44 protein-coding genes and 2 tRNA genes (2 of these 46 only partly in view) are annotated in these 57,671 nt (G+C 56.0%); 29 read left to right on the plus strand and 17 right to left on the minus strand.

Annotated elements, in window-relative coordinates:
• The 4 genes from NKF25_RS02600 to NKF25_RS02615 form a co-directional block, all read right to left on the minus strand.
• Positions 1-52, minus strand: partial view of an asparagine synthase-related protein gene (locus tag NKF25_RS02600; protein ID WP_253225162.1) — the 5' end (the start) only. Its footprint begins 548 nt before the window's first position; 52 of the gene's 600 nt are visible here — the first part of the coding sequence; the start codon lies at positions 50-52; the stop codon falls past the left edge of the window.
• A gap of 1 nt (position 53) precedes the next feature.
• Positions 54-395, minus strand: a complete 342-nt coding sequence (locus tag NKF25_RS02605) for a DNA-binding protein (RefSeq protein WP_253225163.1) — start codon at positions 393-395, stop codon at positions 54-56.
• A gap of 126 nt (positions 396-521) precedes the next feature.
• On the minus strand, positions 522-977 hold the full coding sequence (locus NKF25_RS02610) for a 30S ribosomal protein S19e (RefSeq protein ID WP_253225164.1): 456 nt from the start codon (positions 975-977) through the stop codon (positions 522-524).
• Between the two features lie 58 nt (positions 978-1,035).
• Positions 1,036-2,085: a lysylphosphatidylglycerol synthase transmembrane domain-containing protein gene (locus tag NKF25_RS02615; RefSeq protein ID WP_253225165.1), complete on the minus strand. Its 1,050-nt coding sequence runs from the start codon at positions 2,083-2,085 to the stop codon at positions 1,036-1,038.
• A gap of 81 nt (positions 2,086-2,166) precedes the next feature.
• On the opposite strand from NKF25_RS02615, the gene thiL reads away from it, so the two are divergent.
• Positions 2,167-3,072: a thiamine-phosphate kinase gene (gene thiL, locus NKF25_RS02620; protein ID WP_253225166.1), complete on the plus strand. Its 906-nt coding sequence runs from the start codon at positions 2,167-2,169 to the stop codon at positions 3,070-3,072.
• A 12-nt stretch (positions 3,073-3,084) separates the two neighbouring features.
• Here the strand turns inward: thiL and NKF25_RS02625 are convergent, their stop codons facing one another.
• From NKF25_RS02625 to NKF25_RS02640, 4 genes are all read right to left on the minus strand, one after another.
• Complete coding sequence (locus NKF25_RS02625; protein WP_253225167.1) at positions 3,085-4,206, minus strand: site-2 protease family protein; 1,122 nt, start codon at positions 4,204-4,206, stop codon at positions 3,085-3,087.
• Between the two features lie 34 nt (positions 4,207-4,240).
• A complete protein-coding gene (locus tag NKF25_RS02630) occupies positions 4,241-5,191 on the minus strand; it encodes an AEC family transporter (protein WP_253225168.1) in 951 nt (316 codons plus the stop codon).
• A gap of 332 nt (positions 5,192-5,523) precedes the next feature.
• Positions 5,524-5,772, minus strand: coding sequence for a hypothetical protein (locus tag NKF25_RS02635; RefSeq protein WP_066140859.1), 249 nt, complete (start codon positions 5,770-5,772; stop codon positions 5,524-5,526).
• 243 nt (positions 5,773-6,015) lie between these two features.
• Entirely contained in the window at positions 6,016-6,825 is an 810-nt protein-coding gene (locus NKF25_RS02640) for a molybdopterin synthase (RefSeq protein WP_253225169.1), read from the minus strand.
• A gap of 87 nt (positions 6,826-6,912) precedes the next feature.
• Here NKF25_RS02640 and pyrH point away from each other — a divergent pair, with 87 nt between their 5' ends.
• The 4 genes from pyrH (at position 6,913) to NKF25_RS02660 (ending at position 11,632) form a co-directional block, all read left to right on the plus strand.
• Positions 6,913-7,632 carry a UMP kinase gene (gene pyrH / locus NKF25_RS02645; protein WP_066140864.1) on the plus strand — a complete coding sequence of 240 codons (720 nt, stop codon included), beginning with the start codon at positions 6,913-6,915 and terminating at the stop codon, positions 7,630-7,632.
• The gene (lysS, locus tag NKF25_RS02650; RefSeq protein ID WP_253225170.1) at positions 7,629-9,284 is read left to right on the plus strand and encodes a lysine--tRNA ligase; all 1,656 of its coding nucleotides are present in this window, start codon (positions 7,629-7,631) and stop codon (positions 9,282-9,284) included. Before pyrH ends, lysS begins: the two co-directional genes overlap by 4 nt.
• Positions 9,285-9,429: 145 nt before the next feature.
• The gene (locus NKF25_RS02655) at positions 9,430-9,738 is read left to right on the plus strand and encodes a hypothetical protein (protein ID WP_253225171.1); all 309 of its coding nucleotides are present in this window, start codon (positions 9,430-9,432) and stop codon (positions 9,736-9,738) included.
• Between the two features lie 91 nt (positions 9,739-9,829).
• Positions 9,830-11,632 carry a site-2 protease family protein gene (locus NKF25_RS02660; RefSeq protein ID WP_253225172.1) on the plus strand — a complete coding sequence of 601 codons (1,803 nt, stop codon included), beginning with the start codon at positions 9,830-9,832 and terminating at the stop codon, positions 11,630-11,632.
• A gap of 36 nt (positions 11,633-11,668) precedes the next feature.
• Here NKF25_RS02660 and NKF25_RS02665 read toward each other — a convergent pair whose 3' ends face one another.
• On the minus strand, positions 11,669-12,184 hold the full coding sequence (locus NKF25_RS02665; RefSeq protein ID WP_253225173.1) for a PadR family transcriptional regulator: 516 nt from the start codon (positions 12,182-12,184) through the stop codon (positions 11,669-11,671).
• Positions 12,185-12,320: 136 nt separating this feature from the next.
• On the opposite strand from NKF25_RS02665, the gene NKF25_RS02670 reads away from it, so the two are divergent.
• The 5 genes from NKF25_RS02670 to NKF25_RS02690 all read left to right on the plus strand — a co-directional run bounded on the left by NKF25_RS02670 (position 12,321) and on the right by NKF25_RS02690 (position 17,551).
• The gene (locus NKF25_RS02670) at positions 12,321-13,799 is read left to right on the plus strand and encodes a heme-binding protein (protein ID WP_253225174.1); all 1,479 of its coding nucleotides are present in this window, start codon (positions 12,321-12,323) and stop codon (positions 13,797-13,799) included.
• A 530-nt stretch (positions 13,800-14,329) separates the two neighbouring features.
• Positions 14,330-15,229 (plus strand): acyltransferase, encoded by a 900-nt coding sequence (locus tag NKF25_RS02675; protein ID WP_253225175.1) that lies wholly within the window; start codon positions 14,330-14,332, stop codon positions 15,227-15,229.
• A gap of 39 nt (positions 15,230-15,268) precedes the next feature.
• Positions 15,269-16,351 carry a PQQ-dependent sugar dehydrogenase gene (locus tag NKF25_RS02680; protein WP_253225176.1) on the plus strand — a complete coding sequence of 361 codons (1,083 nt, stop codon included), beginning with the start codon at positions 15,269-15,271 and terminating at the stop codon, positions 16,349-16,351.
• 152 nt (positions 16,352-16,503) lie between these two features.
• Positions 16,504-16,788, plus strand: a complete 285-nt coding sequence (locus NKF25_RS02685) for a permease (protein ID WP_066142397.1) — start codon at positions 16,504-16,506, stop codon at positions 16,786-16,788.
• A 67-nt stretch (positions 16,789-16,855) separates the two neighbouring features.
• The gene (locus NKF25_RS02690; protein ID WP_253225177.1) at positions 16,856-17,551 is read left to right on the plus strand and encodes a hypothetical protein; all 696 of its coding nucleotides are present in this window, start codon (positions 16,856-16,858) and stop codon (positions 17,549-17,551) included.
• A 30-nt stretch (positions 17,552-17,581) separates the two neighbouring features.
• Here the strand turns inward: NKF25_RS02690 and NKF25_RS02695 are convergent.
• Positions 17,582-17,652 (minus strand) — tRNA-Gly (locus NKF25_RS02695).
• A 220-nt stretch (positions 17,653-17,872) separates the two neighbouring features.
• Here NKF25_RS02695 and NKF25_RS02700 point away from each other — a divergent pair.
• Positions 17,873-18,667 carry an NAD+ synthase gene (locus NKF25_RS02700; RefSeq protein WP_253225178.1) on the plus strand — a complete coding sequence of 265 codons (795 nt, stop codon included), beginning with the start codon at positions 17,873-17,875 and terminating at the stop codon, positions 18,665-18,667.
• A gap of 95 nt (positions 18,668-18,762) precedes the next feature.
• On the opposite strand, the gene NKF25_RS02705 is transcribed toward NKF25_RS02700, so the two are convergent.
• Positions 18,763-19,020, minus strand: coding sequence for a hypothetical protein (locus NKF25_RS02705; protein ID WP_253225179.1), 258 nt, complete (start codon positions 19,018-19,020; stop codon positions 18,763-18,765).
• A gap of 198 nt (positions 19,021-19,218) precedes the next feature.
• Positions 19,219-19,917, minus strand: coding sequence for an enoyl-CoA hydratase/isomerase family protein (locus tag NKF25_RS02710; RefSeq protein ID WP_253225180.1), 699 nt, complete (start codon positions 19,915-19,917; stop codon positions 19,219-19,221).
• Between the two features lie 59 nt (positions 19,918-19,976).
• On the opposite strand from NKF25_RS02710, the gene NKF25_RS02715 reads away from it, so the two are divergent.
• The 7 genes from NKF25_RS02715 to NKF25_RS02745 all read left to right on the plus strand — a co-directional run bounded on the left by NKF25_RS02715 (position 19,977) and on the right by NKF25_RS02745 (position 29,887).
• Positions 19,977-20,618, plus strand: coding sequence for a hypothetical protein (locus NKF25_RS02715; protein WP_253225181.1), 642 nt, complete (start codon positions 19,977-19,979; stop codon positions 20,616-20,618).
• Between the two features lie 51 nt (positions 20,619-20,669).
• Positions 20,670-20,741: transfer RNA gene (locus NKF25_RS02720), tRNA-Thr, on the plus strand.
• A 72-nt stretch (positions 20,742-20,813) separates the two neighbouring features.
• A complete protein-coding gene (locus NKF25_RS02725; RefSeq protein ID WP_253225182.1) occupies positions 20,814-24,398 on the plus strand; it encodes a hypothetical protein in 3,585 nt (1,194 codons plus the stop codon).
• 465 nt (positions 24,399-24,863) lie between these two features.
• Positions 24,864-25,922 (plus strand): hypothetical protein, encoded by a 1,059-nt coding sequence (locus NKF25_RS02730; RefSeq protein WP_253225183.1) that lies wholly within the window; start codon positions 24,864-24,866, stop codon positions 25,920-25,922.
• Positions 25,894-27,714 carry a hypothetical protein gene (locus tag NKF25_RS02735; protein WP_253225184.1) on the plus strand — a complete coding sequence of 607 codons (1,821 nt, stop codon included), beginning with the start codon at positions 25,894-25,896 and terminating at the stop codon, positions 27,712-27,714. The genes NKF25_RS02730 and NKF25_RS02735 overlap by 29 nt, the downstream gene beginning before the upstream one ends.
• Entirely contained in the window at positions 27,707-28,675 is a 969-nt protein-coding gene (locus tag NKF25_RS02740; protein WP_253225185.1) for a hypothetical protein, read from the plus strand. Before NKF25_RS02735 ends, NKF25_RS02740 begins: the two co-directional genes overlap by 8 nt.
• A gap of 63 nt (positions 28,676-28,738) precedes the next feature.
• A complete protein-coding gene (locus tag NKF25_RS02745; protein ID WP_253225186.1) occupies positions 28,739-29,887 on the plus strand; it encodes a DNA cytosine methyltransferase in 1,149 nt (382 codons plus the stop codon).
• Between the two features lie 535 nt (positions 29,888-30,422).
• On the opposite strand, the gene NKF25_RS02750 is transcribed toward NKF25_RS02745, so the two are convergent.
• The gene (locus tag NKF25_RS02750; RefSeq protein ID WP_253225187.1) at positions 30,423-30,635 is read right to left on the minus strand and encodes an ArsR family transcriptional regulator; all 213 of its coding nucleotides are present in this window, start codon (positions 30,633-30,635) and stop codon (positions 30,423-30,425) included.
• Between the two features lie 328 nt (positions 30,636-30,963).
• On the opposite strand from NKF25_RS02750, the gene NKF25_RS02755 reads away from it, so the two are divergent.
• The 11 genes from NKF25_RS02755 to NKF25_RS02805 all read left to right on the plus strand — a co-directional run bounded on the left by NKF25_RS02755 (position 30,964) and on the right by NKF25_RS02805 (position 46,526).
• Positions 30,964-31,275, plus strand: coding sequence for a hypothetical protein (locus tag NKF25_RS02755; protein ID WP_253225188.1), 312 nt, complete (start codon positions 30,964-30,966; stop codon positions 31,273-31,275).
• A gap of 529 nt (positions 31,276-31,804) precedes the next feature.
• Positions 31,805-33,220 (plus strand): hypothetical protein, encoded by a 1,416-nt coding sequence (locus NKF25_RS02760; protein WP_253225189.1) that lies wholly within the window; start codon positions 31,805-31,807, stop codon positions 33,218-33,220.
• A complete protein-coding gene (locus NKF25_RS02765) occupies positions 33,217-34,347 on the plus strand; it encodes a hypothetical protein (protein WP_253225190.1) in 1,131 nt (376 codons plus the stop codon). Before NKF25_RS02760 ends, NKF25_RS02765 begins: the two co-directional genes overlap by 4 nt.
• Positions 34,344-36,380: a transfer complex protein gene (locus NKF25_RS02770; protein ID WP_253225191.1), complete on the plus strand. Its 2,037-nt coding sequence runs from the start codon at positions 34,344-34,346 to the stop codon at positions 36,378-36,380. Before NKF25_RS02765 ends, NKF25_RS02770 begins: the two co-directional genes overlap by 4 nt.
• Positions 36,373-37,566 (plus strand): hypothetical protein, encoded by a 1,194-nt coding sequence (locus NKF25_RS02775; protein ID WP_253225192.1) that lies wholly within the window; start codon positions 36,373-36,375, stop codon positions 37,564-37,566. Before NKF25_RS02770 ends, NKF25_RS02775 begins: the two co-directional genes overlap by 8 nt.
• 41 nt (positions 37,567-37,607) lie before the next feature.
• Positions 37,608-38,765, plus strand: a complete 1,158-nt coding sequence (locus NKF25_RS02780) for a hypothetical protein (protein WP_253225193.1) — start codon at positions 37,608-37,610, stop codon at positions 38,763-38,765.
• A gap of 232 nt (positions 38,766-38,997) precedes the next feature.
• On the plus strand, positions 38,998-41,778 hold the full coding sequence (locus NKF25_RS02785; RefSeq protein WP_253225194.1) for a TraM recognition domain-containing protein: 2,781 nt from the start codon (positions 38,998-39,000) through the stop codon (positions 41,776-41,778).
• 364 nt (positions 41,779-42,142) lie between these two features.
• The gene (locus NKF25_RS02790) at positions 42,143-43,399 is read left to right on the plus strand and encodes a hypothetical protein (protein ID WP_253225195.1); all 1,257 of its coding nucleotides are present in this window, start codon (positions 42,143-42,145) and stop codon (positions 43,397-43,399) included.
• A 101-nt stretch (positions 43,400-43,500) separates the two neighbouring features.
• Positions 43,501-44,028, plus strand: a complete 528-nt coding sequence (locus NKF25_RS02795) for a hypothetical protein (RefSeq protein ID WP_253225196.1) — start codon at positions 43,501-43,503, stop codon at positions 44,026-44,028.
• Positions 44,029-44,620: 592 nt separating this feature from the next.
• Positions 44,621-45,277, plus strand: a complete 657-nt coding sequence (locus tag NKF25_RS02800; RefSeq protein ID WP_253225197.1) for a site-specific integrase — start codon at positions 44,621-44,623, stop codon at positions 45,275-45,277.
• A gap of 388 nt (positions 45,278-45,665) precedes the next feature.
• A complete protein-coding gene (locus tag NKF25_RS02805; protein WP_253225198.1) occupies positions 45,666-46,526 on the plus strand; it encodes a DNA-binding protein in 861 nt (286 codons plus the stop codon).
• A 155-nt stretch (positions 46,527-46,681) separates the two neighbouring features.
• Here NKF25_RS02805 and NKF25_RS02810 read toward each other — a convergent pair whose 3' ends face one another.
• The 4 genes in view from NKF25_RS02810 to NKF25_RS02825 are tightly spaced (each overlapping or abutting the next) and all read right to left on the minus strand, a layout consistent with a single transcriptional unit that may run on beyond the window.
• A complete protein-coding gene (locus NKF25_RS02810) occupies positions 46,682-49,867 on the minus strand; it encodes a PD-(D/E)XK nuclease family protein (RefSeq protein ID WP_253225199.1) in 3,186 nt (1,061 codons plus the stop codon).
• A complete protein-coding gene (locus NKF25_RS02815) occupies positions 49,864-52,002 on the minus strand; it encodes a hypothetical protein (RefSeq protein ID WP_253225200.1) in 2,139 nt (712 codons plus the stop codon). Before NKF25_RS02815 ends, NKF25_RS02810 begins: the two co-directional genes overlap by 4 nt.
• Positions 51,999-54,770 carry a DEAD/DEAH box helicase gene (locus NKF25_RS02820; RefSeq protein WP_253225201.1) on the minus strand — a complete coding sequence of 924 codons (2,772 nt, stop codon included), beginning with the start codon at positions 54,768-54,770 and terminating at the stop codon, positions 51,999-52,001. The genes NKF25_RS02815 and NKF25_RS02820 overlap by 4 nt, the downstream gene beginning before the upstream one ends.
• On the minus strand, positions 54,767-57,671 hold the 3' portion of the coding sequence (locus NKF25_RS02825) for an AAA family ATPase (protein WP_253225202.1). 482 nt of this gene lie beyond the right edge of the window; the window shows 2,905 of its 3,387 coding nt (coding positions 483-3,387); the start codon falls outside the window, past its right edge — the gene reads right to left on this strand; its stop codon occupies positions 54,767-54,769. Before NKF25_RS02825 ends, NKF25_RS02820 begins: the two co-directional genes overlap by 4 nt.

Genomic DNA, 57,671 nt, shown 5'->3' on the forward strand with positions numbered 1-57,671 from the left:
GTGCGGCAAGGGTCGAATCCTTGCCACCGCTGTAGAGGAGTCCGAGCTCCATCTCAGCGGCGCTTGATGTTGAAGCTCGTCTTCTCGGGCTTCAGTTCGCGTAGCAACTCCTTCATCTTCGCGTCGTCTATTTTTCCGTTGATACGGCCGCTCTGTGCGATCGCCAGTATCTGTTGTTCGACCTGTTCCGCGAACTGCGGTTTGCTCATGCGAACCGAGTTCAACCGCTTTCGCGCGCCGTCGGTCAAGTACTGTCGAAGCAACGCCTGTTTCTGGGCGTTCGCCTGTTGTTGTGCCTGTTGCTGGGATTCTTCCTGTTGTTGTTGGTCCTGTAGCTCTTCCATCCGCTGCTTTCGAAGCTCTTCCAATCGTTCGTCGTCGGGATTTCCACTCATCTCTTATCGGTTGTTTACCCCGCACGACCAAAAACAATTACGGACGTTTTCTCTCGGACACCGTGATGTGGAGTCGAATACCCACGACTGGACGAGGGAAGATGAAAAACGGAAAAACGGACGTATTCAGGCGTAGCGTTCGAGTTCCGGTCGGTCGAGGTCGGAGAGGACTTCCCCGGCGGTGTCGTCGAGAAGGCTTCGACCGTCAGCCGTGATTTCGCGGCCACGGTGTTCATTGGACTGGATGAGGTCTTCCTCTTCGAGTTGTTGGAGGATGGTTCGGATGACCTTCTTGCTGCCGTCCGATCGGTGGCTCGGGGCGACGGCGTAGCGGTTCGAGCCGTCCTTGCTGCCGCCGTATTCGGTCGAGAGGCGCTCGACACCGATGGGGCCGTTCATGGCGACCTTGCGAAGGAGGCTTCCGGCGCGGATGTACCAGAAGTTCTCCTGTTCCGGAGGCAGTTCGCGTTGGGAACCCGTCTTCGTGAATTCTGCCCAGTCCGGTCGGTCGAATCGTTCTTCGAGGTCGTCGGCGAGCGCGTCGATAAGCGCATCCGCCGGAACGTCGTAGAGCGTCGTCATAGGACAGATTTCCTTGCGACGGCGTTTAAAGCCATCGTTACGGAGTAGGGACCTACCGTCAGTCGCTCCTGATGCTGCCGGTCTTCGCGTTGTCGGCTTCCAACATCGCCGTCGTCGAACCGCCGATGAGAACCGGAAGGAAGTACGTCGCCCCGCGGTGAATCAGCGCTGCCGCGCTCGCCGTCGTCGCTGAGACCCCGGCGATGGGGACGAGGAGGATAACCAGCACGGCGTCGACTCCGCCGAGACCACCGGGAAGTGGGGTGATACTGGCCATACTTCCGAGGGGGATTACGAACAGAACGGCCGCGAACGGAACGGTGTATCCGAGCGCGTAAAACGACAGCCAGAGTGACACCGCCGAGAGAAACCATCCGAACGCCGAGAAAAACATCGAAAGCGCGAGGCCACGACGGTTCCCTGCGACGCGTTCGATAGCGTCGAAAAACCCTCGAAGGCGGTGAACTACCGCCGCTTTGCTCGTCGGCGTGAGCCGCGGCACGAACCGGGCCAAGGCACCGACGACCCTCACGACGATGTCGGCAATCTTCATCTCGACTTGGTTACGGTTCCGCCATCCGAGGATTGCGACGATAGGGACGGCGATGGCGACTGCGACGAGAGTGAGCGCAACCATCACGAGGGCGTGTCCGAGCGTGAGCACTGTCGCGTAGTAGGCCACACCGACGAGCGCGAAAGAGATGGACGGGACGAAGTTGATGGAGTCCACGCTGGCGATAGCGCCGAGACTCGACTCGTAATCGGCGTTCGTCGTCCGCGAGATGAGCAGCGCGGCGAACGGTTCGCCGCCCGCTTGCCCGAACGGAGTGACGTTGTTGGCGAACGTCGCACCGGCGTAGAGCGAAAACGCGCGCAGCACGGAGATACGAATCCCGAGAACCCGGAGGACGGTACGGAGCGACATCGACCACGAGAAAAGCCACGCTAGGGCGACGACGGCGACGGCGATGACGATTCGTCCATCGGCCATCGTGAGCGACGTCATAATCTCGTTGATACCAGCGAGTGAAAAGATGACGAGCAGAACGGCAATCGCCGCTACGAAGCCGACGATTATCGTTCGCATGTCACCCAAGTCGAGACGCATCACGTTCCTAATCTCGCGGGGGTGGCTTGAAGCCAACGAAGACCGTTCGGCTTTTTCCCCCGCCGCGAGCAAACCACGTGTATGGACGAACGCGCCGCGCTCCGGCTACTTGCGGGCGAGCTCCCCGACGCGGGAGATGACGCCGCCGTCATCGACGGACACGTGCTGACTACGGACATGCTCCACGAGACGACGGACTTCCCGCGTGGAACGACCCGATATACCGCTGGCTGGCGAGCAGTCGGCGCGTCCCTCTCCGATGTCGCGGCGATGGGCGCAAGCGCTGTCGCTGGCGTCGCCGTCTACGCGGCCCCCGAATTCGAACCGGCGGAACTGGAATCCTTCGTCGAGGGTGCGAGCGACGTCTGCAAGTCCGTCGGCGCGCGGTACGTCGGCGGCGACTTGGACACGTTCGAGGAGTTCACCACGTCCACGACGGTCCTCGGTCGAACTGACGACCCCGTTTTGCGTTCGGGAGCGACCCGAGGCGACCTGCTCTGTGTCACCGGAACGCTCGGCCGAAGCGGAGCGGCCCTTCGACTGTTCGAAGCGGGTGACGTGGAACGAGCGAACGATCTGTTTCGGTTCCAGCCACGGGTCGAGGATGGACGGGCACTCGCCCCGTTTGCGACCGCGATGATGGATTCGAGCGACGGCCTCGCGCGGTCGGTCCATCAACTCGCCGAAGCCAGTGGCTGTGGTTTCGAACTCGACGGCGAATCGGTTCCCGTCGCCGAAAGCGTTCGGGAGGTTGCGGCGGATGAGGGGGACGAACGTGATTTGAGCTTCTTCTTCGGCGAGGATTTCGAACTCGTGTTCACCGTTCCCGAATCGCGGTTGGCTGACGCACGGACGGCCGCGCCGACGACGATTTCGGTCGTCGGCGAAGTCACTGACGGGGGCGACGGTTCGGAGCCGAAAATCACGATCGATGGTGAACCGTTACCCGACCGCGGGTACACGCACGGGCGGACGGACGGAGAGTAGAGCGTCCTCGGCTCAAGGGATGATTTTGATGGGCGTCGGCGTGAAACAGAGGATGCCGAGCACGAACGTGAGCAACCCGAGTATCTTCCGGCGAGTGTCGAGGTCGCCGTCGTCGATGGGCGTCGCGGGACCCACGTACGCGAAGAACATCGAGAGGAATCCCCAGATGACCCAGAGAACGGTGGCGTTGCTCACGTCGAGGACGTAGAAGACGTACGCGGCGAGACCGAACAGGACTGCCGGAACGAGCGCGGCGATGCTCTCCTGGCGTTCGCCGATCATCGCGCGGACGATGTGCCCGCCGTCGAGTTGCCCGACCGGAATGAGGTTGAGGAACGTGACGAACATGCCGACCCAGCCGCCGATGACGACGGGGTTGACGGATTTCGCGGGGTTATCGAACGTGAGCGGTTGACCCATCACCCAGGCGATTCCCTTGAGTAGCGGCGGATAGCCGAACTGAATTTCCACGAGGTTCGCGCTGTTCATCACCGACTGCGGGACTGTAACTGGATCGAGCGTCAGACCGACGGCGGTGACGATGACCGTCGCGACGAGTCCGGCGAGCGGCCCCGAGACACCGATGTCGAACAGGGCTTCCCGGTCCGGCATCTGCCCTTTCATCCGGATGACCGCCCCCATGGTCCCGATGAGGGTCGGCATCGGGATGAAGTACGGAAGCGTCGCGTCCACGCCGTGGTAGCGGCTCATCACGTAGTGGCCGAGTTCGTGCGTTCCCAGTACACCCATCACGGCAAACGCGAACGGCCACGCGGTCAGGACGGCCTTCACGGGTTGTGAAAAGGGGTGAACGTGATACCACGAGGCACCCGCAATGAGCGTCGAGAGGACGGTGGCGACGAAGAGAACGACGTTCTTCCACGGGATTCCGTCCGGACCGAGATGAATCGGTTCGGCGACCAGCACGTACTCCCCCATTCGCGTCGAAAGCGAGACTTCGTACCCCTGCTCGCGGAAAAGCGGCCATAACGTCTGCATCAGACGCTCTTGAGCGACGAGTGGCTCTCCATAGTAAACTAACTGCTCGCCATCAGTTCGGACATCGTACACCCGAAATACCGAGTGCAACCGTTCCAGCGATGGTCCTGCGTTTGGCGGCTCCCTTGAAGCCATTCGTCCACACTACGGAACGAATCGCTATAAACCCCTAGACGACCGCACCCGACTGCAGGATAGCGATCAGAACGGTCAGAACGGGGACACTGAGTAACGTGCTGACAAAAATTGCGGTGCTCACGTACTCCGGCCCGGAGATTCCGCTCGCCCCTCGATTGTACTCGATAGTGAGGATGAGCGGCGTCACGGCGGCAGGCATCGCGCACTCGAGGACGAACACGCGTGCGACGGTGACGTCCTGAAACCCGAGCAGGAAGACGATACCGACGGCGAGCGCCGGAGCGACGACCAGTTTCAGGGCGTTCGATACCCCGACACGCGCGATGGCCGCCCCCGAATCCGTGTTCGCCAACTGGATGCCGAGCATGAGCAACATGATGGGGATGGCGGCGTTACCGGTCAGGTTCAGCGTGCTCATCACCGCGGAGTCGGTCGGCGGAACGAGACCCAGAAACCGGACCAACCCGGCCGCGAGAACCGCGTACACGAGCGGCAGTTTGAACACCTCGCGGAGCGCGGCGAGGCTCGACGTTTCGTCACCGCGCGAGGCGACGTAGACGCCGAGCGTGTAGGTGAGCACCGATTGCATCGCGATGTAGAGGATGGCGGTGCTCCGTCCGACATCGTGAAACGCGAACTGTGAGAGGGGGATTCCGTAGTTTCCGGCGTTGGGAAACGCGCTCGTCAGAACCAGTGCACCGAGGACGGGTTCGGTCTCGCCGAGTGCGCGGCCGACGAGTTCCGCCACGACGACCATCCCGACCGTGAAGACGAGGACGCCGACGCCGAGCGTTGCGACCGTCCCCCCGTCGAGCGACGATGTCGTGAGACTGTAGAAGACCAACGCGGGGTTCAACACGTAAATCGTGACGGTACCCAAGGCGCTAACTTCGATATCACGAACGGTTCCGAGGAGAAAGCCGACGGCCGCAACCGCGAGAACGGGCAAAATCGCATTCGTCAACGCTGAGAGGAGTGACACTGGTCGAACGAAAACAGTCCGAGACTACAAAAGCGTCGAAGGAGGAAAAGGGGGGAGGGGAAGCGTGTGGCAGATCCGCGGGACAGCTGCGGAATCCCAGGGGGACCGGGGCTTCGGTGGCTGCTGGGGATCGAGTTTCGGTTCGGGGATTCAGGGATGGGGTGTGACAGTCGTGGTTTGGTGGTGGGAGGGGTGGTGGTTCGAGTCGGGGTCGTCAGGGGTTGCTTGGGTGTTGGGGGTGGGTGTTCGGGGTTGTCAGGGGTTGCTTGGGGTCGGAGGTGGGTGACTCGGGCGCGGGGACTTCAGGAGCACACGGGGGACGTGAGCCGAAGTTACGCACGAGCGATACGCCACGTCGTCGCACTCGTGTACGACCACTTCTCGACTTCGAGTTCGGAGCAGTCGGTCAGTTTCACCATCAGCGCGCCTATCTCCTTCGCGGAGAGGCCGACTTCGTCGGCGATGAACTTGCTCTTGAAGTAGAGCTCGCCATCGCTCGCTTTCTCGCACAGGTACTGCTTGAGGCGGGCTTCTTTGGATTCCGGTTCAGGGCTTTCGGTGGCGGCTTGTGTAGCGCTCATGTGCTGACTCCAGTTTCTCCATAGACCGGGGATATGTTATAAAGGAAGGAAGCTTAGGGTAATTTCGGGAATCTTCAGGTGAATTGAACACGAAGTGTCGTGAACACGGGTAAAAACGACATTTTATAAATCCTTTAGAATCGGTTTAATAGTTTACAAACACCTCTCGTCTTTTATTCCGCAGCAATACGTAAACAACCCAACTCGCCCAAAATAGCCAGATTATCGACTAATCTCGTCCCGTTATCGGTCGTGAACCCAGAACTGCTCGTCGAGCGTCACCTCTTTTTTGAAGATCGGTACCTCCGCTTTCAGACGGTCGATACCGTCTTCGACGGTTCGGAACGCCTCTCCGCGGTGACCCGCCAGCACGACGACGAAGACGATGTCCTCGCCGTAGTCGATTCGGCCGGTTCGGTGGTGCATGAGGACACTGAAAACACCTTCACGCGCTTCGAGGTCGGAACGAATCGCGTCCAGTTTCTCCTGGGCGACACCGTCGTACATCTCGAAGTCGAGGAATTCGGTCGGCGAATCGTCGTCCGAGTCCTTCGCCCTGACGCGGCCGGTAAACGTGGCAATCGCGCCCGACCGTTCGGCTTCGGGGTCGCGTTTCACCCGCGCGACCAACGATTCGAGCGTCTCGTGTGGTTCGGTCGCTTCGAGCGCAGTCACGACCTCCTCGACGTCGAGCGCATCGGGACTCGCCGCTCGCGTGAGAACCTCACCGGAGCAGTCCGCGTCACCGAGAACGATCCGTGGGATGTCGACATCCGGAAATCCGACCACGACGGCGTACTCGTGGTCCGGAGCGAGTCGGTCGATAACCTCGGTAACTGACGTATTTTGTCCGCGTGCGCGCCAGCCGTCGCCGAGTTCGAACGCCGTTTCAGCGGCAGCATCGAACGAGTCCGCCGAACCGGACGGGGCGGGAGCGTCCGACGCGTCCGGCTCACGACGAACGGTTCCAACCGTGCCCGATTCCCCGAACCGATCGGTGAGTCGGTCGGCGACGGTCTCCGCACCCTCGCCGGCGACACCCACTACGTACATGGACGTATTGCAGGGGGCGAGGCGCTTTTAGCCTTCGGTCGGAAGTTGAGAACGCTTAAGGCCGCGTCCGGGTAAGTCGGCTGTAGTATGAAGGTGGTCGTTTCTATCGGCGGTAGTGTGCTCGCTCCTGATCTGGAATCCCAGCGAGTGCGCGGACACGCCGAAGTCATAGAATCGCTCGCAACGGAGGGATGTGAAATCGGTGCGGTCGTCGGCGGCGGCGGTGTCGCCCGCGACTACATCGGTACCGCACGGAACCTCGGCGCGAACGAAATCGAACTGGACGATATCGGTATCGACGTGACGCGACTGAACGCCCGGCTGCTCATCGCAGCGCTCGGCGAACGCGCCGCCCCGAGCCCGGCGGAAACGTACGAAGAAGCGGGAACCGCGATGCATCGCGGCGACATCGCCGTCATGGGTGGCGTGATGCCCGGCCAGACGACGGACGCCGTGAGCGCGGCACTGGCCGAGTACACCAACGCCGACCTGCTCGTCTATGCGACGAGCGTGAACGGCGTGTACAGCGATGATCCCAACGAAGTGGAAGACGCGACGAAGTACGACGAACTCTCGGCGAGCGAACTCGTGGACATCGTCACCGACCTCGAAATGACGGCGGGTAGCTCCGCACCCGTGGACTTCGTGGCCGCGAAACTCATCGGACGCTCGGGCGTCAGAACCATCGTCCTCGACGGAACGGAACCGCAACGCATCGCGGACGCCGTCCTCGACGGGAAACACACTGGAACCGACATCATTCCCGAGGGCGCGGACGACGAGATGACCTACTGGGTACAAGAATGAGCGCGGGAACGACACCGATAGACGAGCGGGACGAATCGGCGTCGGAAAACCACCACGCATTCTGGGCCGACGAAGTCGCCGACCGAATCGAGGCGCGGGACCCCGACGACCCCATCGTCATCAAGGGCGGAATATCGCCGTCCGGCGTTCCGCACCTCGGCAACGTCAACGAGATTATGCGCGGCTACTTCGTTGCCGAAGTCCTCCGCGACAGGGGTCACGAGGTTCGACAGGTCTTCACCGCGGACGACCGCGACCCGCTTCGAAAGCTCCCCCGAAAACTGGCCGATTTGGACGGCAACATCGTGGAACTGGGTGATGTGAACGCGGGGGCACTCGGACGGAACCTCGGCAAACCGTACACCGACATCCCGGACCCGTTCGACTGCTGTGACTCCTACGGGGAGCACTTCTCGAACCTCATCCAGCAGAGCGCGGACCTGTTGGACGTTCCAATCGACGTGGTGTCGAACACCGAGATGTACAAATCCGGCGAACTGGAGGACGTGACCCGCGAACTTCTCGAAAATTCGGAGAGAGCCCGTGATGTGCTCGCGGAGTATCAGGACAAGGTGGACGGCGAATACATCCCGTTCAACCCCATCTGTGAGGAGTGTGGAAAGGTGACCGAGACGGTCACCGATTTCGACGTCGATGCCGGAACTGTCGAATACGTCTGCACGGACCTGAAGGCGGGCGACAACGTCATCGACGGTTGTGGTCACGAAGGGACGGCGACCCTCCGCGAGGGGAAACTCCCGTGGCGCTTCGAGTGGCCCGCCCAGTGGAAGACGCTCGGCGTGGACTTCGAACCGTTCGGCAAGGACCACGCCGAAGGGTCGTGGCCGAGCGGTGAGGACATCGCCCGGAACGTGATGGAGTTCGAACCGCCGGTGCCGATGACCTACGAGTGGTTCACGCTCAACGGCAAGCCGTTTTCCTCCTCCGAGGGGAACATCGTGCTCGTCGCGGAAGTGCTGGAACTGCTCGAACCCGAGGTGTTGCGCTACTTCTTCACCAAGGACCCGAGCAAGGCGCGGGACTTCGACCTCGACCGTCTCGACCTGCTCGTGGACGAGTTCGACCGCTTCGAACGGATCTACTTCGGCGAGGAGGACGCCGACGAACGCGAGCGGACGCTCGCCGAACGGGTGTACCCGATGGTCGTCGCCGAACCGCGGCAGGAACGGATTCGGATTCCGTACACCTTCGCCGCCATCTTGGGTATGACGGACGACCCCGAACTCCGCGAGGAGATCGCGCGGCGCGAAGGGCACATCTCCGATGACGCGCCCGACTGGGCAGTCGAAGATGCGCTCGCACGCGTCGAACGCGCACAGGCGTGGGCGCGACGTACGGGGAACGAGTACGATTACGACCTGAAACGGACCGAGATGCCGGACGTGGATATCGACGCCGAAACGGACGCCGCGCTCGCTGAACTCGCCGACTTCATCGAGGAGGGCCACGACGGCGAGGAAGTGCAGGGCGAGATCTACGAAACGGCGAAACGCCACGATATCGACATCGGCGATTTCTTCAGCACCGGATACGGGTTGTTCTTCGGCGAGGAGCAGGGACCGAAACTCGGCCCTTTCCTCTCGAACTTGGACGAGGAGTTCGTACTCTGCCGTTTGCGGCGGGAAGGGTAAACGCCAACAGAGTTAAGTTGATTGGCAAGTAGTTCCCAACTGCGTCCTTCTAGCAAGGACATAACAAAGTACTTCCCAGTAGTACGGAAGGATGTACAGTCGGAATGGCGACTAATCACGTCAACGACTAAACCGATATATTACCATGGCCCTGATAGAACTAAATCTAGAGAAGCCAGCGTTGAAGCGAACCGAACTCGTCAAAGAATCCGAAGTCGAGACGACCGAGGAACCGGAGACGGAGACGGAAACGGAAGTGTCCGAAGCGGAAATCGAGGAGACGGAAGTCGAGGAGACGAAGGGACGCGGAAAAGCGCGAACCTTCGTCCGTCGTGCAGCAGTCCTCGGCGGTACCGCCGCCGGACTCGCCGCCGCCCGCAAACTCCAGCAGAAGCGGGCCGGCAAGGGAGACGACGTCGAGGACTTCGAGGAAGACTGGCAGACTGCGGAATAAGTTCCGTAGTTACCGACTTCGCCCGACGTTTCGCACTTTTTTCACGTCCGTTCCCAAACGCCTTTGAGCGCCGCGGCCCTTCGTTCCGTCAATGAATACGTTCGTCTGGGTCCTCGTCGGCCTGTTCATCTATTGGGTGGCCCTCATCGGACTACGGGACAGAGGTCTACTCCCCTCCTATATTGGCACTCAGGGGCCGGTTTTAACCCTCCACACGCAGAAAGGAAAGGAACTCATCGAACGACTCGCGCGACCGAAACGGTTCTGGCGGGCGTGGGGGAACTTCGGTCTAGGAATCGCACTCGTCGTGATGGTCGGGACGTTCCTCCTGCTCGTCGTTCAAGCGATCATCGTCGTTCAGAACCCACCCGAACCGACGGCAGTGACGCAACCGCGGAACGTGCTCGTCATTCCGGGGGTCAACCAGTTCCTGCCGCTGTCGGTCGCTCCCGAGATACTGCTCGGCCTGCTCATCGGATTGGTCGTCCACGAGGGCGGCCACGGCATCTTCTGCCGCGTCGAAGACATCGAAATCCGATCGATGGGGTTGGCACTCCTTGCATTCCTTCCGGTCGGGGCGTTCGTCGAACCCGACGAGGAAAGCAGGAGAAACGCCGACAGGGGGAGCCAAAGCCGCATGTTCGCCGCCGGTGTGACGAACAACTTCGCCATCACAGTCATCGCTTTCTTGCTGCTGTTCGGTCCCGTGATGGGCGCGATTTCGGTCGCGTCGGGCGCGGCAGTCGGGGGTGTGTTCCCGGGGTCCGCGGCGGACAACGCGAACATCCAGCGCGGGGACCGTATCGTAGCCGTCAACGGCACGGACGTGACGAGCAACGGTGACCTACACGGCAAACTCGCGGACGTCCAGGGCCGGTCAGTGGACGTGACGGTGAACCGGGACGGAAAGGAGCACCAAACGACCATTCGACGCTCCCTACTCATTACGGGTGTTGCACAGGCCTCCCCGTTCGCATCGGGGGTCGACAAGGGTGAGAGCATCTCCAAAGCCAACGGCACGTCCGTCTACACCGAAAAAGCGTTGGACCGGGAACTCGGCGGGAAGAAGGTCGCCACGATGACCGTGAACGGATCGAAAGTGAGCGGTCCCATCGGCGGACTTTCGACCCTCCAAGACGGTCCCCTCAGCCGTCAGACGAACCTGAAAACAGGCGATACCGTCGTCATCACGGCGATAGACGGGGAGCGTATCACCAACAGTACCGACTTGAGTTCGACGCTTGACGGGTACAACGTCGGGCAGACGGCGACCGTCGAAGCCTACGTGAACGATAGTGGCAGGTACACTCGGCACACCTACGACGTGACGCTCAAGGACAACGGCGACGGGAAGGCCATCGTCGGCATCCTCGTCTCGCCGGGCGTGTCCGGTATTTCGACGAGTAGCTTCGGAACACAACTCTACCCGGCAGGGGTCTTCCACGACCTCATGGGTGGACAGTTCATCTCGATGTTCGGCGGCGGTTCGGGTGGCCCGGTGACGACGTTCCTGTTCGGCATCGTCGGAACGCTGTTGCTCCCGTTCGCCAGCCTTTCGATGCCGGTCGGCTACAACTTCGCGGGCTTCGTCGGATGGAATAGCAACTTCTACGCCGTGCAGGGTCCGCTGTCGTCCTTCGGCGGCGGTGTCTTCCTGTTGGCCAACGTGCTGTTCTGGACGGGATGGATAAACCTCAATCTCGGCTTCTTCAACTGTATCCCCGCGTTCCCGCTCGATGGGGGGCACATCCTCCGCATGGGTGCCGAGGCCATCGTCTCCAGGCTCCCGACCGATCAAGGTCGGCAGGTCACCACGATGATAACGACGACCGTCGGGTTGGTCATGCTGGTGAGCCTTCTGCTAATGGTGTTCGGGCCGCGCCTGCTGTCCTGAAGCGCGAAGAAAATTTTTTCGACTGTTAACCGATCGTCACTCGTCGAGTCCCATCCGTTCTTTGAACTCCTCGGGCGTGTCGGGAATGCGTTCGAAGTCGCCGAAGTCGCGTTCGTGGTGGCGAATTATCTGCTCGACGATCCACGCGCTGAAGGTCTCGTCGAACCGCCATTCGCCGTCCGGGCTCTCGACTTCGAAGCGCTCGTCGGTGGCGAAGGAGACGTAGACGTGGTAGAAGCCGAGGATCACATCCGCAAACTCGTGAGCTTTCGTGCCGCTCTCTACCCGTTTCTCTTCGAGTTCCTCGCGTCCCGCGTCGGTCAGCTTGAAATATTTCCGGTCCGGTTCGTCCTCACGCTCGATCCGTTCGGTCCATCCCTTGTCCTCGAATTTATAAAGGATGGGGTACACCGACCCGTAGGACGGTTCCCAGTGGCCGCCACTTATCTCGCGTATCTCTTTCAGTATCTCGTACCCGTACCGTGGTTTTTCGTCCAGAAGTTCGAGCACGAGGTACGATATCAGGCCTTTCGGCGGGCCACTTTTCCGCATCGGGTGGGGATTTAAGTCCAGATTTTGAAAGGCTTTCGGTCGGGGCGACACCGGCCGGCGTAACCTAAACTGCGGGGTGGACTGAACACAGGTGAAACTCAAAAGTTCCTTGTCCGGTCGTTCCCAACCTCCACATATGCCGAGAAAAGTACCGCCGACCCGCGAGGGGTGGTATGCGCTTCACGACTTCCGAACCATCGACTGGGATGCGTGGCGAGACGCGCCGGAGCGAACCCGCGACGCTGCACTGGCCGACGGTGTCGAATTCCTGAGCGCACACGAGGACGTGACCGACGCCGAGGACGGTTCCTCGGCCGTCTTCAGCGTCATGGGTCACGAAGCCGACCTGCTGATACTCCACTTCCGCCCGACGGTGAACGCGCTCGACACGGCCGAGCGCGCCTTCGAACGGACCGAGTTCGCGGACTTCACCGAGCGAACCGACTCCTACATGTCCGTCACCGAAGTCGGCAGTTACACCTCCGACGAGATGGTGAAAGACCCGGAGGACATCGAGGACACTGGCATGGCTCGCTACGTGGCGAGCAAACTCTACCCCGACGTTCCGGACGCCGAATTCCTCTGTTTCTACCCGATGAGCAAACTCCGCTTGCCGGAGGCCAACTGGTACGACACGCCGTACGACGAGCGCGCAGACATGATGGCGAGCCACGGCGAAATCGGGAAGACCTACGCCGGGAAGGTCACCCAGATCATCACCGGCAGTATCGGGATGGAGGACTACGAGTGGGGCGTGGACCTGTTCAGCAACGACCCAACCCACATCAAGGACATCCTCTACGAGATGCGCTTCGACGAGGCGAGTTCCCGCTTCGCGGAGTTCGGCGAGTTCTCCTTCGGGCGGCGCTTCCCGCCGGAAGACCTCCCCGCGTTCATGGCGGGCGAGGAGATTCCGACGCCGGAGGACGCACACCCGCACGGCGAAAGCCACCACGGGAGCGGCCACGCACACGGCGAGAGTGACCACGGGGAAACCAGCGAGGCCGATAGCCCACACGGAACCGGCGAGGCGGAGGCCGAGGGCATCCGCGGTGAACTCGAAGACCTCGACATCTACGCCGGACAGCCACACGGCGAGGACGTGTACTCCATCGTCCTGTACTCCGAGGCCGACGCGGACGAACTGTTCGAGGAGGTCACTGGACTCCGGGAGAGCTTCGACCACTACGACACGCACGTCAAAACGGCGGTGTACGAGGGCGACGAACGGGCGGCCGTCGTGAGTATCTGGGACACCCAGAGCGCGGCCGAGACGGCGGGCGGCTTCCTCTCGGATCTGCCCGGAATCGTCGCACGTGCGGGCGAGGAGAGCGGCTTCGGCACGATGGGGATGTTCTACACCGTCAAGCCCGAACACCGCGAGGACTTCGTCGAGAAGTTCGGAGCGGTCGGCGACGCGCTCGCCGATATGGAGGGCCACTTCGACTCCGAACTGCTGGCCAACCACGAAGACGAGAACGACATGTTCATCTCCAGCCAGTGGCGGTCGAAGGACGACGCCATGGACTTCTTCCGCAGCGACGCCTTCCGGGACACGGTGAGCTGGGGCCGGGACATCCTGGCGGACCGACCGCGACACGTCTTCCTGGCGTAAGACGGCGACGAGGAACGATAGAATTGATTTTTCTCTGATTATGACGGGTGACCTCGTCCACGAACATTTCGAAGAGAAGTGTTTGGTTTTGTCGTGATTTCAGTACCCGAGCCGCATGAATTACCGCACTATATCCTCCCCAACCGACTCCTTCACTCCGGGAGAACTGGGTTCTTCCGTGCTCTTGCTCACTGCGTTCGCGGGAACTCCGTTCAGTCGTCCACTATCAGAGCAACGCTCTGACGGTGGATGACGAGCGCCAATGAGGAATCGGCTGGGGAGGCTCGTGGTTCGTTGTAGAGGCGGTGGCGGTGCGGACTTTCGAGTTTTGTGCCTCGGTCCTCGTAGCCGGAAAACGACCGTACTTCGCCCGTCGTGACTGTATTGTTGGCCACAAAGAATGTGGTTCCGTCATTCGAATCCGGCGTAAGTAGCGATGGGGCAAGAGCGGGCACTCGCCGCCGCAACCAAAACCCCCTTGCCTACGGAAGAGTTACTAACCTATAAGAAAATCGAGAGTGAAATAAGCTATGACAAAGCGACACGTTACCCTCCCCGAGTCCGCGGAAGCGGGCGTACGCGGGTTTATCGATGAAGTAGACGAACGACTCGCAAGCGACGAGGATACGTGCCAGGTCGTAAAGGAGGTGCTCATCGACCTGCACGGTGACCGCGACGCCTACGAAGCGTGGCAGAGCGGCGAGCCGGTGTCGAACGCCGAGCGCGTCCGGCTCCAGAGCTATGACCCGTGTAACTCCACGCTCGAGAGCGAATACTACGCCGAGAAGGACGAGGAGAAGTTCCGTCGGTCGAAACACCTCCAGTGGCTCTGGCGGCAGTTCGACGCGACGCCGATGGCGGACAACGTCGAGTTCGCCCTGCGATTTCGTCAGATGATGGCGAACCACCTCTTCGAGGATGCGGGCGACAATCTTCGTATCTTCAAGGGTGTCACGATGACCTACGGCCACAACATCACGGTCGGCGACAACACGGTCATTCACGACGATGTTCACCTCGACGACCGCGGCAAGTTGACCATCGGGAACCGCTGTTCCATCAGCGACGGCGTGCACATCTACAGCCACGATCACGACATCATCGACCAGACGGACGTGACGAACTTCCACACCGTCATCGGGGACGACGCACGGGTGACCTACGACGCGATGGTTCGCGCAGGCGTAAAAATCGGCGAGGACTCCGTGGTCGGTGCGCGGGCGGTCGTCCAGAGTGACGTGCCTGCCCATCATATCGCCGTCGGCATGCCGGCGAAGAGCATCAAGATCAAGCCCGGCTACGAGGACGAGGCCGCTCCGTTGGACGACGTTCCATCGACGGAGAAGGAATCACGCCGTATCGATGACGAACTACCCGACAACCTCGAACAGTTCGACGAGTTCCGGCGTACCCCCCGTTCGTCGGAGTAACCCGGACCGTTTTTCTCCTGTCAATCCGTGGTGGAGAGCATGCGACGTCGTACGTACCTTCGATCGATCGCGCTCGGCATTACTGGATTTGCCGGGTGTACGGACTCCCCTGGCAGTTCCCATCGGACGACGGCCAAGGGGGAACCCGGCGTGCGCGTCGAGACGGTTGCGATGAACCTCGAAGTTCCGTGGGGTGCCGATTTCGCCCCCAACGGCGATCTCTATTTCACCGAGCGACCGGGACGGATTCGCCGGATTCGAAAGAACAAAAACGAAATCATCGCCGACGTGACTGATCGCATCGCAAGCGTCGGCGAAGGGGGATTGCTCGGATTGACCTTCCACCCGAAAAACGAGGATTTGGCCTACACCTATCAAACCTACGAGAAGAGTGGTGACCTGCAAAACCGCGTCATCCGGCATCGCGTCAGCGACGGATTCGAACGGGATTCGGTCATCCTCGACGGGATTCCGGCGGCGTCCAACCACGATGGCGGACGACTGCTGATTCACGACGGCGCGCTGTTCGTAACTACCGGCGATGCTGGGGACGGGAAACGGGCACAGGACACGGATTCGTTGGCCGGGAAAGTCCTCAGACTGACGCTGGACGGGAAGCCGCATCCCGACAACCCGTTCGACAACGAAGTGTTCACGTACGGGCACCGAAACCCGGAAGGGTTGGCGTTCAACGACGGAACCCTGTTCAGTACGGAACACGGACCGGACGAAAACGACGAGATCAACGTCCTCGAAGCGGGGAAGAACTACGGGTGGCCCGACGTTACCGGGAAGAGCAAGAACGAGCAGTATACCGATCCGATCGCGACGTACACGCCCACGATTGCGCCGGGCGGAGCGGCCTTCTACGACGGACCGATTTCACAGTGGAGCGGTGACTTCTTCTTCGGCGCACTCGTCGGAACACATCTCCACCGGGTGCGACTCGACGGGGAAAACGTCGTCGAGCAGGAACGCCTGCTCGTCAACGAGTACGGTCGCCTTCGGACGACGTTCACCGGCCCGAACGGGCATCTCTACGCGACGACGAGCAATCGAGACGGACGTGCGGAAGGTCCCGCACCCCAGGACGACCGGATACTCAAATTCAAGCCCGCGTAGTCCCTTTTTCGTTCATTTGTGGGGGTGTGTACCCCGTCGCCTTCGTGTCCCGTCAGCCAGTGTGATCCACATGTCCATCTGCCATGCTGACAGTTATGAATCCTGTCGTACGAAGCTACCAAGTATCATGGGAGCGTATGTCATGGTGTTCCATGAACGTCTGGGGGTGGATAGTCCTGTATGTCGTCCTGTTCGTCGGGCTACAGCTGCTTATCTACCGATATCTACGGAGCGACGACGATGCGGCGCTGCTCGCATCGACGCCGTCCGGGTCGGATGGGCACGTGCCTGATGACATCCGACGGGAACGTATCCTCGAAGAGTTTAGCGAAGCGGAGACGAACTCCGACATGCGTGTGTGCCCACACTGTGGGACCGAAAACGGCGTCGGATACACGTTCTGCCGCGAGTGCGTCGGCCCACTCGGCGTGTGGTAGCTGTCGAAGGGGGTAGCTACCAAAGGGGGTAGCTACGCTTTTCCCGTTCCCGTCCCCAGCGTGAGCTATGCCCCGTGCCGTCGCCATCAACGTCGCCGCCAACACCAACCAGCCCGGCGTTCGCGGCCCGATCTTCCCGGACGGTCGGTTCGAATACCTTCCGATTCCCGAACCCGAACCGACGAACCGATCGGTGCCGACCTACGCGGACCTCGACCCGTCGGTCGAACTGCCGGACGGAGCCGAAACCCTGCCCGTCCACCTCGACCCCGAATTCGCGGAGTATCCGTGTTGTGAACGCTACACCTACGGCGACCCGTTCGGCATGAAAGCGAGACCGCTGTTGGAACTGGATCGCGGCGATTACGTCTTCTTCTACGCCACGCTCTCGACCGTCGGGGACCCGACACGCGACTGGATTTCACCGAGATGGGGCGCGTACATCATCGGCCAGTTCCGACTGGCACGCGACCCGATTACAGGGGAGGAATTCGCGGAGTTGGATTCGGAAGAACAGCGAGTTTTCGAGAACAACGCCCACCTGAAACGCGAGGAGTTCGACGCGGAAGTGCTGGTGGAAGGTGCCCCGGACGAATCTGGATTGTACGAAACGGCGGTTCCGTTGAGTAGCCCCGAGAAAGGGTCGAAAGCGAACCACGTCGTCACCGAACTGTCGAGCGACTCCGGAAAGGGACCGTGGTGGCGCAGGCCGATGAAGTTCGATGGGGACGGGATTCGGGAAATTTCGGAATTCGGGAAGTGACTCCGCTCGTCACGTTCGTTCCTCGCAGAATGCACCGACCGGGAGTTGAACCCGGGCTATAAGCTTGGGAAGCTTATGTCCTGCCACTAGACCACCGGTGCACGGCACTCACTTCGTTCGTCCCGCGCACCGTGACTCGCAAATCCGAAGGATTTGCTCACCACCGGTGCACTCAACCCGAATAAGATCAGGCGAACGAGAGCGAGCAGTCGTGTGCTTTCCACTTCATTCCGCGTTCACTTCAACGTAGCGTTTCGGACGTTCGTCCAGAAATACGACGAAGAGGGGAGGTTTTAGTCATCAGCGTTCCTACAGGCGTACATGATAGATCTCGAACTCTCGACGGAAGAACTCGACGCACACCGCGATCACATCGTGTCGTTCATTCGCGAGACGGTGGCCGACGCGGGGACGGATTCGGCGGTTCTCGGCCTCTCCGGCGGTATTGACAGCACGCTGACGGCGTACCTCGCCGTGGAAGCACTGGGCACCGAGAACGTCCACGGACTCGTCATGCCCGGCGCTGTGAGTCGAGAGGACAACATGAGCGACGCGGAGTGGGTGGCGTCGGACCTCGAAATCACCTACGACGTGTTCGAAATCAACCCTATCGTGGACACGTTCTTGGACGCTTATTCGGAAGCGGAGGGTGACCACATGGCGGTGGGCAACGCCCGCGCCCGAACCCGCGCAGTGATGAACTACCTCGTCGCCAACCACGAGGGGTCGGTCGTCCTCGGCACCGGCAACCGCACCGAGGCGCTCGTCGGCTACTTCACGAAGTACGGCGACGGCGCGGTGGACTGTCACCCCATCGGCAACCTCTACAAACAACAGGTTCGACAGCTCGCCGTCCACGTCGGCGTTCCCGAGCGACTCGCCGAAAAGGAAGCGACGGCGGGGCTGTGGGCGGGCCAGACCGACGAGGAAGAGTTGGGTATCGATTACGACACGCTGGACGCGATTCTGGCGCTCCATGTCGATGGACCGCTGTCCGCGTCGGCGACGGCGCGGCAGGTCGACGGCGCATCGGCCGACGATGTCCGACGAATCGACGAGATGTACCGGCTGAGCGAGCACAAACGCGCCGTGCCGCAGTCCCCCGAATCGTTGTAAGTTCCGAGCGACGTCCGAGCGATTCTCAAAAGTACGAGAGAGAAAGAAGTGATGCCAAATATCTCCGTAGAAGTACAGCGGCGACAATACGAGTGTTATCGTTGGTAGTAGATCTCAACGAGCTTGAAGACTGCCCAGATAGTAATGAAAATGGAGCTGATGAAAACCACATTCATCCAAAGGAGTGGCAGCGGCCGGGCGACCCCAAAGAGGTCAAGCCCAAAGCTGATGAGCTTTCCAAGGGCTGCATAGATGAGCGGACCAATCACGATTAGCGCGAGGAGCGACGCACCAATGACTTCGAGGACGTTCCGAGTGTAGGGCTTTTTGAGTGACTGAACAACTGAACTCATAGTTACTACTACAACGGCAACGATAATATAGATTTCTAAGAGGTATCTTCTGTATCTTAGTACGCCGGTGCAGCGATACCTCCCACTAGTTACTCACTCTGAGCCGACGATGGGCCACTGTTTTGGAGTTCACTCCCGAGGATGTCCACTTCAGCGACTACGAGGCTAAATCGACCGATTTCCGTTATCTTCTCGCTTCTACTCCCGCTCTTCCGCGATGCTATCGGCGTTCGCGGCGACGAGTTCGCCGAATGCTTCCGCCTCGCACGCCAGTTGGACGTCGGTCGAAGACCGATCTCGGACTCGTTCCTTAACGACCGAAAGCGCCGCCGGGACGTTCTCCGCGAGTTCGTCGGCGACAGCGCGCGGCGTTTCCGTGAGGCGTGAAACGAGCCCCATCCGATGGGCCGTTTCGGCCGAGAGGACGCGGCCCGTGAGCGCGATGTCGAGCGCGTCACCCATGCCGACGATTTCGGGGAGTCGGGTCGTCCCGCCCCATGCGCCGAAGATTCCGAGGCGGACGCCGGGTTCGGCGAACGTCGCGTCGAACGTCGCCACCCGGATATCACACGCCAGCGCGAGTTCGACGCCCCCGCCGCGCGCCGGACCGTCGATTCCGGCGACGACGACGCTATCGCTCCCTTCGATGTCGTTTGCGACTCGCTGACCGTGGCTCGCGAACTCCTCCGCCGATTCCCGATCCAACGACGCGACGACGTCGAGGTCGGCCCCGGCACAGAACGCCCCACCAGCGCCGCGGAGATAGACGACCGGTTGTGTCGCTTCTCGGACCGCCGAGGAGAGCGCGTCGAGTCCGTCCGGTGTGAGCGCGTTTCGACGCTCCGGGCGGTCGATCGTCACGATTCTAAGTTTCGGCTCGTCGGTGATGCGAATCATGCTGTCCAGTTGGAGACGCTTTCCAAAGGTCTTTGGCTGTCCCGTCGTAAGTTCCGACAATGGAAGAGGCCGTCCGGGCGCGCGGGGCTGCGCGCGAGGCTATCGAAGACATTACGCCAGCGCACCTCCGCGACCACATCGATGGGCTACTGGAGTCCTCGACGGTCGTTCCGGGGGTGGTGACGTTGTTAAGCGCACGAGCAGTCGAGAGCGGTGCCAAGACGGGTGACGTCGAAGCCCGTGCCGCGGGCGTGCAACTGATTTACGAGGGATTGGGCCTCACACGCACGCTGGCACGCGACGAACCGTGGAACGGGGAGCAACCGTACATCGAGAGCAACATCGCAGTTCTGGCAGCGGACGTGATGGTCTCCCGCGGATTTTCTCTGTTGGCACGAACGGAAGCGGCCGATACGGCCGTTCGAACCGTCAAATCGTTCGGTCGGGACCAGACCGAACGGCGGACCGAACACGCGCTCGAAACGGACGTGTTCGAACTCGCCATGGTCGCCGGAACGACGGCGGCAGGCCACGAGGTCCCGACCGGAATCCGACGATACGCCGAGCAACTGGCGACGTCGGTTGCCAACCGCGACTCGACCGAACTACTGTTCGACGAGGCGGTGGATACGCTGACGAAGCTGTCAGGAAGACACCCAAACTGGTTCGATGAGACCACCTCATCGGCCACCGATCCCTGACGCGAATCGAAACGCCTAAACCCAGTTCGGCGTGTAGAAATGAATGCCTGCGCCTGGGTAGCTTAGCGGTAAAGCGCGTCCTTGGTAAGGACGAGAGCCCGGGTTCAAATCCCGGCCTAGGCTTGCTGTATTCTGGTTAAATCCTGCGTATATAAAGGCCCCAAGTGACCACCACAGTCTTCTGGAGGTGGTTGTATGAGCCGCGACAATTCGATAGGTCGTGGTTGTTCGATGCCCCGTTGTCCGCAGGACGCGGTCCACTCCATCGACCCCGGAGCGCTCTGTGACTACCATTTCAGGCAGTTACATCTGGATACCGAAGGCAACGGAACGTCCGAGGATTTGCCGACAGTGCGGTCGATTTCCGGGACGCCAGAGGATGAGAGGGAAACCGAGACCGCAGGACAAACCGATGACTCTGGCCACGACGAACAGGAGCGAGAAATCGGTCTGTACGATGTCGCACCCGGAACCTATCCCGAAGATCTGGTCGAGAACGGTTCTCGTTGGTTGCTCTGGCAGTACAGTGACGACCGAAAGGTGCCTCGCAATCCGTCCTGGGGGTACTCCAATCACGGAGCGGGCTACGCGTTCGTCGGTGCGAAAGACCCTCGGGCCTGGTTCGAGTTCGAGGCAGCCACCAGATGGCTCGACCACGACGACGATCTCGGACTGGCGTACTACCTCACGAACCCCGACCGAAACGATTGGGACAACGACGAGAAATACGCCCATGTCGACCCTGCCGAAGATATCCCCGACGAACCACACGTCGGCCTCCTCGATTTCGACGATGTCCGCGACCCGGAATCCGGTGCAGTGGCACCGGCCGCCGCAGACCTCTTGGAGCGGTTGGCCGGAACGTTCTGCGAATGGTCACCCTCGGGAACCGGCGCGCACGCGCTTGGTGGCTTCTGCCTGCCAGAGGGAGTAAAGGCGCTCAAAATCGACCTGTCGTCCCCCGAGTGGCCGGATGCAGAACTCGAAATCTACCCCGGTCGTCGGTACACTACGGTCACAGGCGACCACATCCCCGGCACTGCGACCGAGACAAACGACGTCCACGGCATCGTCGACGAGATCCTCGCCGCCAATCCTGGGGCACTCGATGCAGCGCGGGCGAAGACACCTGCTGGTCGCCCGGATGGATTCGACCGCGAACCCAAGATGTCGAAGGCCGATCTCGCGGACATCGAGACGACGTCCGATATTCAGGACGTCTTCGACGCTATCCGGCACACCGACCCAGCCGATATCCGACTCCGATCGACCGTCACGCACGAGCGGAGCGACGGCAGCAAGGATCTCGACCCGAGTTGGGAGCAGTCGAAGAGTGGAACACGGTTAGCACAGGTTGGCGACGGCTGGGTCTATCGGAAGGGAATGTATGGACTGGATGCCCTCCAAGTCATCGCGCTCGAAGAACGGATTATCACCGCGGTCACGGAATATCCCCGTGGTGAAGCGTTCTGGGAAGCTGTCGAGGCGTTGCGCGCCCGCGGTGCTCACATCCCGGAGTACGAAGCCGATGGCGATGAAACCGATCCAATGAGTTCGCTTCCGCTGGCGAAACTCGACGCCGCCGCCGATGGAGAGCGAGAGCGCGTTGCTGCGTCGAACGATGTCGAGTGGCCCTCTACGGACGAGGCGCGTGACCGCTTGCGAGAGAACCTGCTGGACGCCGTCCGACATCAAGAGGAAGTCGTCATCGATGCCCCGACCGGCCTCGGAAAGAGCTACACCGTTGCAACCGAACCGTGGCTGAACCACGCCGACGTTACTGATGAACAGCCGGTTGTCCACTTCAGTCCGACGCGAAAGGCCCGTGATGCAGCGGCCGAGCATAGTCACGAGGCGGATGGGGTGACGTATGGCGTTCTTCGTGGACGAAAGGAGAAATGTACAGTCGCCCACGGCATCCACGATCCATCGGAGGAGGACAACGATGTTGTCGAAATCACGATGAACCGAATGCCTGCCTCCGAGTGGTTCGACACCGTCTGCGACGGCCGCGGGATTCCGTTTTCGACGGCACACGCCTATCTTGCCGAGCACAACGACCAAGGAGTCGAACTACCGTGTTCGCGTAGTGAAGACCCATGTCCCGCAATCAGCCAGTGGGAGGGGATTCCGCGAGCAGATGACGGCACGCCAGCGGTCGACGTGATTCACGCTACCCACCAGTTCGCGTACGTCCCCGGACTCGTTCAGTCGTGTAACGTCATCTTCGATGAGCGACCGGATTTCGCCGTCGGTGGTGAGTATCTGACGAACGAGCGGATTCAACGGGGTGTCACGGCATTCCTTCAGGAGGCGGGTGCGCCGGTTACGACGTGGGAGGCGTTCGTCCAGCTTGCGCGACGGACGTATGGCCGGAACGTCCACGGGGATGCACTCCGGGAAGCGCATGCGACACTTGCTGTCTTGGACTACGAACCGGACCGCGAATGGTTTCTCGACCATCCGGACGCCCACACACTCGTTCCCGCGTTAGCGAAAGCAATCTGGTCGGCGTTGGCTCAAGGCTTCGACGAGAACGGGCGTAGCGTGGGGACGGTCAGCCACACGCCGCCGCGACTCGATGCCGGTGCCCACGATGCGGATTCGTGGTCGCGGACGTGGGTCACTATCGTCGTCGACGAAGACAATCACGTAAGAACAATTCGAAGCGTCCCGGACCTCTCGGGTGCACGATGTGTGATTGGGTTCGACGCGCATCCGAGCTTGCCATTGTGGCAACGTAATACGACGAAGGACATCCTTCCCGAGCATGTGCTCGATGTCGATGAACGTCGGCTCTGGCGGCGCTACGAGCGTGGGTTACGCGTCGTTCAGGTCGGAGACGCAGTTCGACCGCTCGCCAGTGGCGAGTACTTCAACCCGGACACGACGCGGGTTCTGCTGAATCACCTTAGTCACCACTATGGCGAAGCGTTCGACACCTGTATCACCGCCTCAAGTGTCGAGTATCGAGTCAAACAGCAAATGCGTGAGATAGGAATCGAGGACCCTGAGACGATGCATTTTGGCGAGGAACGCTCCCGTGGTGACTTCGGTGATCGCAGCGTCGGACTCATCCATGGGTCGATCGACCCCGGTGACGACTACGTGCTGAATTTACTGGCTGAGTGTGACCTCCACGCCCAACCGGAGACCAGAGAGATCGAGGATGGTGACCAGCGACGGGCGCATGGGCGTGGCTTCGTAGGTCCCGATGCGGACACCGCGGATGAAATTCTCGCATCGGTTCGAGAGAACCATGTCGCCCAATCCGCTGGCCGGTATGCGCGGAGTGCTGACGACCCTGACAACCAAGCGATCGTCTACGTCCACACGAGTGCCATCCCGGCAGGGTTTGCGGATCACCAAGTGGCCGGTGTCCAGTGGGTGGCGACCGACGCGCAGCGAGCCGTGATCAAGGCACTCCGTGATAGACGGTCTGCGACGGCCCGCGAACTAGCCGAGGAAACGGGCGTGTCAAAGCGCCACGTTGCGAAGACTCTGTCACGGTTGCTCGACGACGACCTCGTCACCTGTCGGAAGGGTGCAGGCGACCACGGTGCGGACGTGTTCCACACCGGTGATGAGCCGACGGATGGGGTGGTTGAGTTGACGCCGGACGAAATCACGAACAGTGGCGTATGGGGTTCCTATACGTGGTCGTTCGCGATCCACAATGTCGAACCGTCCAAGTTTCTACCAACACGACCTGGAGACCCCGCGCCTACGTTGCGAACCGTGTCACTAGAAGCGTTCCGGGACGGCCCACCGCCCGAGTAGTGGCCACTCACTGGTCTGTTTGCCCCTCGTGTGAGCGACAGATCTACGATTTCCTGTGCGTCGTCCAAATGGTAGAGCTCAGCTTTGTTGAACCCTCAAGCGGTGATCGGTTTCAGTGGTCGTACTGAATACAGGGAGCAGATCTCTCGGTAAGGTTAGTAATCCACCGGCCTCCTCAAGAAGAAGTATCTATTTGCAAAAAAGATCGCACTAGTGAATAGGATGACAACCCATCCTAACGCAATTTTTGGAGCATTGACGAAGCTTAGTTATAACTTCTATTTAGACTAATCAACTCTGAGCAGCAGAGTCCTTGGGCAATACATCTGCTAAGTTTGCTGATGTATGTTAAATTACACCAGTTTGAGTAACCCTTATTTGAGGTTCAGGCAATTATTCTGATTAGTAAACAGCTAAGTAGAGCGAAAAACAAGTATCGGACAATTACGGAGTTTACCATCGATAATGTCGGAGGTCACACTGGAAGCAGCTCTCAATGAGTTAGCGAAAGATTCTGATAATGCCGAAGAATTTCTCAGAGAATACGAGCAGACAAAATCATACTTAGAACAGCAAATTTATCCATGGGTTCAAGCCAACTGTTCATGGTTTACTGACCACGGTCGCCAGCATATTGACGCGGTAATCAATCAAGCAAGTCGCCTCTTGGAGGACGAGTTGAGGAATGTAGGAGATAATGATCTGACAGAGCTAGATATATTCATTCTCCTAACAAGTATCCTCTGGCATGATGTGGGTATGATTGTAGATCGCTCTGAACACGACCAAATATCCACGGATGTATTTGACGAACTTCAAACAATGGGTGCCATGTCACCAAATGTGAAACGAGTTATCACTGATATCATCAAAGCTCACCGAGGGGATTCGGGGCTTGACATTCCTCAGAAAAATACCTCTTTCACGATCAATGGGAAGATATACAAAATATATCCGAAAGCTCTGGCAGGCATCCTTCGATTCTCAGATGAAATATCTGAAACGCAAGAACGAGTTTCCAGTGACAGATGGGTTCGAGATACAGTACCCGTCGAGAGCCGAATATTCTGGCGCTATGCTCAGACCATCCAGAGTTGCTATCCACTTCTCAACGGCAAAGCAATCAAAGTAGTGATTGGGATGGAGGTAGACGATGCTATAGAGATGTACCCTTGTCCAGATTCTTTCGAACATCGAGGGAACCAGAACGGTGAAATATCGCTCATTCAGTACATAATATGCAGACTAGAAAAGTTGATTAATGAATTGGCTTACTGTGAGCGATATTTTAACAGATACGTCGAAATTAGGGACGTCGAACTAACACTCACAATCCGAGGTAGCGATCAGACTATAGAGCATGAAATCAACGAAACACTTGGCGCGGCTGGCCTAACTAAAATGGGAACGTACCCTAGCGTCACAATTTACGACGAATTCTTTAATCAGTATTCCCGCTGTAAGCCAGACAACTTACCGTCCGGGTCTAATGAAGATGGGCAAGGAGGTGAGAATTATGATTGATCTTTCCGAAAACCCATTCGCTGTTCACAGCCCTGATGCGCTCAAGGATGTGCCTGCGGAAACAATAGTCAGGTTGTTCATCTCAGAACATACGCAATTGGACAACGTCCGCGAAAAGAAGCACACATTCGTGTGGGGGCCAAGAGGCTCAGGAAAGAGTTTCATGCTACGCTATTTAGAACCTCAATGTAGGTTCGTTGAGTATGATTCTCCAGGAGAATTCTTCGAGAGTGAAAACTCATTTATTGGAATATATACCCCATGCAAAAAGGGGGAAATAGACAAAACGGAGTTGGATCTACTCGACGACAGGGCTAGCCAAGTCATTACAGAACATCTTCTAAACCTCACAGTAGCTGAAGAAACTCTGTCAACCTTATCTGAACAATTCCCGGCTGACTACTTTGAGCATGATGATTGTGTAGAGTTCTGCGATTCAGTAACGGGATTTTTCGATCGTGGATCAATTGCTAAGTCTAAGGAATACGCATCAGAGCGTTACAATCAGAGTGAGCATCCGTTTAAATGGCTTCAGGAGGTATTTACATCTGAGAAGAGGCAAATAGATCACTATCTCCGTCAGTTATCACTGAACTCTGACGCGAAGTACGCAGGTGCGACTAGCGGATATCATGACTTCTTGCTCCCGTTAATGGATAGTGTTCAGAAATTGGTAGGAGATCCGGATGTACCTATATATGTGTTTCTGGATGACGCCTTCCACTTATTTGAAGAACAACAGGAAGTCGTCAACACCTGGATTGCTAATCGTGATCAAAGTACACTTTGCATCAAGGTGTCATCAACAAAAGAAGGCTACGAGACGTTCGAAACATCAGGACGGGGCATGATTGAGCTCACCCATGACTATACTGAGCTTGACTTTGAGGAACTCTACACCAATAGCGACAGACAATACTCGAAGAAAGTGAGGGGTATCGTTGAGAAGCGCCTAGAAGTTGCAGAGATGGTTACGACTGATGTTGATGAATTTCTGCCGCGTAGCGAATTTGAAGTCGGTCTCATAGAGGAAATAAAAGAAAACCTCGAAGAAGAATGGTTGGAAGAAGGCGAGCCGGGACGTCGTTCAGACTATATTGCTCGCTATGCGAACGCGAGGCTTTTCCAGAGGCTAGCAGAAGGGAAGACCGGAAAGACGTATTCAGGCTTCGACGAGATAGTCCATATATCGTCAGGGGTCGTTAGAAATTTCCTTGAGCCCTGTCAGCTTATGTTCAACGAGGTCAAGCAGGGAGGGAAAAAGGCATCCGAAATAGAGGCAATTCCCGCATCAACGCAAGATGACGTATTGAAGCAGAACTCTGAGGACTTTCTAAGACAGGCTCCACTGAAGATTGCTAAAAGTCTCCCTGAAGAAGACATGCCCTATCTTGACGATCTGAAAACGCTCGTCCGATCGCTTGGTAAGCTCTTCTATGAGCGTTTGCATGATGAGGAATCTCGCGAGCCGAGAATGTTCTCTTTCACGGTGAGAGGAAAAATCCCAAAAGATTCAGACCTGAGTAAGGTGCTGGAATTGGGAGAAAGAGTTCAGTATTTCAAAGTTAAGACATATAGTACCAAAGATGGTGGTGGACGGGAGGACTGGTATATCCTAAATAGGAGACTCGCACCTATGTTCAAACTGGATCCGACTGGATTCGAAGGCAGGATGAGTCTTACACCCGAACTGCTTGAAATTGGATGTGAAGATCCAGCTGAGTTTGTGAGACTCAGGTTGGATATTGACGAACACCAAGAACCTCTGGACAGGTTTTTCAAAGATGACTAGTCAAGAAATACCGATTGATGATGGAGAAGAGTGTGTAATCGAGAATAGCATCGAGGGTGAGTCAGACGATCTCTACCTCGTTAACGCTGGGTTTGAAGAAAGAGCTTTAGCAGCAACAAACTTGTTGAGCCCCAGCTATGAGGCGGACTGGGGTATTATATACGTAAATTCCGAATATCTAATGCGAGAAAGTGCCGTTCAAACAAAAAAACATCTTTCAGAGCTACAGAAAGAACTAGAGAGTCACTGCAAGAACGTGGATGTGGTAATGGGTAGCTGGTTGGAGGCTGACGAGCAGCTATTTTCTATCCGAGATAGCTTTGAAGAACTAACGGACCGAGATTCCCTAGACATCACTATTGATGTGACTTCATTCAATCGAGAATCACTTCTCGTTTCACTCAACATTTTGTACTCATTGGTGAATGATGTGAACACACGAATTTTGTACGTCTCTCCCGCAAAATACGGGGACTGGCTTAGTAAGGGCCATCGCTTCGTCCGAAATATTATCGGGTTTGGCGGTATACAAAGTTCGAACAAGCCGACGTTATTGATACTACTCACTGGATTCGAAACAGATCGCGCTAAGAATGTTATTGAGGAAATAGAACCAGCTGAAACATTAGTCGGGTTTGGTGACAATCCTACCGAGCGCTCGTTTCTCGAAAAGAACAAACAAGAGCAGGAGAAACTGTTGGCTCGTCAGGATACAGTTAGCTTCCAATTTTCAGCGGATAGCATCGAAAAGTCGCAGAGTCAAATCGAGAAACTGCTGAAGAAGCACAATCAGGCATACAACGTAGTTATATGTCCGATGAGTACAAAATTATCAACACTGGGCGTATGGAAAGCAGCAAGGAAATACCCAGAGGCACAAGTAGTGTACAGCCTACCCATTGAATACAATATCAAGGACTACTCATCAGGGTCGAAAACATTGTACGTCGATTGGATTTAATATACTCTGGACATCATTGTGGTGAGTAGATTAAAGTAGGACGCTGCGAATGCGTCGTAATAGATGACGAGTACTAAATTGAAGAACGTCTTAGATTTATTCTGCGGTGCAGGTGGACTCAGTTCTGGTTTCGCAAGAGCGGGCTACAACATCGTTACAGGTGTCGATAACAACGAGCATTCCATTGATACGTTCGATGCTAACCATGATTGTAAACCAATCGTAGCCGATATTGAAGAAGAGAACATTCTGGACAGGATTCGAGATTCGATTCAAGCAAACGGTTATAGTTGTCATGACATTGATATTGTAGTAGGAGGACCACCGTGTAGGGGTTTCTCGATGGCAAATGTTCAATCAAACCCCGAGGAAAATCCATTAAATAATCTCCCAACTCGCTTCTTAGAAATCGTTGAGGAGATTGACCCGGAGGCGGTGCTAATTGAGAACGTTCCGAGACTACTAACGATTTCTGACGGACAATACAAGCAGATGATTCTATCAAAATTAAAATCGTTAGGCTACAACGTCGCTCAGGGTGTACTGAAAGCCGAGAAGTTTGGAGTTCCACAAAAACGTCGTCGAGTGTTCTTTATGGGTCTCAAGTTATCGAAACCCACCTTACCAGATCCAAGTCACTTTGAACACAGTTTCGATCTTCCAGTCACTGTGAATGAGGCAATTTCAGATCTCCCACCTCTTCCAACGGGAGGTGGTGGTAGTATACAGATGGAGTACTTGACTCCCGAATCAGGGATCAGTAAATACGCACAAGAGATGCGTCGCGACTCTAAGGAAGCAATCATCATGAATCATCGGACCACAGCGAATCAAGAAAAGACCTACCGCCGATTCAAGCACATTCCTCAGGGGGGGAACTGGAGAGACATACCTGAACGGCTAATGGGAAACTACTCGAATCGACTGCAAACACATGATCATATATACCAACGCCTAATTGAGGAAGAACCCTCAAAGACCGTTGCGAATTTCAGGAAACAGATGATAGTCCATCCGACGCAAAATCGTTTACTCTCGGTAAGAGAAGCTGCTCGGCTCCAATCATTCCCTGATGATTACCATTTCAAAGGTGGTAGTTTCAATGCACGGCAACAGATGGTGGGCGATGCAGTACCAGTAAACTTATCTTATGCAGTTGCAAAGGCATTTACTCTTAGCCTCGATTCTACACGAAGTATTCCTGCTGAATGATTTGAAATGTCCACAGGCGACTGGTGGCTGTTGATTTCAGCTAAGGTTAGTTCGTTGCTACTTGAGTGAACTAACCAAAAAGTGATGATATTTAATGATATAAAAAATGGGACGAGTGTGAAGTGGCGGTATATACGGTCTCTCCGAAACCGGGTGAAGTCCGCAGTGAAGTGTTGGCTGATATGTTCATTTGTGTCTGAAATGGGAGCGACGGAAAGCAGAACTGGAACTCGTATTAGATAAGCCGTTTTGGGGTCACGAATATGCAACTGAAGTGTACCTCACGCTGACCGACATCGCGTTCTCTCTCCGAGACATCGACCTCATCAAAATAGACCACCCGGTTCCAAACACGGACTCTCAGCGCTCCATCGAGAAATTCATCGACGAAGTCGAGGGTCAACTGATAAAATCGTCCATAACAATGAATAGTGTGGTAACGACCTCTGTGATGCCCGTAGATACTCCGTCCCGAAAGACAACGCCGCTATCACAGAACGATAAATTCGCACCACGAACTTAGCAGATAACTCGATCAATTATCATCCTCATCTCGAGGATCGGCTCGCAATTCGTAGAGCGCCGTATTCTCGTGAATATTCTCCACGTACCCCACCGCAGTGAGCAGTTTTAGACGTTCATGAACCTTGTATCTTGGTTCTCCCGTCGCGTCGACAAGAAATCCTTGAGTACGCGCTCCTTCATCGAGTTCATCGAGGATCGCTTCGTCGAGGGCTGTCAAATCCATCTGCTTCTCTTTGAACGCGGACGCTATATTATTCTACATATCGAATGGCGATTCTCGTCTGATTCATATACCAAATCTCAATAAACATCATACTACGATACAAAGAATATATCGTACTACGATTCGTACTACGATTCGTAGAATCATGGAAAACGGAATCTCACTCCCCTATCCGACTGGTTTTGCACACAAAGTAGTGCTACTGGCAACGAATAAGTCTACGACAGCGACTCTGGCAGAACGAGTTACCGAGTACGTCAATCGTCGTCTCACAGTAAACAGTCGTGTTCTGCCGTCAGTCGTGACTGTGACAGTCGTCCTTGCCGTGATGACAGGCGTTGCAGCTGCCCAAACCAGCAGTAACGGCTTGTGTGGAACACCCGCCATCAGCTTGTTCGAATGGGCGGCCCGGACCGGTGCTGGTGTACTGTTCCTCGGCGGTTTGCTCTACGGAGCGTACAAACACGCACGCGCTGGCATGTCCCGGAACCCGGAACGGTCGAGTGAGCATCGCCAGTCCGGTACCATGGCGATGATTGCGGGTCCTATCTTCGGCCTCGTCATCGTCCTCGGCAAACAAGCCGCCGGTGCCGCTGGCTTCCACGCGGCCCAATGTGCACACCTGACGCCGTGGTTCTGACCGAAAGACACCCCTGCACTGGGAGATCCGACGAACCACTCCTTCACTAGTCATCCTCATGCCCCTCACCATTGCCATCGACACTGGACGTACGACACGACTGCACCAGTACGTGGTCATCGTCGTCGCTGTGATTCTCCTCATGACCGTATTCGTAACGCCAGTATCCGCCAGCGCAACCGGGGTATCTCTCGTCACGAGTGGAGCGGATCGCCCTGTCTCCACACTCACGAGTTCCCACAGACCAGTAACGACGACGTCGTCGACAGTCCGAAATCCGGTTGTTCCGGGAACCGGTGTCCCATCAATCCTGACGCCGAACACACGGTCGTACGCCGCGTGTTCCGGGAAAGACTTCGTTCGGGGCGCTATCTGCAACGTCATCGAGAATGCCAAGCGGAGCATCCTCAAAGGCGCACTCGACACGGCACAGCACATTGCCCGTAGTACGCTCGAACTGATTCTTCGACGACCAGTACCGAAACGGGGCGGCGAAATCGTTGTCTTCCGACCACCAACGAATCAGCCATTGGCCGGTGCCTACCACGGGTGGACATCGGTCGGTCTCCCGCTGGGATTTTTGGTGTGGGTCGTCGGCGTCGGTGTCGCGCTCGCCAGCCGATTCCGCCCGGAGACCACGTTCGCCACCCAAGGCTTCCAGATCGAACAGAACATCGTCCGGAATCTCTTGCTCACCATCGGATCGTGGTGGGTCGGAGCGTTCGTCCTCCATCTCGCGAACGGTCTGATTCTCGCCGTCGCCCCACGCGGCGACCAACTCGTTATGGGCCCGAAATCCGGCCTCGGAACTCTGCTCGGGACGGGACTTCTCGCGGGGTTGCTGTGGGTCGCTACAGCGGCTATCGTGACTATCCTGCTCATCACGACGCTCCTGGCGTACGTCCTGTGTCTTACGTTCATGGTATTCCTCCCGGTGTTTTCGGCACTCATGCTGTTCGACATCGGCGGCATTCTGGGGACCATTGGAAAGTTCGGCCAAACGGGTTGGGACATTTTCATTCGGGCAGCGTTCTTCCCGCTTCCAGCGGCGCTCGTCCTCGGTGCCGGGGCATACATCGCCAGCGGAACGATGGGCTTCGTTCAGAGTGCAGTCGCTGTCAGTGGCTTCTCCGCAGTCGCCGGAACACTCGCGTTCGCCGCCGTCACGTTCGTCACACAGTTGGCAGCGCTGGTCGCAACCCTCTGGATGCTCTTGGGGTCACGAGCAGCGAGGACGGCAGGTGGCATCATGGCGGGCGTTGGCGGAGCTGCGATGTACTCGCGAGCAAAGGCAGGAGCAAAGTCACTCTCCAACAGGGCGTCAATGGCGGGTGTTGGGTCACGTTCAGGTGCCGTTAGTTCGGCGACTGGGACGACCACGGGGACCGGGACCGGCTCCCCGTCCGGTCTAGTCGACGGAACGCCGACGACACGCCCCAACGCCACTGCTAGCACGGCTACTACACCATCCGGCGTCCTCGACACTGAACGTCGTGACGGCAGTTCCGCTGCCATCGCTCCGATGGGAACACCGACTGGTGGTCGGCCCGCCACTCCAGATTCGAGTACACCCTCGACGTCAGGCACCAGCGCTGGCACGACGGCAGACGTCGATAGTGATGAGCCAATCGTCGTCGAACGACGGAGCGACCTGCCGGCCGAACAGCGGTATCAACCCGGCTACCTCTCGGGTGGCGAATTCCAGCCGATCGAATCACGGGGGCAGAAGCGATCACTGATAGTCCGGGGACACGACCGATTCGCAGCAGCCTACGATTCCGATGGAGACCATCCCGGCGTCTATTACCGTGGCGAAGGGGACGAGGTACTGTACAATGCAGCACCCGTTGCTGGGGAGGACTGGGAATCGAGTACATCCGAGCAAACAGAAATTAGTCGTGATGCGGTCTTTGACGCTCGCGATGGGAGAGGTGACTCGCGATGACGCGCCTTGGTCCGAGAGGCGACGACCCAGAACGGCGTATCCTCGATGACTTTGGGTCTGATTCTGGCTTCCTCGCGTTCGCAGACGTATCCAACGCGGATCTCCTGTTTCTCGTCCCAGCACTCATCGCCGCAATGGTGACACTTGAAGTCGCCGTCATCGTAACGGGCCGATTCTTCGTTGGCGTTGCACTCTCGCTGGTCGTCCTCGGCGTCGCGGGCGCGTACGTGACCATCTGTCCCGACCACCGGACGCCGCTCGGCTTTCTCCGGTCGTTCATCAGCTACTACCGACGAGACTCGATCATGACACTCACTAATCACAACTCCGATTCAGATGCCGACGCACCACCCGATACGCGGGAGTTGACGCAGATTCGCGCAGTCGAACCGGATTCCGACGCGATTCGCCGTCGAGATGAGACGCTCATCGGTGCCATTCGTATCGAACCGGCGAATCTCGCACTCGCCGACCACAACGAGTGGGACAGAGCGGCCCGCGGACTCGGAGACGTCCTGAACGCGCTCGACTATCCGGTGCAGATCCACTCGTCGGCACGACGCGTCGACCCGGATCGCTTGACTGCTGCATATCATACCCGCCGAACTGACGCCGATGTCAGATCGACACCAGCGCTTGGGGAAATCGTCGAGGTCTACCGACAGCGCCGACCACAGGAGTTCCGTGAACGTGGTACGAGCATTCGCCAGTACCACGCGATCGTCCCGGTCGAAATACAGGCAGTAAGCCTGGAGGACAACGCGTGGATTCGTCGTCTTTCAACGTTTCCACTCATCGGTGACCACCTTGCATCGGTATTCGCCGACGTACTATTGCAGGACGACCGCCGCGAGAGTATCCACGCACGACAACGCACGCTCCTCGAGGAGCGGCGTACTCATCTCGCCGAGCAGTTGACGAGCGTCGAGGGTATCCATGTCCACCCCGTGGATGCGGCCGACCTCGTCACGCTGGTAGAGGAATACTGGTCCGGGTATCGAACTGCGTACCCAGACGCTGGTCCACATCTCCGTACAACTCCTGTCGTCGTGAGTGACGACGACGCCGTGTATCGTTCACCGAACACACCCCCGACTTCCGATGAAACTCGGAGTGACCACCAATGAAATTACCATCGAGACTCATCAGTCTCGTTCCGAAGCGTACTGCCGTAACGACCGCCAATACAGCCGCTGATACCGCTGACAACACCAATACAGACATCGATATCGACTCCACCGACGAGGGGCCACCTCCTGCCCGGGAGGGTGGGACGCCCCGTGAACCGATGGTTGCAACGCGAGTGGCACCGTCGGGTGTGCGTCTCGAATCGACCACAGCACGGACGGGTGATCTGTGGGTCAAGATTCTGTTTGTGACGGGTTTTCCGGAATCTGCATCACCAGGACTCCTCGACCGTGTCTGTACCCATCCGAGCGCAGACGTCGATGTGACGATATACGCGAATCCAGAGGACCCCCGAACGTCACTCATGCAGTTCGAGAGTGCGATCAAATCGCTCAAGGTCGACCACATCGAGGCGCAGAATCAGGGGTCGGCGAAGGCGACGGTCACGGAGCGGCGCATTAGGGATCACGAGGAGGTGTACACACAACTACAGGAGAATGCTCAGCGCATCCTCGACGTTGGCGTCTATCTAACCATCCGTGGCCCCTCCGAGGACCATGTCGACCGTGTTGCCACGAGCATCCGTGGGGAACTCCAGCGCCAGCGAATGACGACCAAAACCGCGGCCTACCGGCAGGACGACGCGCTCATCACCGGGAGTCCGGTCGCGAAAGACGAGTTGGGACTGACGACACCGATGCTCGGGCAGGCCGCTGGCGCGCTGTTTCCATTCGCTGCGAGTACGACGATTGAAGAGAGTGGTATCCTCTATGGGTACCACGCCACGACGGGTGCCCCGATCTATCTGGATCGATTCTGTCGTGAAAACGGGTACAACGTGTTGGTTGCCGGTGAAATCGGGTCCGGAAAGTCGTACGACACCAAACGACTCCTGCTTCGGCGAGTGGCGAAAGACCGCGACACTGCGCTCGTCATGATCGACCCCGTCGGTGGATTCGCCAGTCTCGCTAGCAGCCTCGATGCCGAGCACTATATCATCGGCGGGACGCGAACGGTCAACCCGCTCGAAATACGGCCGACGCCGAGTCAACTCTTGGAGAACGAGAACAGCAGTCCATTCACCGAGCGCATCAGCGCCGTGATGGACTTCTTCGAATCCTTTTTCGCGTACGTGGGTGCGCCACTCGGCGACCGGCGACAGGTTCTCGAACGGTGTGTTCGTGAGGCGTATGCCCGGACCAACATTACAGCCGACCCGACGACCCATCACCACGAGAGTCCCGTAATTGGAGACATCCGTACCGTCCTGGGCGATGTCGCCGCCGACCCACTTGCCGTTCTCAATGGAGACGAATACTCCGCTGGTGAATTGGAGAAGTGGCAGCGCCACGCCGAGGATCTTCGCCTGAACTTAGAGCCGTTCACGACCGGCGGTCAGTTCGACTTTCTGAATGGGCAGACCGAGGTCGATCTTACAGGGAGTCGCGTCATATACCTCGACTTACAGCAGTTCGGTGGTGCCTCGAACAACGCACTCGCCGGTCTCGTAATGCAACCGCTGTACGACGCCGTCTATGAGCGCCTCAAGGCCGCGACGGGTCACACGATCGTGGCAATCGACGAAGCGCACTACCTCGTCGAGTCGCCCGGAAGCGTCGAATGGCTCAAGCGGACGACCCGTCACTCTCGCCATCTCGACCTCTCACTGCACTTCATCACGCAGGAACTCGCCGACTTCTACGATACCGACGGAGCCAAGACGTTCATCAACCAATCGTCGATCAAGATCCTGCATCGGCAGGGAAATCTCACTCCAGAACACGCTGACGCTCTCGGACTAACAGACGCGCAGGCCGCGTTCGTCCGCGACGCCGTCGTTGGGAAAGAAGGACTCGGGTTCAGCACTGCCCTTCTCGATATCGACGAGGGCGGTACCTATCCGCTTCGCGTCACCGCCCTTCCTGAAGAGGAGGCAATATTCGAGAGCGAAGAATCGCGGGAGGTACCACGCGAGACACAGCCAGATAGGGAAGCGGACACAGGACCGAACGGAGGTCGGTCGAATGACTGATCTCGTGCCTGTCGGTCCGGATTCAGGCAATGGACGCAACCAGTCGGGAATCGAGACGAAGCCGTTCACATGGATGTCCATGAACTCTGACGAGTACGTCCCTATCGAGGAAACACGCCGGACTGCCGACGTCCGGTCGCCCCTCATCGGCGAATACGATTTCCCGACGATACTGGACGAGGTACTCGGACGGGAAAGCGCGACCTGTGAGGCGTGTCAAGAGACCGTTCACCACCCCGATGGCGGGGATTTAGCCGATGGAGAGCCGTTCGTCCTTCGGGAACTCGTCGAGAACATCTACACCGTCGAGAATCAAGTTCTTCTGTGTGCGACGTGCGCGAACCGGCCGACTGCTGCATGGCAGGCCAACGTCCGAACGAAGCGGGCTCAAGAACGTGATTACACGCCTAACTGGCGTGACTACCTCGCTCACTGGGTCTCTGACCCGACCGCAATTTCGTTATTCGCTCGTCGTGTCGTTGCGGGTCTTCTCGGCGTTACGGCCCTCGTCACCCTCGCTGCAACAGTAGCTGGCATCGCCGGAAGTCTCACGGCAGACGTCGTCACTGGGTGGCACTGGGCCATCACAGTCGTCATGGCTGAAGGTTTCATCGTCGGTGCCCTCACCGTACACCCCTGGGTCGTGGGTACTCTCGTCAGTATCGCGTATGTCGTCCACGCCGTCGAACGCCTTCGTCACGACCCACGCGGGTACTGCGCTCGCCAACATCGTCCGTGGCTGGTACTCACCTTGGCTGGCCTGACCGCAGGTGGCAGCGCATTCAGTCTCGTGGGCATCGCAACAGGCGTCGTTCCTGCAACAATGCTGGCGCGATTGCTCGCCGCAGTTGTCTGGATGATTGGCGCTGCTGGCGTGGCCTGGTACATCGATCTCGCCGTTCGCCACGACCTCGCTATCGGTATCTGGTACCCCAACCGCGGTCTGTGGATAATCGCTGGTCGAATCGGGTTGTTACCAGGTCTACTCGCACTCACCGCTGGCGTTCCGTTCTCCGGCGTTGTTGCCCCGACCGCTACTGGTATCCTCGCCGCGATACCGGCCGCCGTCGCCTTCGCGTTCGCTGGCTTGCGTCTCCCATACGATTCCCGGACGCGCGATTCCATCCTCGACTTAGTCCCAGAGTGGGTTCTCTCTGCTCTCACCATCGAACATCGTCGAGAGTAGCACACCGACAAACAGCAGTTCACCCACCAACTCACACGACCATGGTATTCACCAACTCCACTGACACAGCTTCACCGACCAGCACCGAACTCACAGCCGAAACGGTTGACCGAGTTCGCAACGCCGCGACCGCTGAACCCCTGATACGGGTTCGTCCATTCATCGACACCGACGGGATTGCGGCTGGCCCACGGTTTCTCCGTGGACTCCACACCACGCCTGCCGGGACGTTCCGTCGTGGTGGTTCGCCTGTATATGCCGCCGAAATCTGGTTCACGAATGGGAAACTCCAGTTTTACCTCCGTGTCCCCGACCAACAGGATGCGATCGCACTCGTCAACGCACACTATCCGAACAGTGAGACGCAAACAGTCGATGGCGCTAGCTTCCTTGACGTCACTTCCGGAGCACATGTCGCTGCCTGCCATCTCGAACTCCAGCAGGATGCTGCATTCCCACTCAAGCACCTCGAATCACGTCCGACGTTCGACGACGACCCGTATCGGACGCTCCTTTCACGACTCATCGGGAACGACGACGAAACAGCCATTCTCCAGATCGTGTTCATGCCAGTGAGTCAGACGTGGGCGAGACGCGGACTCGTGGGCCGACTCGGGCATGGCGACGTTACCCGTCTAGCTCAGACACGCCGTGAAGGACGGGTCAAAGGGTATCTTCAGCCCGAAGTCGTGCAGTCGAAACGAGATACGCGTGCTGCCGACGACATCGTGACTCAGTTGGGGTTTCCAGCGTTCGCGACTACCATCCGCGTCGTCACAATTGCACCCGACGGTTCGACGGCGAAACACCGGCTCAGACGCATAGCCGACGCGGTCAGTGTCTTCGATCACGACCACACCAATCAGGGATTAGAACCCAGATACGTCGTCAAATCTCACCTTCCTGCCGTTCTCGAGGCCGCTGGGATGCGCGTCCTTACTGCGGAAAGCCGACTCAAACGCACACTCTGGGGACGGACGAACGTCCTGACAGTGAACGAACTCGCTGGTCTCGTGCATTTCCCGAACGAGGAAATCCAGAATTCAGCTGTCGACTGGTCACGGAGGGCTGCGGGGGTCGGTGTTCCTGCCGACGTCGAGGCGTTTTCGACATCTTCTAGTGAGAAGCACCGATTCGGTGACCACGGACGACCGGGTCACGACGAACTCGACGAAAACAGGGGACACGATGGTGTTTGATCGATTCTTCGACGACGCAGAGACGGTTGAAGGACAATCTGACCCCGAGGAGGAATCTCAGAGTGAAACACGTACTGACCCGACGTCGACACTCGATTCAAACTCTCCTCCTCGCTCACGGCTCGGGGAACCCTACGATATCACTGCTCGCAATACCGTCTCTGTCGGCGGGAAGCCGGTTCTTACGGAGACAGAAAGTGAAGGCACTGTCGCGGGAGCACGCGTCCGTGACATGTTCGAATCGAGTGTCGAGACCTCACGTGCGCCACTCTGGATCGGGTACGACGAGGACACACATCGTGGATTCCGAGAAGCACCACTCCGCTTCGACTCGCTCTTTCGGCACATCTGGATTACGGGAACGACTGGCTACGGGAAAACGACGGAACTGCTCAACATGATGGTGCAGTGGGCGTACGCTGGCTACGGTTTCGTCTACGTCGATCCGAAGGCTCGTGACTCTCGTGAACTGCTGCGGAAGCTTCCCGAGCATCGCCTCGATGACGTGGTCTGGATCGAACCCGGTGCGGCAAACTACGACAAGACCGTCGGGCTGAATTTCCTCGAACTCCCCGACTGCGCCACCACGACAGAACGTGAAAACGAGATCGAGAATCGCATCGAGAACCTCAAGGCGATTTTTGATACGGACGAGTACTGGGGCGTGAACATGGAGTCGGTCACCGAATCGATGGGACGAGCGATGATGCAGTCCGAGAAGCCGTTTTCGGTGATCGATATGTACTTCACGCTGTTGAACGCCAAGCGACGCGAAGAGTTCGCTCGTGACGTCGATGATCCCTACGTCCGAGAGTTCTGTCTCGAAATAGCACGGATGGACGACGAGACGGTTCGCCCACTGCTCAAGCGAATCAAATCGTGGGTCGAGAATGCAGTCATCCGACGGATCATCGCTCATCGCGAGAGTACGATTGACTTCCACGATATCATCAACAACGACCGCATCGTCATCGTCTCCACACCCGTTGAGAACACGGATATCAAGAAAATGGTCACGCTCGGCGTGATGCGGAATCTCTGGAGTGCCATCCAACACCGATCGTATGAACAGGCGAGTGAGCCAGACCCGTACTTCGTCCTCTGTGACGAGTTCGACACCATCGCGAGCGAGAACTTGGATATCGAGTCGATGCTCGCTCGTGCTCGGTCGATGCGCCTCTCCGTGACTCTGGCGTCCCAGTATCCCTCGCAACTCGATGAAGACACGCGCAAGTCGATGCTGAACAACTGCGACAACCTCATCGCGTTCTCGGTGAACGACGTCGACGACGCACAGCTCCTGATGAAGCGGTTTCGCGGCTACACTGCAGAAGATCTCATCTCGACCGATCAGTATCAGGCCTGGACGAAACTGCCACTCGACGGAGGACAGTACTCCGAACCTGTCTTGCTTCGGTCGTTTCCGCCATATCCACCGCTACGGTCGGCGGACACAGTTGACGACATCATCTCACAAAGCCTGAACCGATACGGCATTGAGCGGCTGACCGATGGCGAAATACTCCGGAACCTCCTCTACAGCGACTCCAACGACGCGGCCAACCCGGAGAAACTCTTGGCCGAGACGATGGCCGAGGCAATTCGTGCGGTACAACTCCGGGAGGGTGTGCGTGCAACCAACGGTTGGGTGGACGCTCTTGCCGTTGACGAGGAACTCGTCCATCGTCTCGAACACACTGATGACGACCAACCTGACATCGACTACGACCCACTGGATTTCCCGGACATACGCGATACATCGCGGTTGATCGAAGTCGATATCGACCTCCAAGACGACGCCGTCGTAACCCGTCTCTCCGAGGACGGTGAGAAAGTAGTACGTCCAGAGACGGGCACTGTACGTTCTGCTGGGGGAACAGGCCACGATGCGTTGCTTAGTGATACCGAACGAGTACTCACCGAGCATGGATTCAGCGTCAGTATCGTCGAGCAGGACGGGAGCGAACAACCCGACGGTACTGCCACACACCCAGAGTACGATACCGCGTTCACTATCGAAGCCGAGACGACGACACCGGAGCGCCCTGCGAAAGTCCTCAAGAATCTCGCCCGTGCTCACGAAGGGGATCGAATCCCTATCTTCGTTGTTCGTCCCGGCGATTCTGCGACACAATGGGCCTCCCGAATCGAAAACATCTGCTCGCCTCCGGTGCGAGAACTGGCAGACGGCACTGAGCAATTCTACAACTGCGACGAGATTGTGATGTTCGGTGGCGGGGCGACGAGTCGTGGTGGCGTAACCGCCATTCGGCCACGAACCGCCTACTCGAATCGGACGGTCTGGACACGCGAGGACGGTGAGCGCGTACTCTCGGATGGAGAGACAGAGTTCGCTCGTGTTCCTGATCAGGAGTCACTCTCGAAAGATAGCGTTCCGGCCTATTACAGCTACGACCGTGAGACTGGCCAGTACACAGTGCATGAACCGGGAACGACCTCTGTTTACGACTCCAAAGAAAACTTCGAGGCGGATTGGGTTCCGATAAAGCGGCCGTTCGTTCCCGACGTCGAACTATCCGGCGCAACGGGTTCACGTGAATGCTACATCATCCTGATTCTACCTGAGGGTGATGCGCCAACACTCTATCAGCACGGACAATCGTATCCGCTGACCGAATGCGTCGAGAATGCGAGCCTCTGGCCCACTGTCGACAGTCCTGACGATCTGGCTGGAACTCACTCGATGGTTGGACAGACAGATGTAGATGAGTCACTGGAAATCGATCCGAGTGGCGACGCCATCGAAGCATTCACTGCGATGTACGTCAGGCAAGCCGATGACGCACGAGTACCGAAGGACGAGGTATTCCAAGCGTACGCCAACTGGGTCGACCAGCAGGATATCGACGGGACGACCAAAGGTTGGTTCACACGGAAGTTGGGGAGCGTGGTTGAGTTCGATACCGAGCGGCGTCGAGTAGACGGTGACCGTGTGCAATTCTACACCGGTCTTACCCTGACAGAAGCGGGGCAAACACTCCTCGACCAATGAGAGACATCAGAAACATGAGATACTGTCGAAGGTCGAATTCAGGTCGTATTGCTCACCGTTGCTTCGGTTGGACTATTCGCCGGTATTCTGAACTCTCACAGTCTCAAACGAGCATTTCCATTCCCTGTCCACGCAGACTGTCCAATCAGAGAAATCGGCGAACGTTGGTGTCCATGCAAAATCGCACGACTGGAGGGCCGTCCATGCAAAACAGCCCATCAAAACCAACTAGTATATATTGGGATGCATCCGCAGAAGGATTGAGTGGACAGCGGGTAGACCGCGGGCTTGAGAACCAGACATTGTGTTCGAATATTGATATAGATCGTCGAGTAGGGAGAGTTGTTCAGATCCGGAGGAATCCATGATGGATTCTGCACAGACAATCGACGACACAGTGATCTCGGATGACTTGCGACAGCGCGACCAGTGGGTGTGCTGGAAGAAAAAACATCGTGACGGAAAAGCAACGAAGATACCGGTGAATCCAGAAACAGGCGTGTTTGCATCATCGACAGACGCGGACACGTGGACCGACTTCGAGACAGCACTCAACTACGTCACAACAGGTGCCGCCGATGGTGTCGGGTTCGTGTTCGCCGAAGATGATCCAATCGTCGGCGTGGATCTCGATGACTGCCGCAATCCCGAGTCGGGTGACGTCGACGACACAGCACTAGACATCATCGAACGACTTGATTCCTATACGGAGATCTCGCCGTCCAGAACTGGCTATCACGTGCTTATCAAAGGCGAACTACCAGAAGGGCGTAATCGGCGAGGAAACATCGAACTGTATGATAAAGCTCGCTTTTTCACCGTAACTGGCAACCACGTCAAGGAGACACCCACGCGGGTTACACGACGTCAAGACGCCCTCGTGGCGATCCATCGTGAATACGTGCAAGATATCGAATCGGCGGATGGAGACGACTACAGCAGAGACGCAAATAACAGAGACGGTGTCGGAACCGCTGTTGATGTCGATCTCGAGAATGACGAATTACTGCAGAAAGCGAAAAATGCCTCGAACGGCGCAAAGTTCGAGCGCCTTTGGAATGGGAACACAGCCGGATACGACAGTCAGTCAGAAGCCGACATGGCATTGTGTTGTTTGCTCGCGTTCTGGACGGGTGGCGACGCAACGTGGATGGATCAATTGTTCCGGCAGTCCGGCTTGCTTCGTGAGAAGTGGGATGAAATCCACTATGCAGACGATTCGACGTACGGTGAGAAAACTATCGAGCGAGCGATTGCAACTACATCGGAGTTCTACGACCCAGATACAGGGGACGAGTCTTCAGTGACTACCGATGCTCCGGTCACCTCTGGTTTCGAAACCACCCATGATGGATCCACTCGGAATCAAGCATATCTCACCGAGAAGAATCGGCTGTTGACCGACCGTATCATCGAACTCGAAGCAGAACTCGAAGCGAAAGACGACCGCATTGAAACGCTCGAAGCAGAATTAGAATGCTTGGAATCAGAACACGCTGATGGACAGTCACCCCCGGCAACCACAACTCAAACAGCGGCATCTTCCCTCTCAGAAACCAATCAGCCTCCCAATTCGATCTGGGAGCGGACAAAGACCCTCCTCGGAGACAACACTGAGTGACAGACGGGCCTGCTCCTCTCGATCTTTGGCGGATAGACTATTTAGCGCACATATGAGTTCTCGGAGGAAGATATATGCTCTTGGGCATCTAAAAGACAGTTATGACTGAGGATGGGATACCTGCGTCCGGATCGCGTAAGCAGTGGCAGGCCGATCGAACGACATTCCAGCGGGTCTATGACGTCCTCGTCGGAACGTCCGATCCAGCGTCGGCACAGCAATTCGCTGAGTGGGCCGACTGCTCTGAGAACGGTGCGCGGCAAGCACTCGAACAACTGACGGAGATGGGAATCGCCGAGCGAACCGACACGCGACCAGCAACCTACCAGCGCAACCCCTCATACTTCCGTTGGAAGCGCGTGGAACAACTGGCTCGTGAACACAGTCCGAGCGATCTTCGTGCCCGAATCGATGACCTCATTGAGAACGATCAGGCCTACCAAGCGGAGTACGGTGTTCCCGACCCAGACGCTGTGGCCACTGCTGACGATGCGGTTGAGGATCATGAATCGTTGCACGAGCGCTGGAATGACCTCTCCGAGTGGCGAACGATTCGGCGCGATATCATCGTCCTCAAACAGGCGGTTCAGCGAGCCGAGTCCACGTCTGATGATCGGGTGCAGGCCTAACCGTGACAGAGCGACCTGAAGGTCCGAGCGGACCACTCGATGTTCCAACACTCACCGTACTTGCACAGCGGGCAGCCACGCATCCACTGATCAGAGGCTGGGAGTTCCGTCCAGATTCGATCACGCCGCGCGTACTCGAACTCCAAGTAGACTCGGAGCAGTATCCAGCGGCGATTGATGACGTTCGCGTCGATATTCGGTGGTTCGAAGGTGAGAACTATTCAGTCCATTACCTCGAGATATCCGCAGACGGGACGTGGCAATGCCGATGGGATCGCCACCCAAAACCAAATGCACCGAAAGAGCATTTCCATCCACCACCGACTGCGGAAGATACCGTTGAGCCATCGCCACTCGATGCCGATCACCATCTGGACGTTCTCTTTGCTGTCCTTGATTGGATTGGCGACCGAGTCCAAGAACACCACGGCGTATGACCGACTACCGGTGCTACAATGTAGTTGCTTACTCTCGTTTTTGTCCGAGAATCCCCCATTCGCACCCACATGAGCACGTAAATCAACTCTCATTCCACTCTATTCGAACCATCCTTTAAGTACTGGTGTCCTGTATTCTAGAATAACGGACACCCATGCGCCTCGACCCCTACCCAACCCGCGACGACGGCATGCGCGTCTGGCTCAGTGCCGACGAAATGAACCAACTCATCGACGAAGCCGACGGTCCCCAGCAGAAAATCGCGTTCCTCCTCGGTGGACGCTGTGGCCTCCGACGGAGTGAGATCACGCAGGTCTGTCCGAAGGACTTCGTGACCGGCCCCACTGGCAAACACGTCCGTATCTGGGAGGACTACGCCAAACGCGAGCACTATCGCGAGCCACCTGTTCCCGACACTCTGTACAGTATCGTCGAGACGTATGCGTGGGATCGTGACGACGACGCTCCCGTGGTCAACGTTCCCGACAAGTACGTCTACCGCTGGGTTCGCCGTGCGGCCGATCGACTCCAGGAGGAGACCGGTGATGAAGGCTGGCAGTTCGTTGGCCCGCATGACCTACGGCGAACGTGGGGTACTCATTTGCTCGAACAGGGTGTTCTCCCGAGTGTGGTAATGGCGTTCGGTGGCTGGGACGACTGGGATACGTTCCGGCGGCATTATCTCGGTGAATTCTCACCTGAGGCCATCCGCCGTGAGTGCGCGAAAATCGATTTCCTCGGTGGTGAGCCCGAAACGGAGCAGCCGCAGTTCGGGACGATGCCTCAGACTCGGACGCAGTACAGTCAGTGAGCAGTGGAGTTGTTCTCCTGACATCAGACTAACTATTTACCAGATATTCGTTTACGGTACGCCCGCTCGCCGTCCTATTCGGTCGGGCCGTCGTTCGTTCCCTTCCGGAACGCCAGCGGGTTAGTCGGTCGGTTCCTGCGCGCCGTCGGTGCTCGGAACACGACGAGACTAACTCCGCTGGCCACTCGGCCCGACCGGGACGACGCGCGTTCTCGTCTGTGTCCCTTCGATAGCACGCGCTCGCTTCGCGCCCAGGGGACGCTCGCGAAGGCGCAAGCGAGCGCGTGCAGGAGTCGAATGAGTTGTGCGGTGCAGAGATGGGACTCGTGTTGTGGCGAGTGTTGGAAAAGACACGGTTGTGGACGCGTCTTCGGAGCAAAGGACTCCAATGAGTACTAAACGCACGATCGGTCAAGTAGTTTCGGTCGAAGAATTGGTGATTGAACACGAAGACGAAGAACGGTTTGAGGTCGTCGAAGATGGCCCTGAGCTGCGGCCGTCGGTCGAGCAGACAATCCAAGGGAAAGTCGATACGAACCATCCCGATGGGATTGGACGTGGACTGACATTGGCGGCAGAAGAGCGATTGGTAGCCCGTGAGCAGGAAATCAAGCGAACGCGTGAACGGTATGATCGGTCGCAGGATTCGAATCGGGAAGCACAGTGTCGAACAGCGGCAGAACGTGTGAGCATCAAGCGGCGTTGTGACTTCCAGAAACGAGCAGCGGTTGTGAATCCGTGGTGTAATCCAGATAGGCAAGATCCACGTGAAGAGCTATCACAAGAGCAGTTGGCGGCGGTAAATCAGCAATCGATGCGGTTGGAAGAGAAGCTCGATGGGTGGTCAAGAGCGGCAATTAGTCGGCGGTTAGCCGAGCGCGTCGTAGACGGGACAAGTCTCATGGGCGCGGTCGTCGGGGTGTACGAGGAGTTGCGAACAGCACCTGGACAGGTGATTCCGATTGCAGACGTTGGTGAAGTAGTGCGTCAAGAGGTAAGTATCATGGGAACAATTACTCAGTTGTGGCAGCCAAGCCATCACCGAATTTCTCAAGTGGGACTACTCGAAGACGAAACGGGGCGGGTCAAGTTTACGGCGTGGCGCAAAAGCGGCGTCCCGATGGTTCATGAAGGTGAGACGGTAGAGTTCAGGAGTGTGGCCAAGAACTGGTACAACGGGCGCATCTCAGTGGCGCTGACTGGCTGGAGCACCATACACTTCCCTGAGCGCGGCCATTGGTGGGAATAACCAACAAAACCGTTTTTGTTAGCAAACGAATCTGCTACGTTTCTTCTATCTACCTCAGTCACAGCGACATCAGTAACAATTGTCTCTCAAATGATAAAATTCAAAAGCGTGATTTTCTTGTGGTCTTGAATTACGATACAATCTTCATTGAGAAGTTACTGAATGAGGAATTGCTGAAAGAGTGAATTTCGCTCCAGTGTTGTTTTGTCACCGACTACAGTCAGGTTTCGTGCTGCGGTCAGTAATTCATACATTATTTCGGGGTTTGTCAATGGATCGGCCACAACTCGCTCTTCATTGGCTGTCGTCGTACTAAGAACCGCAGAATCAAGGATTTCATCGTCCAACTCTGACGGCAAATAGACATTAATTCCATCAGACGCATCCAATCGGCACTGGATATCCTGCGCCTGAGACACGAACGGGGTCAAAATTGCGTCAACATTCTTCTGCTTGGCGACCTTTACAGCCTCCTCGGCCTCCTTCTTATTTGCCAGGAGACGGCGGTTCAGATAGGGACTGTTCCTCAGTGGGACGTTGACATCCAGTTCGTGGACATCCCCATCGGCTGGGGCACTAGTGAGTACCTCAAACCGAATCTCGGCAATAGTGTACGTTCGTCCCATTCGTAGTTTCTCGGCATCGAACACTCGCAAATTTCCGAGTTTCCTACTGATATACATCGCACTCACCGGTTCCTGTGGTTTCAAGCGAAGGTACCGCGGTTCATCCTCACTACATGGTAACTCCTTAGTGATCGTTGTTTCCGTAAGGGGGGCTTCATCTTCTCCAGAGACGTGTTTAAACTGAACCGACCCTCCAATACTAGAACACCCCTCAAAGCGCTCCCCAAACACCCGAAAAGCAGGGTCCGGGAGCTTTGACGGGATCGTAAGACACTGTGCAGACTCGCTCTCAAGATTTGCGAAGCGGTTGAAGGACTGAACGAAGTAGGATTCACTCAGTCCCTCCTCCTGAGCTTCTTCACTTATGATTTCAGGGCCAGAACGGTGGATATCCCCAATTGCCACCAGACGGTCACCAAGTATCTGTAGGAAATGGAACTGTGGCTCTGCCAACCGGGTTGCATCAATCAGAATGACCGCATCGAAGAATCTATCGGAATGCGGCCGCTCACCCTCATCTCCCTCCTCCATAGCGTGAAAGAGTTTCTCGCTAATCGCGTAATCTTGGGAGGAGATCACGATCTTTGATTCAGAGATGGCTTCGTAGAGGGAGTGTGCATCATCATAGGCAGACAGGGATACATCATTGTCCTGACTGCCAAAGAAGCCATCGAGTCGAACAACATTATCCTTGCCAGAGAATGACCGTTGGAGACGGTCACTCTGGGTAGGACTCGAAGTCAAGAAGAGTATCCGTTGATCTGATTGCGGGATCAGATTTTCCGTGTTAGGGGCTGCAAACTGGTATTCAGCGATCTCTCCTGCCATATTTTCGAGGAGTTGGCTTCGGTCTGGTCGGCAAGGAAGATTGACGTAGACTTCCTTATTATCTAGTGACTGAGCAATCTGAGGCAGGTTTGAGCTGAGGAGAGTTTCGAGAGCGTTTATTGCCTCACCTGTGGGCTCAACAAGTGGCGACACGCCAGCACGCTGAGCGAAGTCTAACTGCGAGAGCAGATCTCGGGGGTATGCTTCGGATTCGAGGGTTTTTGTAACGGTATATGATTCATTCTTGGACTTGAATTTCGAATCTGGCTTTTCCTCGAACTGGAACACCACTCCATTGTTCGCTCGGCCACAGTAGATTGCGCGCCGATATCGCTGACTCCCCTCGGGATGAATTTGCACCGATTCCCCGGAAATGAACCCGAGCATACTTATTTTCTGATCTTCTTCAAACGAGTACCGGACACGGTTCTTTCCACGAACTGCTTCTGCCTTTAGTCCATTCAGACGGAGCCCAGCCTTTTCGAGTACCGTTTCGTCGAGTTGGTCGAGTCGCTCACCGGTTTTCCGTCGTACCTGCTGTTCAGCCTTGAGTCCATTCCGGAGGCGATTATAATGATCCGTGATCCGTGGATCTCGCAATTCAAGTCGCTGGTCACACTCTGCAAATAGCGGACACTGTGATGTGACCTTTCCATCCTCGTTCTCAAAGCATGGCCAGCGTCGCTCAGACTGACAGTAGAACTTACACGCTGATGGCAAGCTATGGCCGGAATCCCCTTTGCCGACGACGTCCGGTTTCTTGAATGCACAGCCCCTACAGTCCCTCCCATAGGTCGTGGGAATGCCAAACGAGTCACGGAGCACTGCCACCTCGTTCCGGAGTTCCATGATCTCAATAATATCTCGTTCTCTTAGTAGCACCTCTTCAATCTCCACATTATGACTGTGCTTGAGATTGGGATAGAGAAGATAGCCCCTTGTCCCTTCGGTGACGCGCTCCTTCATGGATTCTCCTGGTTCAAGAGTTTCAAGGAGCAATGCTAACAGATAGAGACGAAGCTGAAAGCGGTGCTTTGCACGGATTCTGGAATCAATTGTATAATTCGTCTTCAAGTCATATGGAGTGCCATCAACGACAAGATCCACGCGACCATTGAATCCGATACTTGGCGAGAGAGTACGCTCTACCTCAATACTATCCTGATAATCGGCAATAGTATCAATGAATTCGTCGTTCGTGAACAGCGGTTCCAGAGCCTCTCGGGCATTTTCCTTGATGCGGTTCGTACTGATCCAAGCAATGCGGCAGAGAGCCATCTGGAGGGAGTATTCTTCAGTGATGACCTTCTCGATACAGTCATCAATTTTCTCAGCATCCCAAAGATCGTTCGTGAAAAACGACTTATAGATGGAATCTTCAAGCGTCTTCTCTAGGACACGATGCGCAATATTTCCCTTCAATGCCCCTGCAGAGAAATCATACCGCGATTCGTTAAAGATACTTTTTTCGTACAACAAATCATAAATACGAGGGCATTCGGAAGCACTCCGCATTTCACTCTTTCCAATAGTCAAACCAGGCTGTCGGATCAAAATAGAGGATACGTTAAGGTACCACTTGTCCTGATATCGGTTCGGTATGCCCCGAACCAGAACCTTCTCGCCTGCTTGAAGAGGTATTTCTGCAAGTAGGTCACGAATTGCGGGAGTGGTCTCCCCGATCGTCTCGGACCAATTGGGTGACTCATGCCATATCGAGAGGAACGCATCATCGGAGTACTCCAGGTGAGAGGTATCGATGGTGTAGAGAGTTTTCTCTCCTCTCGACTTACCCGTCTTAGGACCGTCAGTGACGGTACATTGAACCGTTACTTCTTGATTGCTCCAGTCTGAATTGTTGGTGATTTCGCCTAGTGAATGAATCATTGTTCAAGGGTGGCCAGTGAGTTAGCGAGAAGTTTCCGATCGAGCATTTGTTCTTGATATCGGTATTGATGAGTGCAATTATGTCTTGTCAGACAATCTGGGCATGCATGGATACATTGCTGAGTGAGTTCCTCGGTCCGCTCTGCAACCTCACTGATATCCCGGCGCTTCGAACGACGGTTTGCGAATCGATCGTAGGTCGCTTGCACGCGCGAATCAAAGATCGTTCTGTCCTCCAGTGCAAGCACGACGTCAACAGCCCGTGGTGTCCGAGTCAGCAGGTTTTTCACGTCGGTGGTGACTGCCGCCAGTTCACGGTAAAAGCGCGTCAGTTCCTTTGTCTGAAGGAGGGAATCTAACCGCCGCCGAACCATCGGTTGCAGTTCATCTATATCGTTATGTCGATATTCGCCGCCCAAGTCTTCAAATACCCGTTCAATCTGCTGGTTGACTGCTAGATTATCCTCTGCGTGATACTGACCGTACAGTAAATTTGGTTCAACACTCCGCAAGAGGTCCATCGTGAGGGTATTGGTAGCAGCAATGTGACAGCATCCCTGGCTCGCAAGGGATTTGAGGAACTTTTGGTTAGAGATTCCATGGAGATCATCGAAAACCTCCTTGCTGATTCCAGCACCACCCTGAATCGTGTCATAGATCCCGAGTTGCACTGGAGAAGTCGAATCTTCTTGTTCGAAGTTGACGTTATACCATGCCTCAAAACTGCTGCCACCAGCGCTGAACTCGACTGCCCAGGACGCCAGTGCATGCTTGAGGGAATGGACGAAAACGTGAATGGCGAACTGGGTAATTACACTGGCATCTTGGCAGTGCTCAAAAATCTCTACCAATGTCTCACCATGCTCTTGAAAGAGATTCCGGTAGTTCTCCCGTCGATCTTCGCCGAAATCAAGCAACTGAAGTCGTGTCTGAGAGTCAGGAATTACTCGTGGGAGGAACTCGATTAGGTCATTGGTAGTTGCATCAAACAGGTCTTCTGGGCCGTCAGACGTTGTCTTGAAGAGATAATCTAGCCCTATCAAGGTGGTGTATAACGGCTGTACGCTAAAGGCGTGGTCGAGTAGATCTTTCTGAAAGAATAGAACATCCCAGAGTTCACGGTAGAGTTTTGAAAACTGCAAGTCACGAACCAATATTGGGTCAGAGTCCAGGGTTTCTTCGACAAGGTTCCTCGAGACTGACCGATTCAGATCAAACAGTATCAGCTGACTCTCCTGATGGCTGGTAGGGAATGCAATTTGAGAATCGTCCTCATGACGGTAGCGGATTACCTCCGAGAATGTTTGATCATCACTGTATAGAGTGAGAAGTGTCGCGTAATAGGATTTCAGGAACGTCGAGTCCGTAAAGAAAGTGGTCTTTTCAAACAGACCGTTGCTCTCGGTACTCAGATTTAGGGACCCTGATTTCTCACCTACATCATACAGGTGCTTGAACCAGAGGGACTGGGACGTCGGATCACTCGCCAAGAATCTGAATCGCTCCTCTGCTTCCTCATCCTCAACGTTATCCGGTTTGAAGTTCCGAACAATCCGATCCTGTTTATCCCAGAGATAATTTGTGTGTCCCCCACTCCCAGGTATGACAGGGTTGACCACCGTGAACTGGTCAGGCATATACAGTGTAACATCATCTGTATGGTGCTGATACGGGGTATATTTCTCTTGACTAACCCCACATAGAATTTCTGATAATTCATGTTTGTTCCGAATACTAATTCCGGATGAAATATCCGCGAAACCGGGTTCCGAAGAGGATTCCCAATTTCCGGTCCAGATATCGAACCGCCACCGCCGCTTGAATCCTCCTGGAAGGAAACTTCCGAGCATTAGTTCCAGGGGCTCATGATCCAAGTATTCGCCAGATTGGCTCTGGACGCTCACGTTGCCTCCAACCTGCTCCGAGATGAAGGAAGATGGTACGCTGTATGGTCGCTTAGCTTCAGGGTCCAAATCAAAGAGATCTGGAATATGACAGTATGGACTAAGCCTGGAACTCCGTTCAACCCGATCTCGGAGGTCAGTCTGGTACTGATAGAGTCCCTCCATGCGGGCGAGTAAACGCTCTTCAGTCGGTGCATCTTCACTCTGGAAGTCGTATGTGTCATCAATCATGATTTTTTAACATCAAACTCCTCGTCCAGAAGATCTCGCATCAGACGACGATGATACTGGAGATCGTCGACTTTCCCTTTCAAGTCTCCCAGCTTTGAGCCTTTCTGGATTTGCGCGACCTTCCAGAAAGGCTCTGTTTCGATTGGCAACGAACTCCCTCCAACAGGAACTCTAGCTTTTACTATATATTTTTGGATTTCCTTCAGAACCCGGTCGAGTCGATCATCCTCAACCCCAGGGAAGGTCTGATTGAGCCAATCCTTAATTGAATGGCGTTCAGTATTCAGTCGATCGGACAGTTCGTCGATATCCAGTCGTTTATATATCTGCTTTGCGGAATCGTGATCAGTCAGATTGAAGTAATCGAAAATGGCGGAGACCATATGTTCAGTTTGTATAAATTCGTTTTCTTCATCGAGGCCAATCGTAAGATATCGGTCATCTGGATCTGCCAACAGTTCTTGATGGTGGAAATAGAATGCGTCCTCAGGTCGCGATCCAAGAACTACCACTGAGATTGGTTGGTCATCTGGGTCGCGTCCGCCGCGTCCCTTTCGCTGCACGAACCCAGGAATATTCATCGGTGCTCGATATTGGAACGTAGCAATGATTCCTGGGTGGTCAAACCCAACCTCAAGAGCACTTGTTGTCACCATGAGATCCCACTGATCATCCGTGGCCTTGTCCCCATCTGGCGTCTCGGTTCTGCCACTTTTGTGGAGATACACATTCATCGGTTCCAGATCCAGTTCCTCCGTCATGGTCCACCAGCACTCTCCGGCCTCATAGACGGGACAGGGATTCAGATGTTTGTTCGGAGGTAGTGGCTCGCAGAGTGCCCGCTCGTGATCTGCCGCAGTTCCCCGGAACAATTCTTTCGGGCAATCGGGGTTCCTCACTTTGTCATTCTCGAGGCCGAGGAACGCTTCGGGAGACCGAAGATTGAATAGTTCTTTTCCTTCAACACCCTTGCCTCTTTCTGCGCTCTGGATATAATCCGCCAACCGCTTCACGGAGTCGATAGAGTCTACGAAGCCCAGAATTTTGTTTTTCTTTGGACCGTCCTCCGGATCCTCCTTTAGTACCGTATGATACATTGCGAATGCGATTTGGATCATTGAGGAGAGATTAGTGACATTTGTCTCGACAAACTCGCCCTCCTCCCACTCGTCCCTGGACTTGTATTTCGCCTCACCCTGTGGAACTTTGACCTCTCGAGGATCGGTTGATTTGATAAAAATTAGATACTCCCAGCCAATTTCCTCGATTTCACTCTCAACAGAATCATAGTCTTCCTCAGGAATCCCGAATTTCTTTATTTTCTCATTCTTATTTAGAGGTTTGATTTGCTCTGCATTACGCGTTCCAAAAATCTGCTTTGTGAACTCTTCGGCATTTGAGATTGTAGCACTCGAGGCGACAAGTGATGGGGATTGATTCGGTGACACAGACTTCATCGCTTGCTGGAACCGCCGCATTACGTTCGCCACGTGCATTCCATACTGATTGGTGTACACGTGAACCTCATCCAGAACTATGAATTTCGGTGGAGAATCTCGCCTCCAATACTGACTTTCACCCTTTTCATCCATAAGACGCCGGTGAAGCGTATCCGGGGTCACTACGATAATGTCAGCAGTTTTCCGACTGTCTGTCTCTGCAAAGGAAACTTCATGTTCGTTCTCAGAATCGCAAACGAACTCCTCTGTCGACATACGCCCATCACAGCCAGGATGAGGACAGTCAAAACTCACGTTAGAAGTTGAACTGTGATTCAGACCTACGGAGAGTGGCAGTTCATCGGCAGGATAGTCCGGTGAACGGTCGCCATCACCAGAGAGGAGGAGTTCAAACCGGTACAAATACTTCACGATCCGCTCAAACTGATTATTACAAAGATCAGTCCGCGGGTAGGCCAAGACAGCATCTACTCCATCAAGTGAGATAGAATCGTGCGCAGCGGTAAAGGCATATGCAAAAATTGGGAATAGGAATGCCTCTGTTTTCCCTCCACCAGTACTAGCTGTAATCACGTGAGCGGTATCCTGATCTTCAGTCGTTACTGCCTGCCGGAACAATTGCTTGAGCGATCTCCCTTGGAATTCTGCCAGCCCGGTCATGTCCTCCGCGTCACAGAATTCCAGCAGTAACTGCAGCGCATCCCGAGCAGCTCGCCGCCAGTCTCCGTGTGTGTTGCCAGCCAGCAACTCTGGGGCAGGATCCGCAGACTTCATATCCTCCATTAGTTTCCTAACTTCCTGATCAAGTTCAATACCGTCTCCGCCCCACTTCGGTTTCTCACGGGACTGGATATCCATTTTCACCATTTTCGTCAGACTCGGATTGAACTCGAAGTCGCTGTTATCATCAAACCGCTGCCGCAATAGGGCGAAATACCGGGTGATTTCTGCGACACGGCTCCGGACGCGCTGCTTATCGTATACGTAGAGGAGTACGTCTCGTTTCTCAAGTTCATCGATCACACACTGAAAGAGTAACTTCCCACCTAGCTCGTTGTCGACGTTCGATGGGAAGGCATACGTTACTCGAATGTCGGCATCTCCCCAAACAAATTTCTTAAGGAATTGCTCTTGAATGTCTTTCAGCGAGACAGATGAATCATAATTTCCACCGTTGATCTGCTTCTTGCACCGCTGATCGATCCAGCGAAGAACCTCCTGTTCAATACGCGCCGTATGAGACTCCGAAAGATCTTCCCAGATATCTTCCACTGCGTCTAAATGTGGATGATTTGTGATTGCACTCATCGGTCAAGGTTCACCGTGATATCCTTGATAGCACCCTCCTGGAAGGACTGCTTGAGGAAATCGAAGCATTCAGTCTCGCTAAATTCATTCTCCGAATCCTCAATGACTGCGATTAGATCACCGCCGTGGTCACGGAGTGCTGCCTCAAACACTTCGAAACGAGTAGGGCCTTTAAGCAGATTCTGAATCTCATCGATGAGCGTGTGAACTCGGGCGAAGTTACCCTCATTGAGTGCGGATTCCGCTTGTTCATAGAGTTCTTCAGCCTCATTATGACCTTTCACGTCTGCTTCCAGGCCGTTCAGACGTGATTCATACTTCTCCTGGTCAGACGAAATTTCCTTGGCGTCTGATCGTAACTTCCTGGCGGCCGGTTTGATGTCCTCATCGACAAGGCCGAGAGATTTATTGAATTGGCCGGCATTGACCATCTGTTCGGCCTCAGACAGATTCGTTTCGAGATCATTCAATCGAGATTCAAGCTTTTCCTTCTCTGGATTATTCCCAGAAATGTCCGTGATATATCCTGCTGCATCCTTCTCGATCTTGCGTACTTCACCGAGTCGCTCCTGAGCGCGTCCTTTCAGTCCCGTAATCTTCTCAATATCGTCAGAGATCTCATCTATACGGGTCTCAATCTCTCCTGTTCGCGCTTCAAGACGCTGGTATTCTTCCTCTGCCTCAATCATCTTGGAGAGTTCCTCCTGGAATCCCTTGATTTCCACCTTCCGCTCTTCGAGTTGCGACGCATATTCCCCCTCAATGTTTGCTGATTCGATTTCGTCGAGGATTTTTGGGGTAGTCGCGTCCTTTACATTCTTTGCGTCGCCGATAATTGCATCCTTACGCGTACTTATCGCGGACTCGGTTCCTTCCTCGAACTCCACAATTTCACTTCGGAGTTCGCGAGCGGTCGTGAGATCCCCATGCTCAGGATCAATCTTTTTCTTCAGCCTATTATATCTAGTATCTAGATCCTCAAGGCGGTTCTCTAAACCGTTTACATCCTTCACTTTGAGGTTGCTTGCGGTCTCATAGAGATCCTCTGCACTTCGGAGACGCCCCCCAACTTGGTCCAGTGTATCATTGAATTGGCTAGTGACACTAACAATAGAGTAAGCATCAACCTTGGATCCCTCGACCTTCTTGGTGGATATTTCTACATATCCCTGCCTTATTAACTGGTCCAGATACCATTGAATCATCGCTCCTTCATCACCGGAACTACATTCGAAGACGAACTCACTGGCGAGTCCATCTCGAATTTCTTCATGCGTCATTGCGCCTTCTTTCTTCAGGAGTCGGTAGATCTCATACCAAGGCGGACGATCTTCCTCAACATCAGGATAGGTCCAGCGCGAGCCACTCTTGATGACCAAGGACTGGTCAGCCAACCCATTCATAATATCACTATTTAGTTCGTACGTCAGATCTAGCTCGTCCTTTAGCATCCCAATGGTGACGTCACGATCTTTCTCTGATTCAAGGTGCCTAACCACCTCACGGTAGACATCATCTGGATACGGCAACACGGCGTCCTGGAAGGTCTTCTCAAGTTCATCCCGGACCTCAAAGGTCTCGATCACCTCACCGAGTTCGAGGTTTTCTTCGACCTCAACGCTCAAGTCCCCCCTCGCCAGGAACTTCCCGTACACGTAATTATCCCGCATATCGCGCGATATATCGAAACTAACCACACGGTCATCATAATACGATCTTTGCTGGGAATCAAGGTTCGTCAGGTAATTGTTGGTCTCAGCAGACATCTGCTGATTTTGCTTTACTAGCACGCCAAAGGCGGCTTTGCCAGAATCGATGGTCTCGACATAGAGTTGAACCAGTGCTTTCGGAATCTCTTGACCATTGTAGAGACCAATGAGGACGGTTGCGTCCCGCTTCGCGTCACCTCTTCCGATGGACATTAGATAGAGGCTGTACCGATGCCGACCAATTTCAGTTGTGACTGGATTCTTGTGTAAGGTCCCGAGATCTGCCTGCTGTAGTGCCAGTGCCATACCCCGGGATAATTCTGCCTGGAACTTTTCAGGGGCCTTTGTCGCCTTAAAATCCAGTTGCTGGATCTCGGTTGTCGATCCGCTTGAACCACCAAAGAGATAATCAATCACTTCGGAACTTAGCGTATACTGGTATTGACCATGGCGCTCTGATTCCTCCAGAATCCGCATTTCATCATCTCCGACCGAGACCGGAGTCAGCAGCTGATTGATGTCTCCCTCGAAAGCATTCTGAGGGATTGCATCCTCTTCTCCGATTAGCCGACCATTGAGCCGCTCGAAGTCATCAGCCAGAGTTTCATCAAGATCGGACAGTGCTGCCCTAAGATTTGTGATGGCCTCCTGACTTAGTAGCTCTTCATCCCGGACCAGTGATTTTTGGCCCGTTAGAGCGTATACAATTGCCTCACCATCAATACTATCCAGGTCGACATCAGCAGCATAATTGAGCGCCCGACTATAGATATTGAGGATTTCCCTCGGGTGACCACTGGAAACACGTGTGACCACCTCTACTGTTTCATCCACAATTGGCTGAATCGAACGGGTATTGGTCATCCGGTGGACATTCATTCGGTTGATAAGCATCTCCTTGGCATCGTCCGGTCCAAAGTCACCGAGAATGATAGGCTCCTGCTCGAATCGCTCTATCAGTGCGTTCCCGAGAGGAGTATCTTCACCGTGTTCATATGCTGTAATCTGGGTTCTGGCAGATTGTGAGAACCCGAGCAGCATATGAATCGGAGTGTTTGACAATTCATTAACTATATGCAGAAACAGTCGGACAAATTGTCTCACCTGCTCGTCTTCTGCATTGGCTATATCTTCCGCCTCATCTACGAAAATAAATAGTGCTCTATAATCATACTCAGTTTTAGCCTCCTGG

Origin of the sequence: Haladaptatus sp. AB643 (assembly GCF_024136975.1) — an archaeon.
Lineage (GTDB): Archaea > Halobacteriota > Halobacteria > Halobacteriales > Haladaptataceae > Haladaptatus.

Bases quoted from the DNA above. Each gene is read 5' to 3' on its own strand.
- NKF25_RS02745 (WP_253225186.1), top strand. From the start codon at position 28,739: ATGACGAGTACTAAATTGAAGAACGTCTTAGATTTATTCTGCGGTGCA.
- NKF25_RS02750 (WP_253225187.1), bottom strand. From the start codon at position 30,635: ATGGATTTGACAGCCCTCGACGAAGCGATCCTCGATGAACTCGATGAA.
- lysS (WP_253225170.1), top strand. From the start codon at position 7,629: ATGAGCGCGGGAACGACACCGATAGACGAGCGGGACGAATCGGCGTCG.
- NKF25_RS02625 (WP_253225167.1), bottom strand. From the start codon at position 4,206: ATGGCTTCAAGGGAGCCGCCAAACGCAGGACCATCGCTGGAACGGTTG.
- NKF25_RS02665 (WP_253225173.1), bottom strand. From the start codon at position 12,184: ATGCGGAAAAGTGGCCCGCCGAAAGGCCTGATATCGTACCTCGTGCTC.
- NKF25_RS02815 (WP_253225200.1), bottom strand. From the start codon at position 52,002: ATGATTGATGACACATACGACTTCCAGAGTGAAGATGCACCGACTGAA.
- NKF25_RS02680 (WP_253225176.1), top strand. From the start codon at position 15,269: ATGCGACGTCGTACGTACCTTCGATCGATCGCGCTCGGCATTACTGGA.
- NKF25_RS02770 (WP_253225191.1), top strand. From the start codon at position 34,344: ATGAAATTACCATCGAGACTCATCAGTCTCGTTCCGAAGCGTACTGCC.
- NKF25_RS02820 (WP_253225201.1), bottom strand. From the start codon at position 54,770: ATGAGTGCAATCACAAATCATCCACATTTAGACGCAGTGGAAGATATC.
- NKF25_RS02660 (WP_253225172.1), top strand. From the start codon at position 9,830: ATGAATACGTTCGTCTGGGTCCTCGTCGGCCTGTTCATCTATTGGGTG.
- NKF25_RS02615 (WP_253225165.1), bottom strand. From the start codon at position 2,085: ATGCGTCTCGACTTGGGTGACATGCGAACGATAATCGTCGGCTTCGTA.
- NKF25_RS02805 (WP_253225198.1), top strand. From the start codon at position 45,666: ATGAGTACTAAACGCACGATCGGTCAAGTAGTTTCGGTCGAAGAATTG.
- NKF25_RS02715 (WP_253225181.1), top strand. From the start codon at position 19,977: ATGGAAGAGGCCGTCCGGGCGCGCGGGGCTGCGCGCGAGGCTATCGAA.
- NKF25_RS02765 (WP_253225190.1), top strand. From the start codon at position 33,217: ATGACGCGCCTTGGTCCGAGAGGCGACGACCCAGAACGGCGTATCCTC.
- NKF25_RS02780 (WP_253225193.1), top strand. From the start codon at position 37,608: ATGGTATTCACCAACTCCACTGACACAGCTTCACCGACCAGCACCGAA.
- NKF25_RS02785 (WP_253225194.1), top strand. From the start codon at position 38,998: ATGTTCGAATCGAGTGTCGAGACCTCACGTGCGCCACTCTGGATCGGG.
- NKF25_RS02810 (WP_253225199.1), bottom strand. From the start codon at position 49,867: ATGATTCATTCACTAGGCGAAATCACCAACAATTCAGACTGGAGCAAT.
- NKF25_RS02685 (WP_066142397.1), top strand. From the start codon at position 16,504: ATGAACGTCTGGGGGTGGATAGTCCTGTATGTCGTCCTGTTCGTCGGG.
- NKF25_RS02790 (WP_253225195.1), top strand. From the start codon at position 42,143: ATGATGGATTCTGCACAGACAATCGACGACACAGTGATCTCGGATGAC.
- NKF25_RS02640 (WP_253225169.1), bottom strand. From the start codon at position 6,825: ATGTACGTAGTGGGTGTCGCCGGCGAGGGTGCGGAGACCGTCGCCGAC.
- NKF25_RS02635 (WP_066140859.1), bottom strand. From the start codon at position 5,772: ATGAGCGCTACACAAGCCGCCACCGAAAGCCCTGAACCGGAATCCAAA.
- NKF25_RS02700 (WP_253225178.1), top strand. From the start codon at position 17,873: ATGATAGATCTCGAACTCTCGACGGAAGAACTCGACGCACACCGCGAT.
- NKF25_RS02710 (WP_253225180.1), bottom strand. From the start codon at position 19,917: ATGATTCGCATCACCGACGAGCCGAAACTTAGAATCGTGACGATCGAC.
- NKF25_RS02610 (WP_253225164.1), bottom strand. From the start codon at position 977: ATGACGACGCTCTACGACGTTCCGGCGGATGCGCTTATCGACGCGCTC.
- NKF25_RS02655 (WP_253225171.1), top strand. From the start codon at position 9,430: ATGGCCCTGATAGAACTAAATCTAGAGAAGCCAGCGTTGAAGCGAACC.
- NKF25_RS02690 (WP_253225177.1), top strand. From the start codon at position 16,856: ATGCCCCGTGCCGTCGCCATCAACGTCGCCGCCAACACCAACCAGCCC.
- NKF25_RS02675 (WP_253225175.1), top strand. From the start codon at position 14,330: ATGACAAAGCGACACGTTACCCTCCCCGAGTCCGCGGAAGCGGGCGTA.
- NKF25_RS02795 (WP_253225196.1), top strand. From the start codon at position 43,501: ATGACTGAGGATGGGATACCTGCGTCCGGATCGCGTAAGCAGTGGCAG.
- NKF25_RS02605 (WP_253225163.1), bottom strand. From the start codon at position 395: ATGAGTGGAAATCCCGACGACGAACGATTGGAAGAGCTTCGAAAGCAG.
- NKF25_RS02730 (WP_253225183.1), top strand. From the start codon at position 24,864: ATGTCGGAGGTCACACTGGAAGCAGCTCTCAATGAGTTAGCGAAAGAT.
- NKF25_RS02775 (WP_253225192.1), top strand. From the start codon at position 36,373: ATGACTGATCTCGTGCCTGTCGGTCCGGATTCAGGCAATGGACGCAAC.
- thiL (WP_253225166.1), top strand. From the start codon at position 2,167: ATGGACGAACGCGCCGCGCTCCGGCTACTTGCGGGCGAGCTCCCCGAC.
- NKF25_RS02725 (WP_253225182.1), top strand. From the start codon at position 20,814: ATGAGCCGCGACAATTCGATAGGTCGTGGTTGTTCGATGCCCCGTTGT.
- NKF25_RS02800 (WP_253225197.1), top strand. From the start codon at position 44,621: ATGCGCCTCGACCCCTACCCAACCCGCGACGACGGCATGCGCGTCTGG.
- pyrH (WP_066140864.1), top strand. From the start codon at position 6,913: ATGAAGGTGGTCGTTTCTATCGGCGGTAGTGTGCTCGCTCCTGATCTG.
- NKF25_RS02705 (WP_253225179.1), bottom strand. From the start codon at position 19,020: ATGAGTTCAGTTGTTCAGTCACTCAAAAAGCCCTACACTCGGAACGTC.
- NKF25_RS02735 (WP_253225184.1), top strand. From the start codon at position 25,894: ATGGGCAAGGAGGTGAGAATTATGATTGATCTTTCCGAAAACCCATTC.
- NKF25_RS02670 (WP_253225174.1), top strand. From the start codon at position 12,321: ATGCCGAGAAAAGTACCGCCGACCCGCGAGGGGTGGTATGCGCTTCAC.
- NKF25_RS02740 (WP_253225185.1), top strand. From the start codon at position 27,707: ATGACTAGTCAAGAAATACCGATTGATGATGGAGAAGAGTGTGTAATC.
- NKF25_RS02755 (WP_253225188.1), top strand. From the start codon at position 30,964: ATGACAGGCGTTGCAGCTGCCCAAACCAGCAGTAACGGCTTGTGTGGA.